We start from the raw sequence: 55,992 nt of genomic DNA, 5'->3' as shown, positions 1-55,992 counted from the left end.
ACGGTCATGGACGCGGCCAAAGGGGTTGACCGTATTGTCCATCTCGCGGCCCAGGCGGGTGTGCGCTACAGCATGGAGAATCCCGGCGCCTATATTCAGGCCAACATCGTCGGCCACATGAACATGCTCGAGGCGGCGCGCGCGCTGGGCGACGGCCTGCAGCACATGGTCTATGCCAGTTCCTCTTCGGTCTATGGCGGCAACACCAAGCTGCCCTTTTCGGTCGAGGACCAGGTCGACAACCCGGTGTCGCTCTATGCCGCGACCAAGAAGTCGGACGAGTTGATGAGCAACGCCTATGCGGTGACCTATGGGATGCCGCTGACCGGGCTGCGCTTCTTCACCGTCTACGGCCCGTGGGGTCGGCCGGACATGTCCGCCTATATCTTCACGCGCAAGATCGTGGCCGGTGAGCCGATCCCGGTCTTCAACAACGGCGATATGCAGCGCGACTTCACCTATGTCGACGATATCGTCGCGGGGGTGGTGGCGGTGCTCGATCTGCCGCCGGAACCCGACGCAGAGGGCAAGCTGCCCCACCGGGTCTACAATCTGGGCAACAATCAGTCGGAGCCGCTGATGCGCTTCATCGGCGTGATCGAGGACGCGCTCGGCACCAAGGCCGAGATCGACTTCCAGCCCATGCAGCCCGGTGATGTGCAGGCGACCTATGCGGATATCAGCGCCAGCCAGCGCGATTTCGGCTTCGAGCCCAAGACGCCGATCGATGTGGGCATTCCCAACTTTGTGGCCTGGTACCGCGAGTTTCACGACTAGCGCATCTGCTTACGTTCGGGCGCGACCGTACAGCGCTTCCAGCCGCTCGCCGTAGATTTCCCGAATCACATGCCGCCGGATTTTCAATGATGGGGTCATCAGGCCGTTCTCGGTCGTGAACGCCTCGTTCGCGACGATGAAGCGGCGCACCTGTTCGATCGGGCCGAGCCGTGTGTTGGCCCGCTCCAGCGCCTCGCGCAGGCGTTCGTGGAAGGCCTCGGAATCGGCCAGTGCCGAGAGGTCCGCGTCCCGGTCGTTCTCCGATGCCCACGCATGGACAAAGTCGTCATCCGGTACCAGAACGGCGACCAGATGCGGGCGCTTGTCGCCATAGACCATCGCCTGATTGATCTCCGGCTCGAAGACCAGCGCGCCCTCGACCCGCTGGGGCGAGACATTGTCGCCGCCGGAATTGACGATGATGTCCTTCTTGCGATCGGTGATCTTGATGTAGCCGTCTTCGTCGAGGATACCGATGTCGCCGGTATGGACCCAGCCATCGCGCAGGGTCTCTGCGGTCAGCTCGGGCGCGTTCCAGTATCCCTGCATGGTTAGCTCGCCCCGGATCAGGATTTCGCCATCCTCGGCGATGCGCACATCGACGCCGGCTAAAGCCGGCCCGACCGTGTCGATCTTGATGCGCGACGGCGGGTTTGCGCTGACCACCGGCGCGGTCTCGGTCTGGCCGTAGCCCTGGAGAAGACGCACGCCGAGCGCCAGGAAGAAGACGCCGATGTCGTAGTTCAGGGGCGCACCGCCGGAGACGAACGCCTTGAGCCGGCCACCGAAACGCGACGAAACCTTCTTGCGCACCAGCTTGTCGAGGATCGAATCCTGCAGCCGTTCGGTCATCGACAGCCCCGCCGCGCCTTGCTCGTAACGCTTGATACCGAGTGCGACGGCCTTACGGAAAAGCTTTTCCGACAGCCCCCCCTTGCGTTCCACCCCCGCCATGATCCGTTGGTGCATGGATTCATACAGCCGAGGCACCGCGGTCATGATGGTCGGGTGCATCTCGCCCATATTGGCGGCCAGCTTGTCCACGCTCTCGGCATAGTAGACTTGGGCGCCGATCGAGATCGGGAAGTACAGCCCCGCCGTATGCTCGTAGGAATGGCTGAGCGGCAGGAAGGACAGGAATGTCTCGTTGTCGATTTCCAGCATCCCGTCCGCCTCGAACAGGTGATAGGCGCCGATGCAATTGCACAGGATCGCGCCGTGGCTGAGCATCACCCCCTTGGGCGCGCCGCCGGTGCCGGATGTGTAGATCAGGCAGGACGTATCGTCGCGCGCGGTTTGCCCGATCACGGCGGCGACGTCGTCGTCGGTTTCCGCGCCGGATTCAAACAGGTCCCGCCAGTTGATGATGACGATCCCGTCGCTCTCGCCACCGGCACCTTCCATGGTGATGACGGTCTTGACGGTGCCGGTGTGGCGAATGGCGGGCAGCAGGCGTTCGGCCAGCCGTTCGTTCGACACGATAGCGACGCGCGGGTCGCAGTCGGTGATGATGTGGATGTGGTCGGCCACCGTATTGGTGGTGTAGGCGGGTACGGTGACCGCGCCCGCGGCCATGACGGCGAGGTCGGCCAGGCCCCATTCCGGCCGGTTCTCCGAAACCAGCATGACCCGGTCACCGTGCTCAACGCCGATCCGTCGCAGGCCGCGCGAGATGGCGCTCACCGTGTCGCGGGCGTCATGCCATGACACGGGCTGCCAGGCATCGTAGCGCTTGGACCAGAACATCGCGGCATCGCCGCGTGCCTCGGCCTTGTCGAAAAACATCTGTGGCAGGTTTTGCCAGCCTGCGTAGCGTTCGGCGTAGTCCATTGCGTTTACCCAGATTCTCTACTTCGGTTCTCTGCTGCGTTTTCCGGTTCGTTCCGACAGCCGCACAAGCTTGTGAAATTCCCGATGAGCGCTTGTTGAGCGCCTCAATGGACCCTATCTCTTGATGTGATTCAAGGAGCCGTCAAAATGTCCAGAAATGTCCCCGTCCGTTCCCCGCTTCGGACCCCGGTCCGGGCCCCGGAGGGAAGCCCTGCGCGTGCCGGACGCGAGAAACTGCCCGAATGGGATCTGACCGATCTGTATCCATCCCCCGACAGCCCCGAACTGGCCAAGGCGATCAAGACGTCCCGCGCCGATTCGCAGGCGTTCGAGACCCGCTACCAGGGAAAGCTTGCGGATATGGATGGCGGCGCGCTGGCCATGGCCATTTCCGAGTATGAGGCGCTCGACGAGGTGCTGTCGCGGGTCATGAGTTATGCCGGCCTTCTGTATGCCGGCGACATGACAAATCCCGAAAACGGGAAATTCATGCAGTCGATGCAGGAGACGGTGACGGAGATTTCCTCCCACCTCTTGTTCTTCGCACTCGAGATCAACCGGATCGAGGATACGAGGCTCGAAATCCAGCTCGGCGAATCCGAGGCGCTGCGGCGTTACGCGCCCTGGCTACGTGACAGCCGTTCCTACCGGGAATATCAGCTCGACGACCAGCTCGAAAAACTGCTGCTCGAGAAGAGCGTCGCCGGTCGCGCGGCCTGGAACCGACTGTTCGACGAGACGATGGCGGATCTGCGTTTCGACGTCGAACTGCCGACGGGCAACCGCGAGATGACCAGCGCCGAAGTGCTCAACCTGCTGTCCGACGGGGACGGGGCGGTGCGCAAGGCAGCGGCCAAGTCGCTCGGCGCGGAGCTGGGTGCGAATGCACGGATTTTCACCCATATCACCAACACATTGGCGAAGGACAAGGAGATCGAGGACAAGTGGCGCGGGTTCGCCCGCCCGGTCTCGAGCCGCAACCTTGCGAATGTCGTTGAGGACGAAGTCGTCGATGCGCTGGTGGGTGCGGTGCGCGGTGCCTATCCGGATTTGTCGCATCGCTATTATGCGCTGAAGGCAAAATGGTTCGGCGTGGACCAGCTCGACTATTGGGATCGCAACGCGCCGCTGCCCGACGACGATGACACGGCCATCCGCTGGGCGGACGCTGTCACCAAGGTGCTCGATGCCTACGGAAATTTTTCGCCCGAGTTGGCAGGGGTAGCGCAGAATTTCTTCGATAATGACTGGATCGATACTCCGGTCCGGCCGGGCAAGTCACCGGGCGCGTTCGCCCACCCGACGGTGCCCGGTGTCCATCCCTATCTGCTGCTCAACTATCAGGGCAAAACCCGCGACGTGATGACCCTGGCCCACGAACTGGGCCACGGCGTGCATCAGGTGCTGGCGGGCGGGCAGGGGCATCTGATGTCCGACACGCCGCTGACCCTGGCCGAGACGGCGTCGGTGTTCGGCGAGATGCTGACCTTCCGCAAGCTGCTGTCCGAGGCCGACGACCCCCAGCGGCGCAAGACGATGCTCGCCTCGAAGGTCGAGGACATGCTCAACACCGTGGTCCGGCAGATCGCGTTTCACGAATTCGAACGCCGGCTGCATGACAAGCGTCGCGAGGGCGAACTTCTTACCGAGGAGATCTGCGATATCTGGATGGAGATCCAGACCGAGAGTCTCGGCCCGGCGATTCGCTTCGAGGATGAGTACCGGTATTTCTGGACCTACATTCCGCACTTCGTACATTCGCCCTTCTATGTCTACGCCTATGCCTTCGGCGACTGCCTGGTGAACTCGCTCTACGGCGTTTACGAGGGTTCGGCGGACGGCTTCGCCGAGCGCTATCTCGACATGCTGCGGGCAGGCGGCACCCTGCGTCACAAGGAGCTCCTCGCACCCTTCGGGCTGGACGCGTCCGACCCGGCCTTCTGGCAGCGCGGGCTGGACGTCATCTCCGGTCTGATCGACGAACTCGAGGCGCTCGAATCCTGAATGAGGATTGGCGAGCGATGACGCATGGCGGATGATGAGCGGCCGACCGTTCGCGGGCAGGTCGGCCGCTACGGTCGGGTCGGCGCCGCGGTGGGTGGTGCGGCGGTTCGCATGGCCGGGCAGCGCTATCTCGGCCGCCCGGCGGACCCCGAACGCAATGCGGCCGATCTGAAGGCGGCGCTGGGCGGCCTGAAAGGCCCGCTCATGAAGGCCGCGCAGATTCTGGCGACCATCCCCGATGCCCTGCCTGCCGACTATGCGCGCGAGCTTTCCGAACTTCAGGCCAATGCGCCGGCCATGGGCTGGCCGTTCGTGCGCCGGCGTATGGCGGCCGAGCTCGGCGATGACTGGCGCGACAAGTTCGCTGAATTTGACCGCACGGCGTCGCGCGCGGCGTCGCTTGGACAGGTACACAAAGCGGTCAGCCATGACGGCGCCGCACTCGCCTGCAAGCTTCAATATCCCGATATGGCCTCGACCGTCGCGGCGGATCTGAATCAGCTCAAGCTCGTCTTCTCGCTGTACCGCCGCTACGATTCTGCGATCGACCCCAGCCAGATTCACGCCGAACTCGCCGAGCGTCTGACCGAGGAACTCGATTACCGGCGCGAGGCGCGGCACACGAAGCTATACGGCGCGATGCTGGCGGACGAGCCGGGAGTTCATTTGCCGCGGGTCGACGACACGCTTTCCAGCGGCCGCCTGCTCACGACGGGCTGGCTTGAGGGGCAGCCCATGGCGGCTTTTGCCGAAACGGTGGATCCCGAGATACGCGAGGCCGCCGCGCTCAACATGTTCCGCGCCTGGTATGTGCCCTTCTACGGCTATGGCGTGATCCACGGCGATCCCCATCTGGGCAACTACACCGTGAACGATGATGCGACGATCAACCTCTATGATTTCGGCTGCATCCGGGTCTTCCCGCCGGCCTTCGTCCGCGGTGTGATCGAGCTCTATCACGCCCTGCGCGAGGACGACCGGGACCGGGCGGCACATGCCTATGAAAGCTGGGGGTTCGAGAATATTTCCAACGAACTTCTTGACGCGCTCAACATCTGGGCCGGGTTTCTCTACCGCCCGCTGATGGAAGACAAGGTGCAGCGCATCCAGGAATCGGAATCCGGGCTCTACGGCGCCAACATTGCCCATGAGGTTCAGGCGAAATTACGCGAGCTGGGCGGGGTGACGCCGCCGCGCGAGTTCGTCCTGATGGACCGGGCCGCCGTCGGGCTGGGGGCGGTGTTCCTGCGGCTGCGGGCGGAGCTGAACTGGCACCGGGTATTCCATGAGCTGATCGACAGCTTCGACATTGACGGCCTCGCCGACCGCCAGGCCGCGATGCTGACGGCGCACGAACTTGACCCGCCCGAGTAGTGCCGGACTCACGACAATGTTGCTTGTCCGTGTCCCCGGCGATGGTGTCTTACAGATAGGATTATCTGGAGGATCACCATGCTTGATCGACGCGCATTCATCGCCGCCGCCGCCGGGTTACCGGTCGCGCTGCTCGCGGGAACGCCGGCTTACGCCACCACGCTCGACGCCGGGCTGAAGTCCAATCTGAAAAGCCTGCAGGTCATACGCGGCCCGGTCACAGACGGAAATTTCGATGGCCGACCGGTGCTCGTCACCTTCTGGGCGAGCTGGTGCCCGCCCTGTCGTGCGGAGATGGGCGAGCTTGCCAACTATATTTCCGACAATGGCAACAAGGTCAGCATGATCGCGGTGAACTGGATGGAGAATTTTGCCGGGCCGGTCAGCCAGTCGCGCCTGCGCCGTTTCGTGGATGTCATTCATCCGGACATATCGGTCGTCGTCGGCAACCGGGCCCTGAGCGAGGCACTCGGTGGCATCTTCGCCGTCCCCGCCGTGGTCGTGTTCGACGGGCAGGGCCGTGAGGCGTTCAAGCTCGGTGGCGGGCGTGGCGAGATCGGTCGCTTCTTCATCACCGAGCGTCGGCTGATCGGGATCGTGAACGGCATGTCCTAGGGGGCCGCCTGTGACACATCCCTCAGGCGACGGTCTTCCGCGTCACGGCCAGCGCGCCGTCAAGGGTGCGATCGACCGTGTCGGAGATATATGCCGCGAGATCGGACTCGACCGGTGAGCGATAGATGAACTTGCGCACGAAATAGTAGAAAATCGCGGCGTGAATATTCCACGCGGCTTCGATCTCGAGATCGGAGATCGGCACCTCGTCCGGATCCGGCGCGCCTGCCGTCGCGCGGATTTCGGTACAGATCGGAATCAGCAGCCGGCTTTCCAGAAGGTCGATATAGCGCCGGTTGATGTCCTCACCCGCGAGCCCGGCGAACATGTAAATTCGAATCCATTCATAGGTCAGCGCTTCGCTGGCATAGGCGTCGTAGAAATCGATTAATCGTTCGCGCAAGGGCATCGCGCGGTCGTCGATCAGCGCTTCCCAGGAGGTCTTCCAGCGGCCGATGAAGACCTCGTCATAGACCCGCTCAATCAGATCCTGCTTGGTCGGGAAGTACCGGTAGAGCAGGGGCTGGGTGATGCCGAGCCTCTGGGCGAGTTCCCGCGTCTGGCCGGAGAAACCCACTTCGGCGAAGAACTGGATGGCGCCGTCGATGATGAGCTGCTCGCGTTCTGCGGGTGCGAAACGCTGGCGTTTCGGATTGCCGGATGTCTTCGCCGATACGGCCATGCTCGGTCTCTTTTTGTGCGGTCGGGCGTGGAATGGTTCAGGCGGCGTCGGGGTCGATGCCCTCGGCCTTGCCGCCGGCCTTCGACGAATAGTTCCGGTCGATATACCAGCTGACATAGTCGATCTGGCTGATCGGTTCGTATTTCAGTTCCTCGCCCGGTTCGGCGAAATCCGCCGGGTCGGCGATCGTCTCGGGCGCGGCATCGAAGAATGTCGCCATGGAGATGCGATCTTCCGCGGGCGGGATCACCCGATGGGGCGAGGCGATAAAGCGGCCGTTCGACCAGAGGTTCAGGAACTCGCCCGTGTTGATGACGAGCGCGTCTTCGATATAGGCGGCCGGGAGCCAGTTGCCCTGGCGCGTGAGTACCTGCAGGCCGCCGACCTTCGTCAGCGGCAGGATCGTCAGGAACGAGTGGTCGCTGTGGGGCGAGATGCCGAACTGGTTCTCTTCGGGTTCGACGGCCGGATAGTGGGCGTTGCGTGTCCACATGATCGGCTCCTCGAAATACTTGTCGAAGAAGTCGGCGGGCTTGTCGAGCGCGAGCGCATAGAGCGGGACCATCTTGCGACCCAGGTCGGCGCAGGCGTTCTGGTAGCGCACCATCGGCGCCCGGAAGCCATCGATGTCCGGCCATTTATTCGGGCCGGTGAAGCGGACGCCGTCGCGGACATAGGGGTGGTCATCGGGGCGTTCGAGTGCCAGCACGAGGGTCTCGTTCAGATCCTGCTTGGTGTTCTTGTTGATCTTCGAGGTGACATAGACCGTGGATTTCGGCGCGATGTAGCCGACCGAAGTCTCGTCGAACTTGTAAGCGGCCTTTTCTTCCGACGACAACAGGAAGAAGTCCTGCAGCGCGGCATAGGCGTCGTCGACAAGTTTGCTGTCGAGCCCGTGATTGATGACGACGTAGAAGCCGATCGTTTCCTGGATGAACCGGATATTGGCCGCGAGTTCTTCCGCCGCGCCGGGCTCGCCGGCGAGATACGGCCCCATATCGAGGACCGGGATGTCCTCGAACTCGTCGGCTTTGTCTACATCGCGGTAGTCGAAAATCTTCGGTGCGCTCTTTGTGTTCATGGCTGGGTCTCGCGTTTCCGTCGGGCGTTATTATTTATCGTTTGATAAATTAAAACATAGGCGGCGGCGAGTCAATTAATTTATCAAACGATAAATAACGGATTGGAGTTAACATGGCCGCGATGGCGGTTGAACTATTCCGCCGGGCGGCCCCGCCAGCCCACCCACGCGGCGACCATGGCGAGTGACTGGGTGCCGAAGATCACCCAGGCCAACGGCAAATGGGTGGCGCTTGAGAGCGCGCCGACCAGCAATGTGGCGAGCGCGGCGGTTCCGTATTGCACCAGCCCGTTGATCGAGGCGGCCGTGCCCGCATAGTCGGGCCGCACGCTGACAGCCGCCGCCATGACATTGGGGAAGGCGATGGCCAGGCCGATGCCGAACAGAGACATGGGTGCGATTGCGGCCAGCGGCGTGAGCACACCGGCAAGTGGCAACGCCAGATACAGTGTGGCGCCGAGCAAGGCGATGAAGGTGCCCAGCACGATCATCCGATTCACGCCGAGCTTGCCGGTGAGCCAGATGGCGCTGGCATAGCCGAAGAAGGCCCCCAGGGTGCCAGTGAGCATGAGATAGCCGAACCGGTCCGGGGCGACGCCGTAATTGTCGATCAGGACGACAGGGACGCCGGCAAACCAGGCGAACATGCCGCTGGCGAGAAAGCCGATGTTGAGGCTGTAGGCAACGAAAGTCCGCTCGCCGATCAGCACCCGATAACCGCGTGCGAGCGCGCGGATGTTGCCGAGCAGGTCTGCACCCTGGACAACATTGGTTTCCGCCATGCGCAGCGCGCAATAGATGAACAGGGCGGCGCCCATCAGGCCGAGGAAAATGAACGACGCCTGCCAGCCGAACTGGGTGTGCAGATAACCGCCGATGGCCGGTGCGGTCGCGGGCGCGAAGACCATGACCGTCGAGATGATGGCCAGCGCGCGGGCGGATTGTTTGCGGTCGTACAGGTCGCGGACGATCGAACGGACCATCACCATCGATCCGGCGGCCCCGATACCCTGCGCGATGCGCGCGATAATCAGCATCGTCATCGAGGTCGAACTCGCGCAAACGAGGCTGGCGACCGTATAGATGGCGAGACCCCAGAGCAGGGTGGGGCGTCGCCCGAAGCGGTCCGACACGCCGCCGTAGAAGAGTTGCGCGATCGCGTAGGGAACCAGGAACGCGATCAGCGAGCCCTGCACCGTGGTCGAGGGAACATCGAAGGCCCGCCCGATATCGGGGATCGACGGCAGGAAGAGATTATAGGCAATCGCGCTGCTGGAAATCAGGACGGTGAGCAGCGGGATCGTGGGCGATTTACGAGGAATGGCACGCTACCCGTTGGCGATCGGATTCATTTCCGAAGTTGTATCACGGGTTGTCTGGCTGGCTCGCAAGCCCATCAGCGCGCCAGCAAGTCCGCCGCGGACAGATGTTCGACTTCCTTATCGGTTCCGGCAAATGTGCGCGTGACCTTGTTGGAACCGTAAATCCACAGGATCACCATCGGTTCGTCGCCGATATTGCGGAAGCAATGTTCGACCCCTGCATTCACATAGGTCGTGTCATACGCCTTCAGTTCGGTCGTCTCGCCGTCGATTTCGACCTCGGCGCGGCCCGACAGGATCGTGACCTGTTCGTCGCAATTATGTTTGTGGAGTGGTGCGGCCTGGCCGACCGGGAAAGAACTGACGCCGGTGGTAAAGGCCGCATCCGGACGCACAAGCGGGATGACCAGCGGCGTACTGGCGACACCGCCACCGCGTTCAAGGGGCTGGATCTCGTCAAATTTCAGGATGACGTTGTCGGGCATGGCTGTTCCCCTGATCGTGCAGATAGTGACGGCGTCCACGACGGATCGCGACTGCTCCCCACCTTGAGTAGCAGGCCGGTTTACGGATTCACAAGCCCGGCGTGCAACACCGCACAGCCGGAATTCCGGAAACGGCGCTAGGCCGCGACCTGTTCATCCGCGAGATAGTTGAGTTCCACCGTGATCCCGTTCGGGTCTTCGATGAAGATCTGGAACAGGTCGTGGTCGGGAACCGTGCGCTCGCGGAACCGGACGCGTTTCGCCTCAAGCCTGGACATCAGCATTTCGGGGTTCTTCGCCCGGAACGCCACATGATCGAAGGCGCCGGAGCCGCCGGAACCGTCGAGTTTGACGGTCCGGATCGAACAATGGTCCAGCGTGCTGAGGACATTTTCCTTGTCTCCGAGTTCTTGATGGGCGGCTGTGCCGACCCTTGCGCAAACTTTATGGGAACGCCGGCGGTGGCGAATTGACCCAGGTCAGGCGCCGACGCCGCGGGGAACGGGCGGCCGCCGGTGTTCGAGGCCGGTTTTCCCCCGTGGCACAAGACAAGGCAGGGGATGTGGCTTGCCCTGAGTGCTGCAGCGCGGCATATTCTTACCGCACTGTCAGGTGCACGGTGCAGGCGTCGATCGGCCCTGCACATGTTGGTTCGAAACGAGGTTCTTCACACCATGAAGATCGCGATTGCAAAGGAACGCCGCCCGCACGAACGCCGCGTGGCCGCAACCCCAGATACGATCAAACGCTACCTGCAATGGGGATTCGATGTGAGCGTCGAGTCCGGCGCCGGCGAGGCGGCAGCGATTCCCGACGCCGCCTATACCGAGGCCGGCGCGACTGTCGAGTCCACCCGCGCCGAAACGCTGGCGGGCGCCGATATCGTGCTCAAGGTACAGCGCCCGCGCACCCAGGCGGATGGCGGCGAGGACGGTCTCTCTGACATCCCGAACGGGGCGATGCTGATCGCGTTGCACAACCCGTATGGTGACCCGATCGGCGTCGAGGAATATGCGAAGCACAACATCGTGGCGTTTGCCATGGAGATGCTGCCGCGCATCAGCCGCGCCCAGTCGATGGACGTGCTGAGTTCCCAGTCGAACCTGTCAGGCTACAAGGCCGTGATTGACGGCGCGGCGAATTATGGTCGCGGCATGCCGATGCTGATGACGGCCGCGGGTCGAATCAACCCGGCCAAGGTGTTTGTGATGGGTGCCGGCGTGGCCGGCCTCCAGGCCATCGCCACGGCGCGCCGCATGGGCGCCATCGTGTCGGCCACCGACGTGCGCATGGCCGCCAAGGAAGAAGTGGCGAGCCTCGGCGCGTCCTTCGTGATGGTCGAGCCCGACGAGGGCGATACCGGACAGACCACCGGCGGCTACGCCAAGGAAATGTCCGACGATTACAAGCGCCGCCAGGCCGAACTGATCGCCGATCACATCAAGAATCAGGACATCGTCATCACGACGGCGCTGATCCCGGGGCGCAAGGCACCGGTGCTGGTCAATGACGACATGGTCGCCTCGATGAGAGCCGGTTCGGTGATTGTCGATCTCGCGGCGGAACAGGGCGGCAACTGCACCCAGACCAAGCCGGGCGAGAAGCATGTCACCGACAACGGCGTGATCATCCTGGCCGAACTCAACCTGCCGTCGCAGCTCGCGGCAGACACGTCTGCGCTGTATGCACGCAACCTGCAGAACTTTATCGAATTGCTGGTCGACAAGGACGAGAAGAAGATCGCCATCGACTGGGAAGACGAGATCATCGTCGGCACCTGCCTGACGCGCGACGGCAAGATCGTGCACCCGGCCCTGCAGCCGAAAGACGAAACGCCGCCCGCCCCGGAGCCCGCGCCAGCGGACGACACGGACGCGGACGACGCGGCGGATAACGAAGAAACCTCATCCGAGCCGGGAGCCTGACCATGGATCCTTCGACCCTAGCTGAAAACGCCGCCCAACTGGCCAACGACGCGCAGGGCATTGCCGAGCGCGCCGGTGCGCTGGCGCAGGACGCGACGCAACTCGCCCTGTCCCAGACGGCCGCCGGCGGCGATCCGTTCGTGTTCCTGTTTACCGTGTTCGTGCTGGCCTGTTTCGTCGGCTACTACGTGGTGTGGAGCGTCACCCCGGCGCTGCATTCGCCGCTGATGGCCGTCACCAACGCCATCTCGTCGGTGATCATCGTCGGCGCGCTGATCGCGGCCGGGCCGGGTGAGTGGAACATTTCCAAGACTTTCGGGTTCATCGCCGTGATTCTCGCGTCGGTGAACATATTTGGCGGGTTTATCGTGACGCAGCGTATGCTCTCGATGTTCCGCGCGAAAAAGTAGCAGAGCGCAAGACATGCCAGCTTCACTCACAGCATTTGCATATCTGGTCGCCAGCGTCTGTTTCATCATGGCGCTGCGCGGGCTCAGCTCGCCGAAGACCGCCCGGATGGGCAATATCTATGGCGTCACGGGGATGGTCATCGCCATCCTCACCACCCTGACCCTGCCCAGTGTGACCTCCTTCGGGACCATCGCCCTCGGGATCGCGATTGGCGGCGGCCTCGGTGCGATTATCGCGCTGAAGATCGCCATGACGGCGCTGCCGCAGCTTGTCGCCGCATTCCATTCGCTGGTCGGCCTCGCCGCGGTGTTTGTCGCCGGGGCGGCTTTCTTCTCGCCCGAGGCTTACGGGATCGGCACCGTCGGCGATATCCACACGGGAAGCCTGATCGAGATGTCGATCGGCACGGCCATCGGCGCGATCACCTTCACGGGCTCGATTATCGCCTTCGGCAAGCTGCAGGGGATCCTGCCGGGCAAGCCGCTGGTCTTCCCGGGCCAGCACATGCTCAATCTGGGGCTCGGCATCGCGCTGGTGGTCTGCGTGATCTGGTTGACCGTCGCCCAGTCCGACTCGGCCTTCTGGGTCATCGTCGCGATCTCGCTGGTGCTCGGTGTCCTGATCATCGTGCCGATCGGCGGCGCCGACATGCCGGTCGTCGTGTCGATGCTGAACTCCTATTCCGGCTGGGCGGCCGCGGGCATCGGTTTCACCCTGGCCAATCCGGCGCTGATTATCGTCGGCGCGCTGGTGGGTTCCTCCGGCGCGATCCTGAGTTACGTCATGTGCAAGGGCATGAATCGGTCCTTCTTCAACGTGATCCTGGGCGGGTTCGGCGGCGAGACCGCGACGCCGGGCATGGAAGACCTCGGCGACCGCACGGTCCGCCAGGGCGCCGCGGACGATGCGGCCTTCATCATGGAGCAGGCAACGAAGGTCATCATCGTGCCGGGTTACGGCATGGCCGTGGCCCAGGCCCAGCACGCGTTGGCCGAGATGGCGCAGGTCCTCGAGGAAAAGGGCGTGGATGTGCGTTACGCCATTCACCCCGTAGCCGGGCGTATGCCGGGCCACATGAATGTGCTGCTGGCCGAGGCGAGTGTGCCTTATGACGTCGTGTTCGAACTCGACGAGATCAACTCGGACTTCTCCTCGACCGACGTGGCCTTCGTGATCGGCGCGAACGACATCACCAACCCGGCGGCGAAGACCGACAAGTCCAGCCCGATCTACGGGATGCCGGTCCTCAACGTGGAGGAGGCGGGCACGGTGCTGTTCATCAAGCGCTCGCTGGCCTCGGGTTATGCCGGTGTCGACAATCCGCTCTTCTACGAAGACAACACGATGATGCTGTTCGCCGATGCGAAGAAAATGTGTGAGGACATCGTCAAGGCGCTGAAGGGCGGCGGCCACTAGGCGCCGCCATTCCCGGGCGCGAACCAAACCACGCGCCCATCCAGAAACGCAAAACGCACGACCCGATAAGGTCGTGCGTTTTCTTTTTCCTGAAAACAGGAGGTGTTGTCGCGGGGCTAGAAGCCTTCGCGTTCCTTGCGCTTGCGCGCGAGCTTCCGAGCCCGGCGAACCGCTTCCGCCTTCTCACGAGCACGCTTTTCCGACGGCTTCTCATATGAGCGACGGAGCTTCATCTCGCGAAATACGCCTTCGCGCTGCATCTTCTTCTTCAGCGCTTTCAGCGCCTGGTCGACATTATTGTCTCTAACTACGACCTGGACGATAGGAATCACCCCCTTCCGCACATTCCGACCTGCAACCCGCATAAATACGCGGTTTTCAGTGCCGTCCCCAACGGGGAGGCGCCTTCTAACACGGGATTGGCGGAAAAGCCAAGTTTGCGTGGGGTGTATTCGCCGGAAAATCGCCTTATTTCGGCGTTTCCATGATATCCGGCAGCCCGCGTTGGGCATGTCGACGCGATGGCGGTACCATCGCAACGTGCGCATTCGGACGCGCGCATCTGGATGGGAGCATGTTGTGGCAATCGGGCCGAGAACGGGAAATCTGGTGATGCTGACGGCGTTTGCGGGTCTGGTTGCACTGCTTGCAGCCCCAGCCTGGGCCCAATCGGGCACACCGACCAACGGGCCATCAAACGGACAGGGCACGCGCGACGCGGGCACACTTTCGCATGATTGCACCGAGGTGACCGTCGACTATGCCGACGAGCCCGGCCTGACCCGCGAGGAACGGATCGCGCGCATGGACCGGGCCTTTCAGCGTTCGCTGGCCCGTTTCGAGGAATGCCAAAGCCAACGCGCCGGGACGGGCGGCGGCGGTGGCGCTGGCGGCGCGAGTGCCAACGGGTCGACGGGGTCCGGGGCGGCCGGTTCCGAATCGGATGGCAGCGAGATGTCCACGGCGGCGAGCGATATCTCCGGCCCGGATGCGCAGGAGGCGGCGCCATCCGCGCCGGGCGCTTCGACGGCCGCTAGTGATGTGGCCGGTGATGAACCGACCGTGACCGCGTCCACGTCGACGTCTTCGGGGACGACGCGGTCGAACCCGGATGGCAAATGGACCCGGCCCGACGATGTCGAGGGCGCGCAACCGCCCGAAGACAGCCCGCCGGGTGATGAGCCGGTGCTCGAGGCCGCGCGGACACCGGGCAGCGGTAAGGTTCCCGAGGACATCCCGCCGGCGGATAATGACAGCGCCCTGGAGGCGCAGATACGCCAGGCGGCGATCGAAGAAACCGATCCGCAGCTGAAAAAGCGGCTGTGGGACGAGTATCGCAGGTATAAGGGCCTGCCCGTGCAGGACTAGGCGGGCAGACGGAGAGCGACATGCAGAAACTTTTCCGCAAGACGGGTGTCTACGCCCTTTGCGCGTGCTTCATTCTCACGGGCTGCGTGACCAACGGAAATGTCGGCTCTGGCGGCGGCGCGAGTGGTGCCAGCGGCCCGAATGTGGGGCCGCAATTGTCGTCGCTGTTCGACCCCAAGGGGCCGGCGGAGGTCGACCCCGCGAAGCCGCGCCTGGATGTGGTCGTGCCCGTGTTCGATCCGGGCCTTTCCGATGCCGCACGCAACTATGAGGAAGAGGGCGTTTGGCCGGAACTGCGCCGGGCCGAGGCGAACCGCTTTGCATTGAAACTGAAAGAGGCGCTCGAGGCGACGGGTGCGTTCGGCGCGGTCCGCGTGACGCCGGACAGCAGCGCGACAGGCGATCTGTATGTGCTGGGAACGATCATCGAATCCACCGGCGAGGATGTCGAAATCCAGGTCGAGGTTGTGGATGTGTCGGGCAAGTCGTGGTTCGTTCGGTCCTTTGACCATGAGGTTTCTCCGGGTTTCCACAAGAACGCGCGCAATGACGGGCTCGACCCCTATGACCCGGTGTTTGCGGAAGCCGCCAACCGGGTTGCTCTTGAACTCGACGATTACTCGATCGCGGAGCTGGACAATCTGGGCCGGCTGACCGAGTTGCGCTTCGGTTCCAATTTCGCCGAGGCGGCGTTTGCCGAGCATCTGGAAACCAAACGAAACACTGTTGCCTTGCGCAGTTTCCCAAGCGATGCGGACCCGATGCTGGAACGTACCCGGGCCGTGCGGGTGCGCGATCAACTGTTCGTCGACGGTTTGCAGGACCATTACCGCGCCTTCAGCGCCGAGATGCAGGACAGCTACCTGATCTGGCAGGAGCAGAGCCTGCTGGAAATCCAGGCCCGGCGTGATGCCAACGAGGAGGCGATCGGCGAGGCCGCACTGGGTGTGTTGGCGATCGGACTGGGCGTGCTGGCGGTGATCGCCGGGGCAAATTCGGACTCGACGGCGGGCCAGACGGCAGGTGTCACTGGCGGTGTCGTCGCCGGAACGGTGGGCGCGACCTTGCTGTCGAGCAGTTTCCAGACCAGCAAGGAAGCAAAGGTGCATCGTGAAGCGCTGGCCGAGCTGGGCGAATCCATCGATATCGATCTCGGCCCGCGGGTTGTGGCGTTCAACGAGAAGACTGTGGAGTTGACGGGTACGGCGAAGGAACAATTCGCTCAGTGGCGGGCCTTTCTGCAGAAGGTCTTCGAGGAAGAGCGAACCCCGAACGTCCAGCTCTAGGCGACACGGGCGCCCATGCTCCAGGAGAAACTCGAACAGGAAAGCCGGGCGGCTCAGCGCCGCCGGATGCAGCTGGTGGTCGGCATCGCTGCGGGCATCGCGGTGATCGGTCTCGTCTATGGCGGAATCGTCCTGCTGCGGCCCTCGGACGTATCACCTGTGTCGCGCGCGGCGGAACCAAACGCCGAAACGGTCGCGAAGGCACCCCGGAATGAACCGGCGGCACCGGAAGTTGTAACACCGGAAATCGCCCCGGACGAAGCGGCGAACGAGGCCGCCCGCACCCAATTCACGGCCAATCTGGCCGCATTCCAGGCCGAACTGGAGCCGGCGGTGATTCACGAGGATTTCGCCCGCTGGGATGCCGGCGCACAGCGCCGGATACTGGACGGCAAGGCGAAGGCCATCGCCTTGTTCGGCGAGGGCAGCTATGCCGGGGGCGTCGCCGAACTCGCGGCGGCGCGCAAGATCGCCGAGGCGGCATTGGCGGCGCGTGAGACGGCGTTCAATGATGCGTTTGGCACCGCCGAGACCGCATTTGGGGACGATAGCTACGACGCGGCCGCCCTGGCGATCGGCCGGGCGCTGGATATCCGACCGGGCGCGGCGCCCGCTCTGGCTCTGAAGGAACGGATCGACGCGCTGCCGTCGCTGCTTGCAAAGATCGAGGCCGCAGCGGTCGCGCGGGTCGAGAATAATCTGGATGCCGAGCGTGAGCATCTCGACGCTGCGCTGACGATCGATCCGGCGCGCGGTGCACTGGCTTCGAGGCTGACCGAAATTCGCCGTCTGCAGCGCGAAGCGCGGTTCGCCGGACATATCGTGAGGGGTCTCAACGATGTGGCCGCCCGCAAACTCACATCGGCGCAAGGCAACCTGGATGCCGCACGCGCGATCTATCCCGATCGTGCCGAGGTCGATGTGCTGGACGAGAAGATCGCCGGCCTGGAGCTGGAACTTCTGATAGCGCGCCTGACCGCGACAGCGCAGGCGGCCGCGCAGGCCGACGACTGGACCAAGGCGGAGCAGACCTATATCCAGCTTCGCCGGCTCGCACCGGCCGACCGCGACATCGGCGACGGGCTGGCGCTTGCGCAGACAATCACCGGTCTGCACGCGCGTGCGGCACGGCACTTGGCGGCACCCGAACGGTTGGCCTCGGAGGCGGTGGCTGCCGACGCCGGATCGATCGTCGACGCCGTGGCGCCGTTGCGCAATGACAGCCCCCGGCTTGCCGCGCAGGCCGACTCGCTCGCCGGGGTGGTCGCGGCATATGCCGTAAAGATGCCGGTACGGATCGTGTCGGACGGGAAGACCAACATCACCGTGCGCGGGGTCGGAATCGTGGGAAAGATCACCGAGCGGACCATCGAGCTGCGGCCTGGGCGCTATACGTTTGAGGGAGTCCGCGAGGGGTTTCAGGCCGTGTTGGTGCGAGTCGATATTGCGCCGGGACAGGCCGACCTGGTCCTGGAGATCGTGCCCGATGAACGAATCTGAGCACACGTTCGAACGGGGACTGCGCAAGGCGCGCGCACGGCAGGCCCGGCTTTATCTGTTCGGACTGGTGGCGCTGGTCCTGGTGGTTGTCGCGGTTGCAGGGGTTTTGATTTCCACCAACGCGACACGGGTGACGATCCTGCCCGCCGAGGCCGAACCGGCCGGGACCATCGATCTGGCCGAGGGGTTCGGGCTGACGGTGGGGGATGCGGTCTACACGGTATCGCGCGCACCGGTATTGCTGGTGCGGTCGCCGGGGTTCCGGGAGTCTGTGCGGGAAATTCAGTCGGGTGAGAAAGGCCGCCGGATCACGGTGACCCTGGTGCCGTTACCCGGCCGGGTCGTGGCGACGACATCGCTCGCGCGCAACGAGAGCCGCTGGTCGTTCGACGGGCGGCCGGTGACCGTTGGGCCCGTGCTCGATATCGAGGGCGAAGCGGGCCCCCATGTGCTGGCGGTGGATCACCCGTATTTCGCGAAGGCGACGCGGGACATCGAACTGGTGCGGGGCGAGATCACCGAGATTGAGATAGCGTTGGAACCAGTCTCGGGGCGGTTAACCATTCGCTCGGATCCTGCCGGCGCGACAGTGACGATTGATGGTGCCGGGGCGGGCGCGGCGCCGATCGACCGTTCGCTGACGGGCGGAGAGTACCGGGTCACGGTCACGGCACCGAACCGGCAACCGGTCGAGGACGTGATTCGAATCACCAACACCCGGCCGCAAGTGATTCGGAATTATCGGCTGCCGCCCCTTGCGGCGACGCTCCGGTTTGGCGTGACGCCCGCCGGAGGCGAGCTTCTGGTCGATGGCCGACGGGTCAATCCTTCGGAGAGTATCGATGTCAGCGCTGGGGAGGACCACACCGTCGTCTATATTCTTGACGGTTACAGCGGCGTGACCCGGACGGTGCGGCTCAAACCCCGCGAGACGCGGACCCTCGAGATTGCACTCAAACCCGAGTTGGGACTGGTGGAGATCGAGACCAAGCCGCCGGCGCAGATACTGGTGAACGGAAAGGCGCGCGGTGCGGGCCGTATGTCCCTGCGCCTGCCGGCGGTGCCGACGACCATCGAACTGCGTCGGCCGGGTTACCGTGGGATCACCCGCACCGTGCTGCCATCGGCGGCACGCCCGCTTGCGATCCGCGAGACGCTGATCCCCGAGGCAACGGCGAAACTGGCCGAGGCACCGCGCGTCTACACCAACAGCGCGGGGATCGAACTCGTGCTGTTCGAGCCCAAAGATGAATTCACGATGGGCGCGCCGCGCCACGAGGTCGGCCAGCGGGCCAACGAATTCGAGCGGAAAGTACGCCTGACCCGGCCGTTCTATGCGGCCAGGCATGAGACAACCAATGGCCAGATGGCGATGTTCAGGGGCAGCCAGGGACTGGCGCCGAACGAACCCGTGAGCGACGTGCGCTGGCAGGACGCGGCGGCCTTCGCCAACTGGCTGAGCGCAAAGGAGGGGTTCAAGCCGTTCTATGACATGTCCGGGGGGCGGTTGCGCGGGATCGATCCGAAGGCAGACGGATACCGGCTATTGAGCGAGGCGGAATGGGAATGGCTCGCGCGTAAGGCCGGTCGGCCGGCCCGGAGCATATTCACCTGGGGCGATGCGGCGACCATCCCGCGGGGCGCGGGTAACATTGCTGACGAATCCGCCAATGGTGTGGCCCGGAATTTCGTTCCCAATTACAATGACGGACATGCGCGGATCGCGCCCGTGGCAAGCTTCGCGGCCGAGAAATCCGGGCTTTTCGACCTGACGGGGAATGTCAGCGAATGGGTCCATGACTGGTACTCGCTGGAGCCGCCCGTGAAAGGCTCCATCGCGACCGATCCGCTCGGGCCATCCTTCGGCGACTCCCATGTGGTCAAGGGATCGAGTTGGCGATCGGGTACGCGCACTACCTTACGCGCGGCCTACCGGGACGGCCTGTCCACCGGGCGGGACGACGTCGGATTCAGAATAGGGAGATACCTCCATGGTGAAACAGCGCCACAGTAATACATCTGCAGGCAACGCCCGCCGCCGCCTCACGGTTGTGGCGATCGCCGTCGCGGCCGGGATCGGGCTGTTCGGCTTTGCCTACGCCCAGTCATCCACGTCATTGAGCCTGAATTCGCCGGTGTCATTTCCGGTCGACATCTAGAAGTACACGTCAGACGCAAGCAGGGACGCAAAGCATGCCCGAAGTCGCCAAGAATATCCTCGCGCTGGTCGTCTCGATCATCGTCGTCCATCTGTTCTACGCTGGGTATGTCTGGCCGGAATCGACCGCGCTGATCGAGGCGTCGCGCGCGGCCGGCCAGAGCGCCCCGCGCAACATCGTGGTGATCCTCAAGGACTGGGAACAGGAGATCGCGATTATCCTGATGTTCTGGGGTCTCTACCTGATCTTCGAGAAATCCATTGCGATCCTGCGCGAGCGCTACCTGTTCAATGTGGATTTGCTTGAAGGCAGCGAGGACGCCGACATGGCCGCGACCCTCAAGACACTTGAAGACCTGCCGGAGAAGATTCGCCGCGCGCCGCTCGTGCGCACGCTGATGGCGAGCCTGCGTCGGTTCCTGATCACGCGAGACGTACACAATACGTCGGAGACCATAGAGGCGAGCGTCGATGCCATGGCGCAGAAACAGGAGGCCGAGAACTCCCTGATCCGTTATCTGATCTGGGCCATCCCGGCGATCGGGTTCATCGGTACCGTGCGCGGGATCGGTGAGGCGCTGTCCCAGGCCGACCAGGCGCTGGCGGGTGATATCGCCGGGATGACCGAGAGCCTCGGCGTGGCGTTCAACTCCACCTTCGTGGCGCTGCTGATCAGTATCGTCCTGATGTTCCTGCTGCACCAGCTCCAGCGGCTGCAGGACGGGATGCTCGTGGACACCCAGGAATATTGCGAATCCTTCCTGCTCAACCGGATCAGCGCGGCGGGCCTGAGCCAAGCCGACCTGAACATGTCGGTTCAAGATACGGGTGGCCCGAGCTGAGACGGCGCCGTTCACCCCCGGGGTTCAACCTCGCCTTCCTGGACATCATGTCCTGCGGGCTGGGGGCGATCATCCTTGTTCTGATGCTGGTGAAACTCGACACCGACAAAGTGTCGGCCGAGAGCGACCGGTTGCGCGAGGATCTGGCGCGCCTTGAGGCGACGGAGACCGACCTGGCCGCGCGGATCACGGCACTTCTGCGCGACAAGGCGGTCGGCGCCGAAGCAGTTGCCGCACGGGCCGCGGAACTCGCCCGGCTGCAGGCGGAACTGGCGCGCGAACAGGACCGGATCGCGGCCAGCCAGAGTGCTGCGCGGGCGCTCGAAGAGACGATCACTGCCATCGAAATCCCGGAGAAACCGGATGTGATCGAGACCCGGCCGACCGGCAGCGAAAACTACATCGTAGGACTGCGGGTCGAGGGTGCGCGGATCGGCGTGTTGGTGGATGCCAGCGCCTCGATGACCGACGAGGTGCTGATTGACGTGATCCGCCGCAAGAACATGGCCGATGCCGCCAAGCAGGCCGGGCCGAAATGGCAGCGTACACGCCGCGTGGTGAACTGGTTCCTAGCCCGGGTCCCGGAACGCTCGGACGTGCAGGTAATTGCCTTCAACGACCAGGCGCGGCCGCTCGGGGCCGTGGTCAATGGCGGCGATGCCGCCGGTCTGGGCCGGGTGCTCCGCGATCTCGATGCTGTCGTGCCGGCCGGGCCGACCAACCTGGCGGCGGGGCTGACGTCACTGGCGGCATTCCGGCCGACCGATGTCTACCTGATTACCGACGGCCTGCCGACGGCCGGCACGGGCGGGTATCGCAGCCTCAACCCTTTCTCGAACTGCTCCGCGCTTTGGGGTGGCGCTACGTCGATCTCGGGGGCCTGCCGGGTCCGGCTGGTGCGCCACACGATCAGCAATGCGGGCCTCGGCAACGCGCGGGTCAATGTCGTGCTGCTGCCGATCGAGGGCGACCCCCAGGCGTCCCACGAATTCTGGAACTGGACGGCGGCGACGGACGGTATCCTGATCAGCCCCGCCACGAGTTGGCCGTGAGGAATTGGCCATGAGAAAAAAGCGCGCGGAATTCGAAATCTTCAGCCTGTCGTTTCTCGATGTGATCTCGTGCGGCTTCGGCGCGGTGGTGCTGCTGGTGCTGATTTCGCCGTTTGGCGTCTCGGACGAGGTCGGCGGCACGGACGAGACGAGCACGCTTTTGCAACGCCTGATCAGTACCGAGTCACGCATTGAGCAGCTTCAGGTGGCATTGGGACGTGAAAGCGAGACCCTGGCCGAGACCCGCGCGCGGCTGGAGTCCGAGGGCGCGGCGGTCAGCACGGCCGAACGCGACCTGCAAAGCGCAAATGCGGCGGCGGCGGAAGCGGCGCGCAACGTGGAAGGGCTCAAGACGGTCGAGAGCGCGTTGCGCAACCAGGCCCGCGCCGGGGTTTCGGCCCCCGAGAGCGCACCGCGCGATGCCGAGGTCGGCGGGATTCCCGTGGACAGCGAGTTCGTAGTCTTCGTCGTCGATACCTCGGGGAGCATGCAGTCGATCTGGGAACGGGTGACGCGCGAGGTCGAGAACATCATCAACATCCACCCGCAAATCAAGGGCTTCCAGGTCCTGAACGACAACGGCACCCATCTGATTGGCGGCTATAGCGGGCGCTGGATTCCCGACACAAAGGGCGCGCGGGACCGGGCGATCCGCCTGTTCCGCAGCTGGAAGAGCGCGTCGAATTCGAGCCCGGTCGAGGGGCTGGAGGTGGCGCTCAAACGGTACGTCAAACCCAACGAGAAGGTCTCGATCTACATCTTCGGGGATGATTACACCGGTTCATCCTATGATCCGGTGATCGCCACCCTGTCGCGGCTCAACACCAACCGGATCAACGGCGAGCCCAAGGCGCGGGTGCACGCCATCGGCTTCATCTCGCTGCAGACCGAAGGCCGGTTCGAGACCCTGATGCGCGAAGTCACGCGCCAGAACAACGGGACGTTCATCGCCCTGCCGCGGTGACGGATACGCTAGCTGAGATCGATGCGCGCCTTCATGTGTGGATGAAACGCGCAATGATAGGAGAGCGAGAGGTTCTCGATGACCATGAGGCTCTGGCTTTCGCCTTTTTTTAGTGGCCCGGTGTCGAACTCGCCATCGTCTGCGGTGGCGGTATGCGGCGCGAGGTCAAAGTTGGTCCATCGGATGATGTCACCTGGCCGCACTTCGAGGCTGGCGGGAACGAACTTGAAGCGGCGTATTGCGATATCATGTGTGACGCCTTTGTCCGTGCGCGCCGCCACCGGTCGGATGACCGCTGCGACGGCGCTTGCCATCGCAGCGGTGACGAATTTTCGTCGGTTCAGCATCGGCTCTACTTGAGCGCCTGGACCATGTGAGCGGCATGGCCTTCATGCACCCTGAAAATTTCCAGCCCCTGTTCGAAGAGCGCCTTCACTTCCGCGTTTTCGATGTTCGGGATGAAGGTGTTCTCGACCAGTTCGTTAACGGCCTTGTGGTAGGCCAGCTCATTGGCTGCGTAGGCGCGATCGAACGCGATGCCGCGAAGACCGGAGAGATCGTCGATGATCTTCTCGGCGTTGGCGTTGAGCGTCTGGCTCAGGAAATTGTCCTGGGCCTGGGCGTCCAGTTTCGCCAGCAAAGCCAACGCTTCATTGTTTACCGCCGTGTGGTCTCGGATCATGGTTTCGGCGAAGTTCCGGACGTCGGGTGAGTTTGTGAGCGCGAGTGCGAGATGGGCGTAGCGGATATCGATATTGTCTGCCGTGTAGGCGACATGAGCGATCTGAAGATCATTCAATTCGGCGGCATCCTGAGCCACGGCCTGTGTGCCGGTCAGCATGGATAGTGCGAGGATCGCGGCGGCAAAATGTTTCATTTCGGTTCTCCTGGTTTGAATGGAAACCGCAATATGGTTGCCGAACGAAGAACAATGAATATCAGATAGTTCGTAAAATATGATCAATCGTTCAGAATACTGGACGTATGCGTGTATCTTTTGGATAATGCGCGGATGCTCGATGTTCTCAGTGATGTGCTCTCGCGCCTCGCGATCAAGGGCACACTGTATTTCCGCACCTCTTTCACCTCGCCCTGGGGCGTGGAGGTGCCCCCGTTCGAGAATGTTGCCCGGTTCCACTATGCGGCCCGCGGTGAATGTCTCGTGCGGGTTGCCGGTGCACCTGACATCGTGTCGCTGGCGCAGGGGGACCTCGTGATCATTCCCCATGGGGCGGGTCATAGTCTGTTCTGCGCCGCGACCGAGGAAGACGCGATCCTCGATCTCGATCGCGTCATTGAAGAGTCCGGCTACGATGGTGACGGCGTTCTCGTTTATGGCGGCGATTCGTCCGATGATCGACCGACCCAGCTCATCTGCGGTCATATTTCTTTCGCATCCGATGCCCGACACGCGATCTTTGAGCGGCTTCCGCCCTTTATCCACATTCGAAACTATGGCGCATCCTCGGCGTCGTGGATGGAGGCGACGCTGCGGGCCATTGGCGAAGAGGCAGGGCAGGACCGGATGGGTGCCGATCTGATCGCGCTGAAGATGTCGGAAGTGATTTTTGCGCAGGCGCTCCGGACGTTCATCGAAAGCGAGGCGGCGGTGTCTGCCGGTCTGTCGGGTTTCGCTGATCCGCATATCGCCCGCGCGTTGACCGCGTTCCACAAAAAGCCGGCTGCGTCCTGGACTGTCGAAAGTTTGGCGCGGGAGGCGGGTTTGTCCCGCACCGGGTTCGCGCAGCGATTTGCGCAGAAGATGGGAATCACGCCGCTGCAATATCTGACGCGATGGCGGGTGCAGCTCGCGCAGGAGGCATTGACCGATGGCGGTGTCAGCACGCTCGAGGCCGCCGAGCTCGTGGGTTATGGCTCCGAGGCCGCATTCGCGCGGGTTTTCAAGAAAGATGTGGGAATGACACCGGCGGCATACCGCAGCTCGCGGACCTGACGATGCCTACCGCCGCGTCGCACGGGGATCGAGCGCGTCCTGCAACCCGTCGCCGAGGAAGTTGAACGCCATCACCGTCACGAAGATGACCGCGCCCGGCCAGACGGCGAGCGCGGGCGCGCGGGTCGCCAGCTCCTGGGCGTTGGTCAGCATATTTCCCCAGCTGGGGATTGGCGGCTGGATGCCCAAACCGAGGAAGCTCAGCACCGATTCCAGCAGAATCACGGTGCCGATGGACAGAGTGGTCGCGACGATGATGGGCGACACTATGTTTGGCAGGATGTGGCGCAGCATGATCACGGAGGGCTGCGCGCCCGTGGCCTCGGCGGCGCGCACGAACTCGCGGGTTCGTACGGACAAAGTCCCTGCGCGGACCAACCTTGCGACCGTCGTCCAGCCGACAACTGCGATGATGAATATAATCCTGTAGAGGCTCGCCATCTCGGAATTGGCGATGTCGGCGGGCACACCCACCTTGCCCAGATCCACCGCCGCCAGGATGATCAGCAGCGGCAAGAGCGGCAGGGCAATCACCCCGTCGGTGGTGCGCATCAGCAGCGTGTCGAGTCGTCCGCCGTAGTAGCCGGCGAGCAGCCCGACGAAGGTGCCGATGGTCGCCGCACCCAACGCGGCGACCAGACCCACCAGCAGGGAGATGCGCCCGCCATACAGCAGGCGTACGAGCACGTCGCGCCCGGCCTCGTCGGTCCCGAGCCAGTGGGTCGCGTCGGGCTGCGCGTACTGGTTGAACAGATCGACCCGGGTGGCATCGACCCCGAGAATGGCCTCGAACGCGGGCGCCAGGAGCGACGCCAGTGCGATCACGACGAGTGCGGTGGCGCTGAACATGGCCGGACGGTTGCGCCGGAAGCGCTGCCAGAAGCGCGACGCGTCAGCGCCCGAGGATGTGTCGGCGGCCATATTCACGCCGCCTCCAGTGCCCGGAAGCTGATGCGAGGATCGAGCACGGCGTAGGCAATGTCGGCGAGGAAGTTACCGATCAACACCACGAGGGTCGCCAGCAGCAGGCCGACCAGCGCGAGATTGAAGTCGTTGCCGAGGATGGAATCGTAGATCAGCTTGCCCATGCCCAGATAGCCGAACATGGTTTCGGTTATTAGCGCGCCGGAAAACAGCGTCCCGAAATCCAGCGCAATGATGGTCGTCAGTGGCAGCATGGCGTTGCGCAACCCGTGGCCGAACAGAGTCCGCCGCGGGCCGACGCCCTTGGCCCGCGCGGTGCGGATATAGTCCTGGCGCAGCACCTCGATCATCGCGGCGCGGGCGAACCGCGTGTAGCCGGCGAGGCTGGCGATGGTCAGCGTGGCAACGGGCAGCACGAGAAATTTCAGCCCCGCGAGGAACCCGGCGTCGGCCGCGCCCATGCCGCCCGCCGGGAGCCAGCCAAGCCCGACGGCGAAGACCATGATGAACAGCAGCGCCAGCCAGAAGGGCGGCACCGAGATGCCCGCGAAGCAGAACAGGTTGATCGCCCCGTCGAGCCGGGACTGGGGCCGGGTCGCGGCGATCACGCCAAGGGGAATGGCGACGGCGATGGCGACGAGGGAACTCAGGCCCAGCAGGATCACGGTGTTGCCGAGGCGCGGCAGCAGGATCTCCATGACCGGGCGGTTGTAGGTGCGCGAGAAGCCCAGATCGCCGGTGAACACGCCGCCCAGCCAGTTGGCGTAGCGCTCCCACAGGGGCAGATCGAGCCCGTGCAGGCGCTTGAGCCGTTCGCCGTCGGCGGGGGTGAGGTCCGGGTTCGACGCGATCATGATGTCGATCGGGTCACCGGGCATCAGCCCGATCAGCATGAAGACGATGAACGACATGACCGTCAGCACGACGGCCATGCCGAACAGGCGACGGGTCAGGAAGGCTAACAAAATCCCGTCATGGCCGGACTTGATCCGGCCATCCATGTATCTGGGTCGTGTTCCGCCGTGCCTGAGATGCCCGGATCAAGTCCGGGCATGACGATTCCTGGAAAACAGGTCCTCACTTCGCCTTCCAGTTCTCGATCCACAGGGTGCTGGGATACTGGTGGCCGGTCGGGGTGACGCCGGACAGCCATTGGGGCATGACGAACGCGTTGGCGCGGAAATACAGCGGCAGCACGGGCAGCTGTTCGGCGTAATTCTGCTGGATCGTTGTCCAGTGGCGGGTCTGCGCCTCTGCACCGCACTCGACCTCGACCCGATCGATGGCCTCGTCCATGACCGGGTTGGAATACCCAGTGTAGTTCTGGCCCGACCAGCCGTTTTCGGCGGTGGGGATCATCGAGGAATGCATCGTCGTGCGCGGGATGTTTTCCGGCGTCGAGAACCAGGCGAACATGGCCATACCCGGAAATTCACGCTGGCGGATGGTCTGGCCGAACAGCACCCGGGCGGGCTGGTTGCGGATACGCAGATCGACGCCGACCTCGCGCAGGTTCGACTGGATCACCTGTTCGACCAGCTCGCGGACCCGGTTGCCGGCGGTGGTCATGATCTCCAGGCGGAGCGGCTCGCCGACGGCGTTGTGGCGGATACCCTTGCGGATGTCGGTCCAGCCGGCTTCATCCAGGAGTGTCCGCGCGGTATCGGGATCGAACGGATATTTGCGCACGTTGTCAGTGTGTACGGCGTCCAGCGGGTGCACGAAAGTGTCGGCGACGGGCTGCTTGCCCTCGAACAGGTGCGCGCTGATGGCAGCACGGTTGATGGCGTGGAGCAGCGCCCGGCGGACCCGCAGATTTTCGAGGATCGGGTTGTCGAGACGCAGATCCACATGCTCGTAGAACAGCCCCGGCTTGAAGACCACGTTGAAGCGATCGCCATGGCGCTTTTCGAACGCGAGCGCCTGATCCAGCGAGATGCCGTCCTCGCCGGCGATATAGTCGATCTCGCCCGACAGCAAGTTGGCTTCCAGCGCTGCGGTGTTCTCGATGGTGCGCACGGTGATGCGCTTGAAGGCCGGTTTCTTGCCCCACCAAGTGGGGTTGGGCTCCAGTGTGATCGTGGCGCCGGGCTCGACCCGGGCGATGCGGTAGGGCCCGAAATACAGCCCGGCTCGGGTCGGGTTCGTGTCGTAGGCGTTGCGGGTCCGGTAGGCCGCCGGGTCGGTCGCGGCCTCGGCCTCGAGATGAGCCGGGACGAGCTCGAAATCGTTGATCGCCTCGGCGTTGCAGGTGCGTTTGTTCCAGAAAATGGTGAAGCGTGAATCGTCGTGGGCGACGATCTTCTCCATCCGCCGATAGAGTTCCTGATTGTTGATGCCGGCGGTTTCATCACGCCCGATCGCCCAGGTGAATGCCACGTCTTTCGTCGTCACCGGTACGCCGTCGCCCCAGGTGGCACCCGGGCGGATCACGTAATCGACCTCCAGCCCGTCTTCACCGTCCGGCGTCGTCCAGTCGCGGATGGTGCCGGCCGCGCGTGACGGCAGCGTCTCGCACAGCATGCAGATGAGCTTCCAGTCCGCGTCGTAGACGGTGAAGGGCCGCCGGGTCATGCCGTTGATCAGCGACAGGACCACATGGCTGGCGAGGTTCGGGTGGAAACCCTGGGGGAACTGGCTGACGCCGATGACCAGCTCGTCGCGGGCTTGCTCCTGCGCGAGGGCCGGGGTGGTACCGAGGGCGGTGGCCGTGACGGTTGCAAGTGCGGCGGCGGCGATGACGGTCTTGAGTTTCAACATGGGCCCGATTGTAGGCCATGCGGCCCGTCGCGGAAATTGCGGCGAGGCGCCCTGGCTTTCACGACTTCATGACCGTTCGGGAGGCGTTAACCCTGCATGGGTTTCCAGCCGTCGGGGTCGTGCAGATAGGCCTCGACGCTGTCGAGCTGCTCGGTCGAGAAGCTTTTCTGTTCGCGCGCGGCCTCGAGCACGTCCCACCAGGTCGCCAAAGCGTGAAGGCCGACGCCGAGCTCGTCCATCGTCGTCTGGCTTTCGGGGAAAATCCCGTAATGGAAGACCACATAGGTGTGCTCGACCGTTGCGTCGGCCGCGCGCAGCGCCTCGACGAAGCGCACCTTGCTGCCGCCGTCGGTCGTCAGATCCTCGACCAGGAGCACGCGCGCGCCGTCATCCAGCGCGCCCTCGATCTGTGCCATCCGGCCAAACCCCTTGGGTTCCTTGCGGACATAGACCATGGGCTTGCCCAGCGCCACGGCGACGAAGGCGGCGTAGGGAATGCCCGCCGTCTCGCCGCCGGCGATGACATCGATATTGTCCCGGCCGATATCGCGGTCGATCAGGGCGACCGCATGGGCGGTCATTGCTTCGCGCGCCTCGGGAAAGGCGATGACGCGGCGACAGTCGATGTAGCTTGGGCTGACCCGCCCGGAGGTGAAGGTGTAGGGGTCTTCGGGCCGGAAATTCACCGCGCCGATATTGAGCAGATAATGCGCCGTGTCGCGCGCCGCCGCCGCCGCTGCGTCGCTGTCATGCACCATGTTGTCCGGCCGTGCCATGGATCTTTCCCGTTCGGTTCAATGTCTGGGCGTGGAACCCACAGATAGGAAATTAGCGGGTCCGGGTGAGTCGCGCGCCGGTGTCAGGCGTGATTTCCTGTGGGAAACCCGGCAAAGCCGGCCTGCGATGCCGGGGGATGGCAATCACTAGTGACGGTATCGCGAAGGGCTGTCGGCGGTGATGTCGATGGCGCCGGTGTCGCCGGCGGCCTCGGGGGCGGTGGAACCCGATTGCGGCTCGGCCATTTCCGCGTCCCATTCGAGCGCCCATTCGGAACGTTCCAGCACCGTCAGGATACCCTGGGTGAACTGGACGATCTGATCGCCGTTCAGCGGTACGTTTAGTGTCGTGGCGGTGTCCGAGATCTGCAGCACATGGGTGCCCTTCGATTTCTCGACGATGCGCAGGCGGGTTACGAGATGGGTGTCGGGCTGGGGCGCCGCCGGATTTGACGCCGGGCCAGATGTCGAATCGCTTGTGCCGTCACCGGTCGCCTGGCTTGCCGTTGCGGTCGCCGCGGCGGTCGTTTCGCCTGGCTGCGCACCACTTCCGGTGGTTGGGCCCTGGGCTGGCGACGGGGGATCGAACGGCAGCGTCGGGGTCAGGCGGGTGAAGGTATCGTTTCCCATGATGCCCCTCAGACCCGGCACCAGCCGCTTGACGATCCGGCGGGTGAGCCCGAATACCCGCTCCTGCGCATCCTCGCCCGTGACGATGATCAGCACCCGGTCCTGGACCGGCGAGTAGCGGATTTGAAACTTTTGTGCGTGCATTATGTGCCGACCGTTGGGCGTGCCATAATCGCAGCACCGGATGCGCAAGTCGAGATGACGGATTCCGGAAGATGTTCGGCGCGCGTGTGCCGAACATGCTGACGGTCTGCAGGAAACGGGCCCGGATATGTGCCGAAAAGGGGTTTCTATGTTGCTGGGTATCCTCTTGCTGCTGGCGGGCAGCGGGGGGATCGCGGATGAATCCCGGCGCAGCTGGGACGCGACAATCTCGGCGCGCAACCTGAACGTGCGCGCGGGCCCGGGCGAGGGCCATCCGATCGTCGGCAAGCTGAAGCGCGGCGACAGCGCGCGCGCCTTCGATGAAGACGGTCGCTGGATTCATATTCGTGACTTCGACGAAACGGGTGCGACGGGCTGGGTGCATCGGTCGTTCGTGCGGCTGCCCAAGGAATTCATGGCGCCCGCTTTCGGAGAGGCGGAGAACGCCTTCCTCGAATGGGCATCCGAGCGCGGTGATCTGTCCGAGGTCTCGGTCGAGGCCGACGACCGGATTTCGATCGTTCTCGGCGATGGCGTGGCCGTGGAACAGGCCGGCGCGATCGCGCGCGATGTGGCCTGTGCGTGGCGTGAGTTGCTCGACCCGAAAGTCGCGGTCACGGCCACCGTCTGGCCGGACACGGGGCCCAGTGCCGGCTGGCTGACCCAGACGCGCTGTCCCTAGGAAGCCGAGATCCGGCCGTTTCGGATCATGATCGTCGCGTCGGCGATCCGTTCCGCGAACCCCGCATTCTGCTCGGCGACCAGGATCGCCGCACCCGACGCCGCTAGCCGCAGCAGGCTGTTGGCGACGACGTCGATGATCTGCGGTGCGAGCCCGAGCGTGGGCTCATCCATGAGATAGACCGCGGGTCGGGCCATCAGGGCGCGTCCGATCGCCAGCATCTGCTGCTGGCCGCCCGAGAGCTGCCAGGCGCGGTCGTTTATTCGGGGTGCGAGAAGCGGGAAAAGGTCGAGCGCCTCGTCGTGCCGTTGTCGGCGCGTCCGCGCGCTCGACGGACCGGAGACCAGCAGGTTCTCGCCGACGGTCAGGCCGGGGAAGACACGCCGCCCCTCGGGCACGTAGGCCAGTCCGGCATGTATACGCAACTCGGTCGACATCCGGGAGATATCCCGGGTGCCCAGGCGGATGGCGCCCTCGGCCGCCGCGAGGCCGACGATGGCGCGGAGCAGGCTGGATTTGCCCGCGCCGTTTACCCCGACCAGACAGGTGATCGCGCCGGCTGCGGCAGTCAGCGACGCGTCCGTGACCGCCACCACAGCGCCATGGCGCACCGTCAGACTGTCGATCTGCAGGGCGGCGCTCATCGCTGCACCAGCCCGAAATAGGCATTCCGGACGGCCGTGTCGGCGAGAACGTCTTCGAAGGCCCCGTCGGCGATCAGGTGCCCGGCGTCGAGGCAGGCCAGGCGGGTGGCGAGTGGCCGCAGAAATTCGATGTTGTGATCGATGACCAGGACGGCGATGCCACCGGCGGCGAGGGTGCGCAGGATGTCGGCGATTTCGGTTTGTTCTGTGGGAGCAAGTCCGGCGGCGGGCTCGTCGAGCACCAGGACGGTTGGCGCGCCGGCCAACGCGCGGGCGATCTCGACCCGCCGCCGCAGACCATGGGCAAGCGTGCCGCAGCGCGCGTCCGCGACATCTGTGAGGCCGCATGTGGCGATGGCGGCGGTGGCGCGCGCGCTGTTGTTGTTCGGGTCGCCGATATTCGCGGCGGCGGTTGCCACGGTCTCACGGACGGTCAACCCATCGGGCAGTTGGGGCGTCTGGAAGGTGCGCGCGACGCCTTGGCGGGCGATGGAAGTTGGTGTTGCGGTCGTGAGACAGAATGCCGCGGAGGTGATGCTTCCCGCGTCAGCCCGGGCGATGCCGGTGATGATATTCGCCAGGGTGGTCTTGCCCGCGCCGTTGGGCCCGATCAGCCCGACGATTTCTCCCGCGCTGATCGTCAGGCCGACGTCGTCGAGCGCCTGGATGCCGCCATAACGTTTGGACAGGTTCGCGACCTCGAGGACCGGCAAGCCATCTGCGTTCGGTGACGCGGGGACGGTAGTTGTGGATTCCAGGGGGGCGGGCACCGGCACAGGTCTGGATTTGATGAAGGACGCCAGCCCGTCGGGTGCGAAGACCACCATCGCCAGCAGAAGGACGCCGACCGCGACGAGATAATATTCGTCGAGGCCGCGGAACCATTCCGGCAGGTGGGTCAGCAGGAGCGCGCCGATAACCGCGCCGAGAATGCCGAACCGCCCGCCGACGACCGTCATGGTCAGGCATGTCACCATGATTCCGAAGCCCAGCGTCTCTGGGGACACCACCCGGTTGGTATGGACGAACAGCGCCCCTGCCGCGCCGCCGAAGGCCGCGCTCAGCAGGAAGGCGCGCAGGCGCAGCAGGCCGGGGTCGATCCCGAAGGCGGGGACGGCTAGGGGTGATTCGCGCATCACCGTGAACACCGTGACCCGCAGCGGGTTGAGTTGCCACCGGGTGATTAGCATGGCGGCCACCGCCAGGCCCCAGACGAAGAGCAGGAGCGGGAGGCCGCGGGTGAAATGCCAGTCGCCGATGGTGATGGGTGGGACACCGGGCAGGCCGTTGGCGCCGCCCGTGACCGATTCCCAGTTTACCGCGATCAGGAGCAGGAGCTGGCTGAGGGCCAGGGTGGCCAGCGCGAAGTAATGCGACGCCAGGCGCAGTACCGGTACCGCGACGATCAGCGCCAGCACGCTCGCGACCAATATGGAGAGCGGGAAGGTTACGAGGAACCCGCTGCCGAACTGGCTGGCGAGAATACCCGTCACATAGGCGCCGACGCCGAAGAAGGCGCCCTGGGCGAGGCTCAGCGCGCCGGCATGGCCGAAGATGAACTGATAGCCGAGCACCATGATCACATAGACGCCCGCCAGGGTGAGAATGCGCTGGTCGTAGGAAGTGGCGAAGAACAGCGCGTAGACTGCCAGTGCGCCGCCCGCGACGATGACCAGCCGGTTTTGTCTGGTGAAGGATGAAATCGTCGGGCTCATACGCGCAATCGCTGGGGCTCGCCGAAGATACCGTCGGGCCGGACCAGCAGCACCAGCAGCACGGCGAGATAGAGCAGACCCTCGGCCAGCGGCTGGGAGGAGATCGACGCCACGCCGACCTCGAAGACGGCAATGAGCATGGCGCCGATGGCCGCGCCGCGCAGGCTGCCCCAGCCACCGATGACGACCGCGATGTAGGCCTTGAGGATCAGGCCCGCGCCGTCCGACGGGGTGACAAAGAACTGGTGGGCGAGCAGCAACCCTGCCGCGCCCGCAAATGCGGTGCCCAGCGCGAAGGCCAGCAGGGTGATCAGGGTCAGGCGGATGCCGAGCGCGCGCGCCATCTCCGGGTCCTGAGCGCAGGCGCGGAACTGGCGGCCGAGCTGGGTGCGCTGCAGGACGAATGCGAGCGCACCGACCAGCAATACCGCCGTGGCGATGATCGCGAGTGACTGTCGGCTGGCGGTGACGCCGAGGAATTCAATCGCACCCGTGCCCAGGAGTGCGGGGGCGGCGCGCGGGGCGGCGCCGAAGGCCGCGTTGAGGCCGTTGGTCACGATGATGCCGAACGCGATGGTGGTGACGAAGACCGAGACGGGCGGGCGGTTGCGGATTGGGAGATAGGCGAGCGCCGCAATGGCCAGGCCCAGCAGCGCGGTCAGCACCAGCACGCCGGGCAGCAGGACAATCCCCGGGATGGCGCCGCCCGCGGGCAGGAGCATGGCCAGTGCGACCGCGGCGAACCCGCCGGCGACGACGCTCTCGCCATGGGCGAAGTTCACGGCCGTGGTCGCGTTGAGCACGAGGACGAACCCGATGGCCACCAGTGCGTAGGCGGCGCCGAGGGCTACCGCGTTCAAGGCAAGCTGGGCGCCGAGCATCGTTACGCCCCGATTTTCGTCTGTTCGGGAATCCTTCGAGACAGCGCGCCCGCTTCGCGCTCGCGCCTCCTCCGGATGAGGACAACATTACAATCCACTTCACCCACCGGACGCCGAGACGGGAGCGGCGCCAACACCTCATCCTGTGGAGCCCGCGTTGCGGGCGTCTCGAAGGATGGGGAAGGGGAAAACATGAAACCGTCGTCGTGCCGCTAGAGGACGCCCGTGAGGTTCTCGTAGCGCTTGACGATGGCCGGCACCCGACTGTTGCCCGCGTAGCAGAGGATCACCGCCGAATGGGCCATGTTGCCCTTGCCGTCCGACGCGTAGGTCATGGCGAGGCCCCGATAGCGCCGGGTGGCCAGATACTGGCGAATATCGGCGGCGGATTTTGCCCCTGCACCGATTGCGGCGAGGATCATGTTCACCCCGTCATACTGTCCCAGTGCGAAGGCGTCCGGTTCGCGATCGAAGGCGGTGCGGTAGGCGTCGGCGAACGCAAGCATGTCGGTGTTGGTTTCCGATATCGGCGACGATCCGGATTCCGCGCAAACACCATCCAACTCCGAAGGCTCGAGCAGCGCGGCTGTTTCCGGCTGGTGCATGGCCGAGCCGGCGATGATCGGGATGTCGAGCCCCATCGCGCGGGCCTGGCGGACGACCAGCGCGGTTGGGCCTGAATGCAGATGAAGCAGCAGCGCGTCGGCACCCGAATCCCGCACCTTGCTGAGCACCGGCAGCATGTCCTTGACCGACACGTCGAGCCCCTCCGCGATCACCGGCGGGTGGCCGAGTGCGATGAGGTTGCGGTCGAGCTCGGTGCGGCCGCTCTGACCATAGGCGGTGGTCTGGAAAATCACCGCCGGGCGTTTTGCGCCCAGTTCCTCGATGGCGTAGCGGGCATGGGCGGCCTTGACGACCACGTCGCCGGGAAAGAAGCGAAACACGTTGGGGCTGCCGAGTTCAGTGATGCGGGCGGTGCCCGACACGGTCACCATGGGCACCTCGAATTCATCCGCCAGCGGGATCAGCGCCAGCATCTGGGTGCCGAGCATCGGCGCCACGACGGCGATCACGTCGTCGCGGTTGCGGCCAGACGTCAACGCGCGCTCGAACGCATTGACCGCGATTTCCGGCGAGGTGGCGGTGTCGTCGACATCGAAGTCGACGCCGGAGCCGCGCAGGGCGAGCTCGGCACCGTTACGCTGGCTGGTGCCCTCAAGTGAAAGAAAGCCGGTGATCGGGACCAGGACGGGGATGCGCAGCGGCTCGGCGCGGGCATCCGTCAGCGACGCCAGGCCCGCGGCGACCACGATGGCCGCGAGTGCGGTCGCGACAACCCAAAAGCGCGATATTGCATACATGTTTCGCCTCCGAAGCGATGATCCGGGTTCGGCGGCGGGCGGAGTGTCTGAGACAGACGGCCCGTGACAACTCCCTCCGCCGGCATAATCCGGATCAGGTTAGTGGGTTTCTTCTCAGCCCCGGTTTTGGTGGGGCACCCCAGCGTCACGAACTGACCGAACGATGCTCGGCGTGTCCGGCCGAGTCAAGCGCGTCAGTTGGTGCGGGCGCCGGTCAGGTAGCGGGTGCCGTCATACAGGTTGAAGTAATCGCCGAGCATCGGATGGTCGATCTGCGCCGGGTCGGGGTCGGCGATCAGGTTGCGCTCGGCGACATAGGTCGTGTGGGCGGAATCATGAACGAGCACATGATACCAGGGCGCATCCTTGGGTGGCCGGGACCTGGCGACCTCGTCATACCATTCATCGCTGCCTTCGAAGGTCGGGTCGACATCGAACACCGCACCGCGATAGCCGAAGAGCCGATGCTGGATGACCTGGCCGACATGAAAACGCGCGGAGGATTCACTCATGATCTGTCCGCGGGCCGGCGCTGGGCGTCCCGGTCCACATAGGCGTAGACCGCCTCGGCGCTGGCGACCAGATTGTCATGCTCGTCACGCACCTCGCCCGATGCGAAATAGATCCGCCGGCCGGCGCGGATCGTCTTCGCGGTGCAGATCAGCGTGTCGCCCTTGGCCCGGCCCACGAAGTTGACGTTGAGAGACACGGTGACGTTGCCCCGGCGTTTCTCGGGATCGGGTTCGTAGACCCCGCAGAAGCCGGTCGCCGCATCGATCAGCGAGGCGGTCACGCCGCCGTGCAGCCCGCCTTGTCGGTTCTTGTGCTGGTCCTTGAGGTCGACGGCGATTTGGGCGAATCCCTCGCGCCAGTCGATCAGCCGGAAACCGAGATATCCGTTCAATCCCTCGGTCAGTTCACGTGCTTGAAATTCGGTCATGCTCTAAGTCTCTATGGAATTTCCAAGGGTCGTCGCTGTGTGAGTGCTGATATGCCCGATCGGGGCAGGCGGGGCAATTCCCGTGCGCGTCGCGGGCGGGTACACTGGCGCAGAAGTTCGGGAGGAACATGTGAACGAGAGTGCAGATAGTGCGACCGTTAAAATCGCCAACGACCGCCGCCGGCTGCGGCCTGCGGTCGACGAGCTCGAAGGCTCGCTGATCCGGAAGGTCGCCGAGACGAATATCGGACGCGATGATGTGATTCCGCTCTGGTTCGGCGAACCGGACCTGCCGACGCCGGATTATATCAAGCAGGCGCTGGTCCAGGCCGTGGCGGATGATCATGTTTTCTACGCCCAGAATCGCGGAATTCCGCCGCTGCGCGAGACGCTCGCCGCCTATTCGAGCAAACTGATCGGGCGCGAGATCGGCGTCGAGCGGATCACCGCGACCGTCTCGGGGATGGCGGGGATCATGCTGACCTCGGAGGTGCTGGTCGATAATGGCGACAATGTCGTGGTGGTCGGGCCGGTCTGGCCGAACTGCAAGGGCACCGTGTTCATCATGGGCGGTGAGGCGCGAACCGCACCCCTGCGGGCCGACGAGAACGGCCAGTGGCATCTCGACCTGGACGACATCCGCAGCCGGTGCGACGAACGCACGCGGGCGGTATTCGTCAACTCACCGGGCAATCCGACCGGCTGGATCATGGAGCAGGACCAGCAGCGCGAGTTGCTGGAGTTCACCCGCGAGCGCGGCATTTATCTGATTTCGGACGAGGTCTATATCCGGCTCATCTATGACCGGCCGCGCGCACCGTCGTTCCTGGATATCGCGGAACCCGAAGACCGGGTGATCGTCATCAACAGTTTCTCGAAGACCTGGTCTATGACGGGCTGGCGGCTCGGCTGGCTGACCCATCCCGCCGACCTCGGGCCGGACCTGTCCAAGCTGAACGAGTTCAATATCGCCTCGCCGGCGACCTTCGTGCAGCATGCCGGTGTCGTGGCCGTGCGTGATGGCGAGCCGTTCGTGACGGAAATGGTCGAGCGGTATCGCCGGAACCGGGATCTCGTATTCCAGCGGCTCGGCGCCATGCCGCGGGTGACCTTGTCACGCCCGGAGGGCGCCTTCTATGCGTTCTTCTCTGTCGACGGCATGACCGACAGCCTGGAATATGCGCGCGAGCTGATTGCGGAGACAGGTGTCGGGATGGCGCCGGGGCGGGCCTTCGGTGAAGAGGGCGAAGGCTGGCTGCGGCTGTGCTTCGCGGCCGAAGCCGACATATTGTCGGCGGCGATGGATCGGCTCGAGCGGGCCTTTTCCTGAGTAATTCGGACCGTGGACCGGGAGACGATTGCATGAAGGTTGTGATAACGGGTGGCACAGGCATGCTGGGCCGACGCCTGGCGCTGCGAATCCTGGCGAAACCCGAACTGGTCGGCCCGAGCGGTGCGCCGGAGGCGGTGGAAAAACTGGTGCTGTTCGACGCGTTCGAGCCGGTCGAGCCGCCGCCCGAGGACCCGCGGGTGGAAATCGTCACCGGGGATATCTGTGATCCAGCCACGGTCGATGCCCTGATCGATGGTGAGACGGATTCTGTGTTCCACTTCGCAGCCGTGGTCAGCGGCGGTGCCGAGGCGGATTTCGATCTCGGCTATGCGGTCAATCTCGACGGCGGGCGCAACGTGCTCGAGGCCAGCCGGCACACCGGCCGATGCCCGAAGATCGTGTTCACAAGCTCGCTGGCGGTCTATGGCGGTGAGCGCTCGATCGACGATTCCACGGCCCTGACTCCCCAGACCTCCTACGGTACACAGAAGGCGATCGGCGAGCTGATGGTCAACGACTACACCCGCAAGGGCTTCGTCGACGGTCGCACCCTGCGCCTGCCGACGATCGTGGTGCGGCCTGGCAAGCCCAACAAGGCGGCGTCGGGCTTCGCCAGCTCGATCATTCGCGAACCCCTGCAGGGCGATGCGATCGACAACCCGGCGAGCCGGGACACGCGAATGCTGATCCTTTCGCCGAAGCGCGCGGTGCAGGCCTTTATCGATGTGCACAATGCCGACGGCGATTTCCTTGGCCCCAACCGGTCGGTGATGATGAACGGGATTTCACCCTCGATCGGGGAAATGCTCGATGCGTTGCGCGCCATCGCCGGCGACGCGGTCGCGGAACGGGTGCGCGACGAACCCGATGCGCTGGTTCAGACCATCGTCGACAGCTGGCCATGGTATGGAGATGGCGAACGGGCCCGCGCCCTGGGTATGGCGCCCGACGCGTCGGTTTCGGAGATTATCGAGAACTTCATTGCCGATGAGCTGGACGGACAGATCGCCGACCAGGCAGGCGCGTGATTGTTTGCTCATGCGGCGCTTGTCGAAGCACGCGCTTTGGCTCTTTCCTGCGGCTGGCTCAGGATGAGGGCCGGTACAAGTCCTAGGCGTCGAATTCGAGCAATGCGGTGATCGGTACGTCCAGGTGCTCGCGTCCGCCGAGGCCGGCGAGTTCGATGATGAAGGCCGCGGCGCGGACATCCGCATCCGCCTGGCGCAGCAGATGCAGCGCGCCGCCCGCGGTGCCACCGGTTGCGAGCAGGTCGTCGATGATCACCACTTTTTGGCCCGGGGCGATGGCGTCGACCTGCATTTCCACCGTGTCGGCGCCGTATTCCAGTTCATAGGTATATGACGTCGTCTCGCCGGGCAGCTTGCCCTGCTTGCGCAGCATGGTGAAGCCGCAGCCCAGTTGCAGCGCCAGCGGCGCGCCGACCAGGAATCCCCGGCTCTCGATGCCGGCGATCACATCGGGTTCGTGCTGGCGGATGGCGACCGCCAGCAGGTCGACCGTGTGGCGCCACGCCTGCGGGTGCGCCAGCAGGGTCGAGATGTCGTAGAACAGGATTCCGGGCTTCGGGAAGTCCGGGATCGTTCGAATATGGTCGGCGATGTTCATGGATATCTGTCCTGCGGTACGAATTATACGCGGTGCGTATAGCGGGTGAAATCGGCCCGGATGCTAGCGTCCGCGGGGCGTCGGCACAATCGGACCGGCCGATAATGCACCTGCAGGATGTGCTTTTGCGCTTGTCGAAAAGTTGAATCAGTTGTTTCATAGACCCCGCTTTACGAACCGACTGTTGCAAAACAACGACAGTTCGAGAGAATGGGGACCCGACACCATGGATTCAGAGCGCGACCAGATACCCACCAGCGAGAGGATTCTGGCGGATCTTCAGGACGTGTATCCCAATCTCAGCCCGCAGTTGCGCCGGGCCGCGCATTATCTGATCGACCGACCCGACGAGATCGCCTTCACCTCCATGCGGCAACTCGCCGACCGGGCCGAGGTCCAGCCGGCGACGATGGTGCGCCTGGCCCAGGCGCTCGGATTCGATGGCTACGAGGCCCTGCGCGAGCCTTTTCGCGACGCATTGCGCCGCCAGCCCGCGGGTTTCGGGCAGCGCGCGCGCAAACTCCTGGCGCGCACCAGCCGCCGCCGCAAGGGCCGGGCGCTGGCCCAGCTGGCGAACGAAATGGTGGCGGCGGACCGCGACAATCTTTCCCTGAGCCTGGAGGCCATCGGTTCGGACGAACTGGCGGAGGCGGCCAATGTGCTGGCCGGTGCGCGGCGCATCTACGTCGTTGGCCAGCGCAGTTTGTTCCCTGCGGCCTTCTACGTGCATTACGCCTGCTCCATGTTCCGCGACGACATGATCCTGATGGACGGCAATGGCGGCACCTTTGCCGACCGCCTGCGCGGTATTTCGGCCGAGGATGCGATGCTGGTATTCTCCTTCGAACCCTATTCGCGCGGCGCGGTCGAGGCGGCCGAGTACGCGGCGACCCGCGGGGCCGCGATCATCGCCGTGACCGACAGCCTGGTCTCGCCGCTTTCGTCCCTGACCAAGCACATGCTGTTGGTCGGTACGGACACGCCGGCCCTTTTCAAGTCGGTCGTCCCGGTCCTCAGTATCGCCCAGGTCCTGGTCGCCCAGATCCTGGCCCAGGGCGGCCAGTCGGCGCTCACCAGCGTCGCCGAGAGCGAGCACCAGCTCGAGACCTTTGGCGCTTACTGGACGGAGGCGGACCGGGTCGCCGCACCAGATATCGCACCGGCTGCGTCTGACGGCGATGGTCCGGATATTCGAGAGGCTCCGGCGTCCTTCGATCGTTCGCAGGAGCGGCGCGGGTCCTGAATATGGACAAGCCCGTAACATCGACGCGCACGCCGAAGGCGCGCAGGGGTGACGCGCGTCCGGCGGCCCACACGCGGGTGCTGCATCGTCACTCACACAGTGTTCTCCCGGTCGCGGCGTCTGGCGACGGCCCCTATGTGATCGACACGAACGGCAAGCGCTACCTGGATGCGTCGGGCGGCGCGGCCGTGTCGTGCCTGGGGCACAGCGATGCGGAGGTGATCGCGGCGGTGCAGGCGCAGATCGGCAAGATGCCGTTTGCCCACAGCGCCTTCTTCACGAACGAACCCATGGAGCAACTCGCGGATTTGATGGTTGCCGGTGCACCCGAAGGGCTCGACCGGGTCTACTTCACGTCGGGCGGTTCGGAGGCAATCGAGGCGGCGCTGAAGATGGCGCGGCAGTATTTCATCGAGATCGGCCAGCCGGCGCGCACGACCTTCATCGCGCGCCGCCAGTCCTATCACGGCAACACGCTGGGTGCGCTCTCGGTCGGTGGCAACGAATGGCGTCGCGCGCCGTTTCGCGAAATCATGGCCGAAACCCGCCATGTGGACCCTTGCTACGCCTATCGGGGACAGGGCGAGGGCGAGAGCGAAGATGCCTATGCGTCCCGGCTCGCGGACGAACTCGAAGCGGAAATCCAGGCCGCGGGACCCGAGCGGGTAATCGCGTTCGTGGCCGAGACCGTGGTCGGCGCGACCAGCGGCGGCGTGGAGCCGGTTGCGGGATATTTCAGGAAAATCCGCGAGGTCTGCGACCGCCACGGCGTACTGCTGATCCTCGACGAGATCATGTGCGGCCTTGGTCGTACGGGGTCGCTGTACGCCTTCGAGCAGGACGGGATCGTGCCCGACATGGTGACCGTGGCCAAGGGGCTGGCGGCGGGGTATCAGCCGATTGGCGCGGTGCTTCTTTCGGAGGAAATCTTCGATGCCTTTTACGACGGCTCCGGCTTCTTCCAGCACGGCCACACCTTCATGGGACATGCGACGGCCTGCGCGGCAGGACTCGTCGTGCAGGAAAAATTGCAAGCGCCCGAAATGATGCCTCATGTCCAGACGCTCGGTGAAATGCTGGACACGCGGCTGAACGAGCGGTTCGGCAATCACCCGCATGTCGGAGATATGCGCGGCCGGGTGATGTTCCGGGGGCTTGAACTGGTGGCCGACCGGACCACGAAGGTGCCGTTCGACCCGGCGCTGAAACTGCATGCGCGGGTCAAGGCTGAGGCCATGGGCCGCGGCCTGATGTGTTACCCGGCAGGCGGCACGATCGACGGGACCCGGGGCGATCATATTCTGCTGGCGCCGCCGTTCGTCGTTGGAGAGACGGAAATCGACCTGATTGTCGAACGTTTGGGGGAGGCCATTGATGCCGCAATCGCAAGCGCAGCCTGAAAAAATCCGCGTTTGCATCATCCATAAGTATGAAATTTCACGAATCCGCGAGACGGATTTGTGACAGCCCGGGCATGTGACGATAGAGTTACGGCAAGAGTAACGGGGTCGGCCAAATGCTCGGGAAGCCGGCTTACAAGCAAAACTTCAAGACTATGGGAAGAGGAGAGAGATCATGAGTTACTACCGAAAATCCCTTTTGTCGGTCGCGGCTGCGGCTGCGGTCGCCATCGGCGGGGTGTCCTTGCACGCCCCCGAGGCCAGCGCACAACAGCGCGATATCCTGATCGGCGGCGGTTCGGTCACCGGCGTCTACTATCAGGTGGCCCTCCAGACCTGCCAGATCATGAACAAGCATTCCGGCGGGAAATATAATTGCGTCGGTCGCCCGGCGCTCGGTTCGGTGTTCAACGTGAATGCGGTCAACCGTGGTCTGCTCGACTTCGGCGTGGCGCAGTCCGATCGCAACTGGCAGGCCGCGAACGGCAAGGCCGACTGGGACGGCAAGCCGGTCGACAAGCTTCGCAGCGTGTTCTCGGCACATCCCGAGGCCGTGCTCCTGGTAACCCGCAAGGACGCCGGCATCAAATCGGTCGGCGATCTCAAGGGTAAGACCGTGAACATCGGTAACCCGGGGTCGGGCCAGCGCGGCAACTCCATGGATCTGCTGCCGCTTTATGGAATCGATCCGGACAAGGACATCAAGGCCGAGGGCCTGCAGCAGGGCGAAGCGTCCCGCGCGCTGGTCGATAAGAAGGTCGATGCCTTCATCTACACGGTCGGCATGCCGAGCGCGGCGATCGAGGAGCCGGCGAACTCGACCGAGATCGACATCCTCGATATCAACTCGGACGCGATCAAGAAGTTCATCTCCGACAAGCCCTATTATGTTCTGGCCAAGTATCCGGCCGGTATCGTGAAGGGTGTGGATGAGTTCGAGACCTATGCCGTGAAGGCGACGGTCGTGACGAGCGCCGATGTCGAAGACCAGGTCGTTTACGACTATGTGAAGACGGTGTTCGAGAATCTGGAAGAGCTGAAGGGCACGCATGCCGCGTTCAAGATCCTGAAGCCGGAAGACATGCTCGGCGGCCTTTCGGCCCCGCTCCATCCGGGCGCCGAGAAATATTATAAGGAAAAGGGCCTGATGTAGTTCGGTCCGGTAGCGGGCGGCACCAGATGGTGCCGCCCGTTATTTTCTTTTTTGCCGTACGAGTTTCCGGGGGGAGATGGGATGACCACGCAAGATAACGCCGGCGAAGAGGTCGTCGAGACCGAAGAGCGTGATTTCATCGCGGAGGTCGAGAGCGGCCCGCGCAGTCCGACGAACAAGATCGCCGTCGGCGTCATCACCCTCCTTTGCGTGATCTGGTCGCTGTTCCAGCTCTGGATCGCCGAGAACCCCATCAATTCGCAACTCGCCCGGTCCTGGCATCTGGGGTTCGCGCTGGCACTCGTTTATCTCGCATTTCCCGCCTATGACTACCGCAATCCGCCGCTCTGGGCACGGACGTTGCACCGTGTTCTCCCGTTTCTGCGGGGCAAGCGATCGAACCGGGAATACATACCCGCCTTTGATATCCTGCTGGCGATCATCGCAGCGGGGTCCTCGCTGTTCATCGTCTTCTTCCAGGAGGAAATCCAGGCGATGGGCGGCCTGGGCGGCCCGCGTGAAGTCTGGATGGGTGCCATCCTGATCGTCATGCTGCTCGAGGCCGCGCGGCGCGCCCTTGGCGTGGCGCTGAGCACGATCTGTATCATTTTCATAATTTACGCGTTTGTCGGCAGCGAGCCCTGGGTTCCGGACCTGCTGCGCTATCGCGGGACGACCTTCGAGTTCTTCATTTCCGAGATGTACCTGACCGACACCAGCATCTTCGGTGTACCGCTGGGCGTCTCGACCAGCTTCGTTTTCCTGTTCGTCCTGTTCGGCGCGTTGCTCGACCGGGCGGGAGCCGGCAAATACTTCATCGATGTTGCCTTCTCGGGCCTCGGCCACAAGATCGGCGGACCGGCGAAGGCCGCCGTCGTCGCGTCGGGCCTGTCGGGCCTGGTCTCCGGTTCGTCGATCGCCAACGTGGTAACCACGGGTACCTTCACCATCCCGCTGATGAAGAAGGTCGGGCTTCCGGCCTACAAGGCGGGCGCGGTCGAGGTGGCCGCATCGACCAACGGGCAGCTGATGCCGCCGATCATGGGTGCGGCGGCGTTCATCATGGCCGACATCATCGGCATCCCCTATCTGGATGTGGTGCGCGCGGCGCTGTTCCCCGCGATCATCTCCTATCTGGCGCTGTTCTATGTGGTGCATCTGGAGGCGCTGAAACTCAACCTTCGGCCGTTGTCGAAGAGCGAGTTGCCGCCGATGCTCAAGACCTTCGTCAACGGGAGTCACTATCTGATTCCGCTCGGCGTGCTGATCTGGTTCCTGGTGATCGAAAAACGTTCGCCGATCTTCTCCGCCCTGACGGCGATCGAGGCGCTGGCGGTGCTGATGGTCATCCAGCGCCCGATCATCGCCTATCTGGCGCTCGGCGCGCACAAGAAGGCGGGCAGCCTCGATCCCGACACCAAGATCGGCGGGATCCTCGGCGCGGCGTTCCTCGACGGGCTCAAGGACATCTGGGAAGGCCTCGTCAACGGCGCCCGCTCCATGATGAGCGTGGGTGTGGCGACGGCGGCGGCCGGCATCATCGTCGGCGTGGTCAGCACGACCGGCCTGACGGGGCGCTTCGTCAACCTGATTTCCGCGGTTTCCGGCGGCAGCGTGATGGTCATGCTCGTCCTGACGGCGGTCACCAGCATGATCCTGGGCATGGGGCTGCCGACCACGGCGAACTATATCCTGATGGCGACACTGACCGCGCCGGTCATCGTCGAACTCGGCGGTGATGCCGGGCTGATCTTCCCGCTGATCGCGGCCCATCTGTTCGTGTTCTACTTCGGCATCCTGGCGGATGACACGCCGCCGGTCGGCCTCGCAGCCTACGCCGGCGCGGCGATTGCCCAGTCGGACCCGATCAAGACGGGCATCCAGGGCTTCACCTACGATATGCGGACCGCGATCCTGCCGTTTGTATTCATCTTCAACACCGAGTTGCTGATGATCTCCGGCGTGGCACCCAACGGCGATATCATCTGGATCGACTCCATCCTCAACCTGGCCTGGGTGTTCGGGATATCGCTGGTCGCGATGTTCTCCTTCGCGGCCTTCATGCAGGGCTATTTCGCGGACAATTGTAACTGGATCGAGCGGATCATCCTGCTGGCACTCGCGATCGCAATGTTCCGGCCGGCGCTGATTACGGACGAGATCGGCTTGCAGCGCGAGATCGTCCAGGCGATCGCGGCAGCGTTGTGGGTCCTGATGTATCTCTATCAGAAACGCCGAAAGGCGGGCCGGGACGGCGGTGCCGCACCGGCAGCGGCTTAACGGGGGAGAATGCGATGTACAAGGATATCCTTCTGCCGGTCGATCTCGAGGATTCGGCGTCATCGGCGCAGGCGCTTGATGTCGCGGTGGCCCAGGCAAAGGCGCTGGGCGCGACCCTGCATGTGCTGACGGTCGTGCCCGATTTCGGCATGAGCGTCGTCGGTTCCTTTTTCCCCGACGACTTCGCGGAAAAGGCCCTCGCTGAAACCGCCACGCGGCTCGACGCCTATGTGGACGCGAACGTGCCCGACGGCGTCGCGACCCGGCAGATGGTCGCCCATGGCCGGATCTACAACGAGATCATCAACGCGGCGGACAGCGCGAAGGCGGACCTGATCGTGATGTCGGCGCATCATCCCGACATCAGCGACTACCTGCTGGGCCCCAACGCCGCACGGGTGGCGCGCCATGCGAACCAGTCGGTGCTGATCGTCCGGTAGCATCCGGCTGGGGCATTCGGACATCGCCATGCCGGAAACGGAGCAATTCGACTATGTGATCGTCGGTGCGGGCAGTGCGGGCTGCGTGCTGGCCAATCGCCTGACCGAAAACGGCGCCTACAAGGTGCTGCTGCTGGAGGCCGGGGGTAAGGACACCAATCCCTGGCTCCACATTCCGCTCGGCTATGGCAAGGTCTTCGACGACCCCAAGGTGAACTGGTGCTACGCCACGGAGCCGGACCCGACCTGCAACGGGCGGCGGATTGTCCAGCCGCGCGGCAAGGTGCTGGGCGGTTCCAGCTCGATCAACGGCATGGTCTATATCCGGGGCAACGCCGCCGACTATGACCATTGGCGCCAACTCGGCAACACGGGCTGGAGCCATGAGGATGTGCTGCCCTACTTCAGGAAGCTGGAGGACAATGCGCGCGGCCGGGACGAATTCCACGGCACGGGCGGCCCCCAGGCGGTCTCCGAGCAGCGCGATTTCCATCCCCTCGGGCGCGCGCATCTCGAGGCGGCGGCACAGGCAGGCCATCCGCGCAATCCCGATTTCAACGGCGCGGAACAGGAGGGATTCGGGCAGTACCAGGTCACCCAACGGACCGGTCGGCGTTGGTCGACGGCACGTGGATATCTGCGCCCGGCGCGCAAGCGTGCGAACCTGACCGTCGAGACGGGCGCCTTCGCCAACCGGGTGCTGTTCGAGGGACGCCGCGCAGTCGGCATCGAATATCAGATCGGTGACGAGACGCGGGTCGCGCGTGCGGGCAAGGAAGTCATTCTGTCGCTCGGCGCGTTCAACTCACCGCAACTGCTGCAGCTGTCGGGTGTGGGGCCGGCGGGCCTGTTGCAAGAACACGGCATCGAGGTGGTCGCGGACATGCCCGGCGTCGGCGCGGGCATGCAGGACCATTATCTGGTTCGCATGGTCTACCGGTGCAAGCAGCCGGTCACGCTCAATGACGTGATGCGCAGCCGCTGGCGCTCGGCAGGAACCCTGCTCCGCTATCTGCTGTTTCGCCGGGGCATGATGGCGATGGCCGCCGTGCCGACAGGCGGGTTTTTCCGCAGCGACCCGAGCCTCGCAACGCCCGATCTCCAGCATCATATCGTGCTGTATTCGAACGGCGGCGCATCGGGCAAGCATGGCGCGGGCCTGCATGAATTCTCCGGCCTGTCGGCGACGATCATCATGCTGCGCCCCGAAAGCCGGGGGGCTGTGGAAATCGGGTCGGCCAACCCGCGCGATGCCCCGTTGATCAAGAGCCGGTATCTTTCGAGCGAGAATGACGCCCGGGCCCTGATGCGCGGGGTGCGCGAGGTGCAGCGGATCATGGGCCAACCCGCACTGGAGCCCTTCGTGGGCGCGCAGATCGAACCCGGCGCCGACGTCGTCAGCGACGACGATGTGATCGACTACTTGCGCAACTTCGGAAACACCGGCTTCCACCCGACCAGCACCTGTCGCATGGGCGTCGACGAGACCGCCGTCGTGGACCCGCGCCTGCGGGTGCACGGTTTCGAGGGGCTGCGGGTGGTGGACGCGTCGGTGATGCCGGCGGTCACATCGGGCAACACCAACGCGCCGACGATCATGATCGCGGAGAAGGCATCGGACATGATCCTTGAGGATGCGCGGCAAGGCGGGCCGGGTGTGTGAACTAAACAGGCGTCATGGCCGGACTTGATCCGGCCATCTTCGTTACCGAAGACGACATTGGCGGAAGAGATACCCGGATCAAGTCCGGGTATGACGGTCAGTTAGAGACCGCGATCCTTATGTCTCGTCATACGCGGGCTTGACCCGCGTATCTCCTGCGCGCTCAGGCGTTTGCAAAGCCGCGCCTTGTGTCGTAATAAACCCGCCGTCGGGAAGTAGCTCAGCCTGGTAGAGCACTACGTTCGGGACGTAGGGGCCGGAGGTTCGAATCCTCTCTTCCCGACCAATTTTCTTCATACAATCCTGAAGTCTGGAACCGCGACATGCGGGTCCGTCAGGCGGCCTCGGTCTCGCGCGGGCGCACATCGGTCTTGATGCGGGTCTGCAGCTGCTTGTCCATGCGGGCCGTTGACAGGTCGTAGGCCATCTGCGCGTTCATCCAGAAGTCCGGGGTCATGTCGAAATAGCGACCAAGCCGAAAGGCTGTGTCAACGGAAACGCCTGTAACGCCACTGATGAGGCGGGTTATCCGGTTGGGAGGTACACCGAGCGCTTTCGCAAGCGCATTGCCGCTCATGCCGACTTCTTCGTCCTCAATAATCTCCCGGAGAAACTCCCCCGGGTGGGTCGCTACCCTATTTGTCGGGATGCGTGCCATGACAGTCTCCTAAACTCGGTAGTGGTTATTGACCTCGACATCAAAGGCGTCTCCGTCTTCCCACCTGAAACAAATCCGCCATTTGTCGTTGATGCGGATGCTGTATTGCCCTTCCCTGTCGCCACTCAGGGCCTCCAGTCTGTTCCCCGGCGGCACCTTAAGGTCGCGCAGGTCCGCTGCGAGGTTGATCTGGTCCAACCTTGCCTTCGCGCGCCGGACGATATCGGTTGCGAATTTATGGCCGCTCTCGCCGTTGAACAGATTTTCAGTCTTTCTGTCCGCGAACGTCTCAATCGACATGTCCTAAAATAGTACACGTTGTGTACTATTACAAGTGCGGGCATTTTGAGTTTACGCTGCCATTATTCCCGCCATTCGGGTGCGGCGACCGGTGTCCAGTCGCGGGTCAGGCCGAGGTCGTCGACGATGGCGTTGGCGGCGATGTAGCCGGGCGCGCCGTTCATGCCGCCGCCATTGCCCACGCCCGACCCGCAGATATACAGCCCCTCGACCGGCGTGCGCGTGCCCGACAGCTGCGGGTGGGGCCGGTTCACGCCGAGCTGGCCGGGAATATAAGCCCCCATGCGCACCGCGCCCCGGATCATGTTGGCGTTGTGCCGCTCGATATCCGGCGGGGTGTAGAGGTAGGTCGCGTCGACATTGTCGTCGTCGAGATTGGTGGCGTAGTCGCGCCACCGGTCGAGAATTCGCCGGGTGTAGTCGGCGCGCTTCTCGTCCCAGTTTGCCGCATCGCCGTCGACCGCGTAGGGGGCGAACGGCCACCAGAAGGCGGAATGGCGGCCGGCGGGGGCGTAGGACGGATCGAACGCGCTGTTGCACGCGCCATTGCCCATCAGCACGTCGGGGAAGCGCTTTTCCTCGCAATCGGCGAAGCAGCTGCGGACCTCGTCCAGATCCTCCATGCCGAAAAAGATGTTGTAGGCGTCGTCGATGTCGGGGTCGAAATCGCGGGCCTTGTAGACGGGTGCCTCTTTCAGCGCGAGGTGCAGGGTGACGAGGCTGTGGTTGCCCCAGTGCCAGTTGTCGAGCTTCTCGTTCACCGCATCGTCGAACAGATCACGTCCGGCCATGGCCACCGTCGTCGGCGTGTCGACGGAGCTGGCGACGAAATTATTGGCGGTGAGCGTGGTGCCGTCATCCAGCACTACGCCGGTGGCGCGCCCGCCGGTGACCGTGATCTCGCGCACGTTTGTATTGGTGCGGACCACGCCGCCGGATGCCGCCACGATACGCGCGCAGGCCAGCGGATAGGCGATGGCGCCGCCGACCGGCAGGGTGAAGCCGGTGACATTGGCGAAGATGCCGGGGAAGACCATGCCGCTGCCGGGGACATTCTCCGTCGTGATGACATGCATGTAGGAAGTGAAGAGGGTCTTGATGCGGTCGTCGTCGAAATATTCCGAGACGACGGAGAACAGGTCGTGTTTGGCGTGGCCGAGGAGCTCTTTTGCCTTTGGGCCGGAGAGCCGGTCCTGCAGCTGGTCCAGGGGCAGCGGCGCGTTGTACATCAGCGAGACCAGAAGGGGCCGCATCTCGATCACGTAGCGGTGGTAGAGGTCGCGGAAGGTGTCGGCGTCGCGTTTGGAGAACCGCGCCAGCGAGGCGCAGGTCTTTTCCAGATCCTTGTGGATGACGACGCAGCTGCCGTCGCGGAAGGTGCCGGCCTGCTGGACCTCGGGTTCGACATAGGAGAAGCCGAAACGCGGCAGTTCCAGATCGCGCATCAGGGGCGCGTGGCCCAACCCCATGAAGAAGCTGGCGTGCAGGTTGGCACGGTGGCCGGGCATGGCCGGCTCCTCGGTCGAGGTGCCGCCGCCGATCTCGGGACTGGCCTCGAGCACGGCGATTTTCTGGCCGGTTCGCGAGAGATAAGCCGCGGCGGTCAGCCCGTTGTGGCCCGCGCCGATAATGATACCGTCGAAATCAGCACCGTTAGAGCCTGCCATGACATTTCCCCCCGGAGTTCAGTCCTGACGTGTCGTATTAGTATGGCACGGATTGAAAACCCGACTAGACGTTCGCCGGGGGCGGCGGGGCGTTGCCGAGGATCATGTCCGCGCCCTTCTCGGCGATCATCATGGTGGCGGCGTTGGTGTTGGCCGACGGCATGGTCGGCATGACCGAGGCGTCGACGACGCGCAGGCCCTCGATGCCGTGGACCCTGAGTTCGTCGCTGACCACGTTGCCGCGCTCGGCGGCCCCCATGCTGCAGGTGCCGACCAGGTGGAACACGGTGGTGCCGTAGCGGCGCGCGAAATCGAGCAGCTCGTCGTCGGTCTGCAGGTCGGCGCCCGGGACGATCTCATGATCGAAGTAAGGGGCGAGTTCCGGCGCGTTCATGAGCTGCCGGTCGAGGCGCAGCCCGGCGATGGTGACCTGGCGGTCGGTCTCGTGATCGAGATAATTGGGCTGGATGACCGGCTTGTCGGCGATGTTTGCCGTGCGCGCGCGGACATGGCCCCGGCTGAGGGGGCGCAGCGGGAAGGTGGCGGCCGTCATGCCCGGCTCGTCCTCGAGCCGGGCGATCATGCCGGCCTTGTAGGTGGCCGGTGTAAATATCAGCTGCATGTCGGGCTGATCCATGGCCGGGTGGGACTTCCAGAACACGAAGACTTGGCTCGGGGACATGGCCAGCAGGCCCTTGCGCCGCAACGCATAGTCCGCGACTTCCCTGACCAGGGACAGGCCGCGGGCGCGCTCGTTGATGGTGCGCGCGTTCTTCACCCGCGCGGTCATGCGGGCGAGGTAATGGTCCGACAGGTTCTCGCCGACGCCGGGCAGGTCGTGGACAACATTGACGCCGAGATCCTTCAACAGGGCCGCCGGGCCGACGCCGGAGACCTGCAGCAGCTGGGGTGAGCCGACCGACCCGCCGGCGAGGATGACCTCGCGGCGGGCGCGGATTTCGATTTCGCGCGCGCCCTTCCGGTAGCGGATGCCGACGGCGCGCCTGCCCTCGAACAGAATCCGTTGGGTGTGTGCGTTGGTGCGGATGTCGAGATTGGGGCGGTATTTGATCGGGTGCAGGAAGGCGCGCGCCGCGCTGACCCGGCGGCCGTTCTCGATGACCCGCTGGAAGTAGCCGACCCCGGCCTGGGTGGCGCCGTTATAATCGTCATTGCGCGGAATGCCGAGGCCGACCGCGCCGTTGATGAAGGCGTCGCAGACGGGGTCGGGGCCGTCGATATCGGTGACCGGGAGCTCGCCGTCGCGGCCGTGGAAATCCTTGTCCTCGCCGCCGACGCGTCGCTCGCTGCGCTTGAAGTAGGGCAGGATGTCGGCATAGCCCCAGCCGCGATTCCCCTCCTGGGCCCAGCTGTCGTAATCCATCCGCTGGCCGCGATTGTAGATATGGCCGTTGATGGAGCTGGAGCCGCCCAGGGTCTTGCCGCGCGGCACATAGACCGGGCGCCCGGCCGTGCCCGCGCTGGGCTCGGATTCGAACAGCCAGTTCACCTTCGGGTTGGAAAGGGTCTTCGTGAAGCCGGCCGGGATGTGAATCCACGGGTTGCGGTCGGGCGGGCCGGCCTCGAGCAGGCAGACCGTCGCGTCACCCGCCGACAGGCGGTTGGCGAGAATCGAGCCGGCGGAACCCGCCCCGACGATGATGTAGTCGAACGTATCGGCCATGGACTTCTGTTTTCCCCACCGTTCATGCATGCGTCCCGAAGGACAATTTACGGCACGTGAAGGCGGCATGGTAGCGTCGGGAGAGAAAACCGATATGAGCAGACAAGCCATGACCCAGGACAATTCCAAGCTCACGATTGCGGTATTTGCCGGGGACGGCATCGGCCCGGAGGTCACCGCACCTTGTGTTGAGATTTTGGGGGAACTCACCGGGGCGCTCGGCGGGCCTGCCCTGGAATTCGAGGCGTTGGACGCGGGTGCAGCGCATTATCAGGAGACCGGTGAGGCGCTGCCCCAGACCTCGCTCGACCGGGCGGCTGCGGCCGACGCGATCCTGCTGGGCGCCATGGGCGACCCGGATGTGCGCTACCCGGACGGCACCGAGATCGTGCCGCAGATCGACCTGCGCGATTACTTCGAGCTCTATGCCGGGGTGCGGCCGGTCATGACCCGGCCGGGAATGCCGGTGCCGCTGGCCGACCCGCGGGGGCAGGAACTGGATTTCGTGATCGTCCGGGAATCCACCGAGGGCCTGTTCGCCCATCGCGGCGAGGCCGAGGAAACGGACGACAGCTCCACCGACCGGCTGACCATCACGCGGGCTGCGTGCGAACGGTTGTTCGACTTTTCCTTCGAACTGGCGCGGACGCGCAAGACGCGCGGCGGGCCGGGCATCGTGACCTGCGTGGACAAGGCCAATGTGCTGCAGTCCTTCGGCTTCTTCCGGCGCCTGTTCGATGAACGCGCGGCGCGTCATCCGGACATCGAAACGCGGCATATCTATGCGGATGCAGCCGCGCTGGCCCTGGTCAAGCAGCCCTGGGCCTTCGACGTGATGGTGATGGAGAACTTGCTGGGAGACATCCTGTCGGATCTGGGGGCCGGGCTGATGGGCGGGCTGGGCATGGCCCCTTCGGCGGATATCGGCCCGGGACATGCGGTGTTCCAGCCTTGCCACGGCACGGCACCGGACATCGCCGGCAGCGGCAAGGCCAACCCCACGGCGATGTTCCTGTCGGGCGCGATGATGCTGGACTGGCTGGGCGAACGGCACGATGCCCCCGAACTGCGCGAGGGTGCGGAGATATTCCGAAGCGCCGTGGACACGGCCTTCCGCGACGGCGCGCTGCAGCCGACCGAACTGGGCGGGCGCGACGGGCTGGCGGCGATCACGGAGCGGGTGCGCGCGGAGATGCGCGCGGCGCTCGCGGCGCGTTGATCGGGCTAATTTTCTCTTGTGCGAGCGCTCTATCGCTCTCGCTGCAGCGATCGCCTGCACAGTTTGCCCAACATTTGGTCAGTCCCTCAGCATCGCCTGTTTTTCAGGCGTAGCAACGGCACCTGTGGAACTGCGCGTATCGGCGGTCATCTTTTGCCACCGCACAATTCCGTTCGTGAACATGTGCCGAGGCCGGGTGGCACGGCGATTGCTAGCCAGTATTAAGGAGCACAGTAAGTATTGGTCCCCAAGGGCCCGAACGGCAGTCTCCCTGCCAGAAAGCGACCGATGATCAAACCGACGACCATATTCTTCGATATCAATGAGACCCTGCTCGACCTCGAGCCCGTGAAGGCGTCGGTGAGCCAAGCGCTTGGGGGTCGGAGCGACCTTCTGCCCCTATGGTTCTCGACTCTCCTGCACTATTCCCTAGTCGATACCATGACCGACCACTACCGCGACTTCTTTCAGATCGGTGTCGCGGCACTTATCATGCTGGGTGAGAAACAGGGGCTCGATATCGATCGGGCAACCGCCGAGGCGGCTGTCATTGAGCCATTTCGAAAGTTGCCACCGCACGCCGACGTGCGACCGTCTCTGAAGACGTTGTCCGGTGCCGGTATCGAGCTTGTTTGCCTCGGCAACAATTCGGCGGACGGAATCACCGAGCTATTTACCCATGCGGGCATCATCGACTATTTCCGTCACCGTATCAGCACGGAAGAGGTAAGGGCGTTCAAGCCTGATCCGAGACCCTATGCACATGCGCTAAGGGTCGCCGGGGCCAGGCCTGCCGATGTCCTGATGGTTGCCGCCCATGCCTGGGACCTGATCGGGGCGAAGAAGGCCGGTCTCCAGACGGCGTTCATTCGCCGGCCGGGTTCGACGCTCTATCCGAATGTGAGCCGGCCCGACTATGTGGTCGACAACCTTGAAGAACTGACGAGCCTGCTCGTCAACTGACACCAACCGCAATTAATTCTGGTGAATCATGACGTTCAGTGACCACGGCAGGCGCAGCCTGCAATTCGGGCGTCTTCGGACCGGGAACCGTGCCAGGGACAGCCTAGGGCAGCTTCCGTTCACGATCCACGACATTCATGCGGCCTATGCCGCAGGGCGCGCGCCAGAAGAGGTTGTCACGGAAGTGTATCGGCGGATCGGGGCCGTCGACGATCCCGGAATATTCCTGCATCTGCGAGAGCAGGATGATGTTCACGCCGACGCCGGGGATCTTGGAGATTTTGATCCCGCGCGCAAGCCGCTTTGGGGAATTCCGTTTGCAATCAAGGACAATGTAAACGCGGCAGGCATGCCGACGACGGTGGCCTGCCCGGCTTTCGCCTATACCGCCGAGGATGATGCCTTTGTCCTGAAACTGCTGCGTACGGCTGGCGCGTTGCTTATCGGCAAGACCAACATGGACCAGTTTGCAACCGGTCTCGTGGGCGTCAGGACGCCGTATCCTGTACCGCGCAACGCGCTCGATCCCGAAATAGTCCCCGGTGGTTCCAGTTCCGGCTCGGCCGTTGCTGTTGCACAGGGGCTTGTCTGCTTTTCATTGGGCAGTGATGCGGCGGGATCAGGCCGCGTGCCGGCCGCGCTGAACAACATTGTCGGGTTGAAGCCGAGCAGCGGCATTCTTTCGTCTTCGGGAACAGTGCCGGCCGTGCGCTCACTCGACACATTGTCCGTGTTTGCATTGAGTGTTGAAGATGCCACCGCAGCGTTCCGAACCATGGCCGTTTATGACCCGCTGGATGCATTTTCTAGGAACTTGAAAGTGCAGGATCGGGAGACGCCCGCGCCGACTATTCGTATGGGTATACCAAGCCGTGAGAGCCGGGAGTTCTTTGATGATCAATATCAGGAGGTTGCGTTCGACGTTGCGCTGCGCGACTTGCGGGATCTGGGCGTCGAGTTGGTAGAGCTCGATTTTGCGCCCTTCTACGCGATCGCAAGGATGCTTTATGAGGGGGCGTGGCTGGCAGAACGCTATGCGCTTATCGAGTCGTTGCTCGCCAGCAACCCTGACGCCATCTATCCTGTTACGCGCCAGATAATATCCGCGGCCGCCTCCTATTCGGCGGTGGATGTCTTCCGGGACTTCTACAAGCTGTCTGAACTCAAGATGACTGTTCGCCCGCAGATGCAGGACGTCGATATGCTGTGTGTTCCAAGCATTCCGACATTCTATTCGTGCGCCGACCTCGCGGCGGACCCGATCGGACCCAACTCACGGCTTGGCACGTATACGAACTTCGTCAACCTGATGGATATGTGTGGTATTGCGGTGCCTGTGCGTCCGCGTGTCGACGGTCGGCCTAGTAGCGTCACGATTCTGGCGGGCTCCGGTGAAGACCACTGGGTTGCTTCCGTCGCGTCGGTCCTGCATCGGCATGTCTGCCCGACGCTCGGCGCGATGGAATGGGAATTGCCCCGGTCGGTCTAGTTGATGTTGGGCCTTCACCTGTCTGTGCTGCTCTCGTTTGATCACTTAACTGGCAAGCATGTCCAAACATTCGGCACGTGATCATCACGCTGCGACGGCACAGATACCAATATCAAATGTGTAAATTTTTGTCGGGAACGGACCGAATGAAATTGCATGTGGTTGCGCAATTAGAAAGCAATCTGCTGCCCTTTGCTGGCGAAATTGCTCTCCAATTATGCATCCACGAGTTCTCCGCTAATCACCAGCCTTGTGGCATGGCGCTTGCACTCTTTTAGTCCGAGGGACCCACATTGCAGAACTTCATCTGCAAGAGCGCGGATCCAAACATTAGGAGCTTTTCATGCATAGTGCTTTTGAATTCTCAT

The 55,992-nt window shown here is 64.0% G+C and carries 55 protein-coding genes, 1 tRNA gene and 1 riboswitch (2 of these 57 cut by a window edge); of the genes, 31 read left to right on the top strand and 25 right to left on the bottom strand.

The features are described from left to right. Positions 1-777: the 3' portion of an NAD-dependent epimerase/dehydratase family protein gene (locus tag ABJ363_12635; protein ID MEP4379841.1), read on the top strand. The gene continues 198 nt to the left of window position 1, outside the view; the window shows 777 of its 975 coding nt (coding positions 199-975); its start codon lies off the left edge, out of view; the stop codon is at positions 775-777. 9 nt (positions 778-786) lie between these two features. On the opposite strand, the gene ABJ363_12630 is transcribed toward ABJ363_12635, so the two are convergent. Next, complete coding sequence (locus ABJ363_12630) at positions 787-2,607, bottom strand: long-chain fatty acid--CoA ligase (GenBank protein ID MEP4379840.1); 1,821 nt, start codon at positions 2,605-2,607, stop codon at positions 787-789. Positions 2,608-2,754: 147 nt separating this feature from the next. Between ABJ363_12630 and ABJ363_12625 the strand changes: the two genes are divergently transcribed. From ABJ363_12625 to ABJ363_12615, 3 genes are all read left to right on the top strand, one after another. Then, positions 2,755-4,611: a M3 family oligoendopeptidase gene (locus ABJ363_12625; protein MEP4379839.1), complete on the top strand. Its 1,857-nt coding sequence runs from the start codon at positions 2,755-2,757 to the stop codon at positions 4,609-4,611. Between the two features lie 24 nt (positions 4,612-4,635). Beyond that, the gene (locus tag ABJ363_12620; protein MEP4379838.1) at positions 4,636-5,985 is read left to right on the top strand and encodes an AarF/ABC1/UbiB kinase family protein; all 1,350 of its coding nucleotides are present in this window, start codon (positions 4,636-4,638) and stop codon (positions 5,983-5,985) included. Between the two features lie 78 nt (positions 5,986-6,063). After that, positions 6,064-6,600, top strand: a complete 537-nt coding sequence (locus ABJ363_12615; protein ID MEP4379837.1) for a TlpA disulfide reductase family protein — start codon at positions 6,064-6,066, stop codon at positions 6,598-6,600. A gap of 22 nt (positions 6,601-6,622) precedes the next feature. Here the strand turns inward: ABJ363_12615 and ABJ363_12610 are convergent, their stop codons facing one another. The 5 genes from ABJ363_12610 to ABJ363_12590 form a co-directional block, all read right to left on the bottom strand. Next, a complete protein-coding gene (locus ABJ363_12610; GenBank protein MEP4379836.1) occupies positions 6,623-7,282 on the bottom strand; it encodes a TetR/AcrR family transcriptional regulator in 660 nt (219 codons plus the stop codon). 37 nt (positions 7,283-7,319) lie between these two features. Continuing rightward, positions 7,320-8,363 (bottom strand): 2-oxoglutarate and iron-dependent oxygenase domain-containing protein, encoded by a 1,044-nt coding sequence (locus ABJ363_12605; GenBank protein ID MEP4379835.1) that lies wholly within the window; start codon positions 8,361-8,363, stop codon positions 7,320-7,322. Between the two features lie 134 nt (positions 8,364-8,497). Beyond that, positions 8,498-9,646 carry a multidrug effflux MFS transporter gene (locus tag ABJ363_12600; GenBank protein MEP4379834.1) on the bottom strand — a complete coding sequence of 383 codons (1,149 nt, stop codon included), beginning with the start codon at positions 9,644-9,646 and terminating at the stop codon, positions 8,498-8,500. Positions 9,647-9,759: 113 nt separating this feature from the next. Further along, positions 9,760-10,170: a cupin domain-containing protein gene (locus tag ABJ363_12595; protein ID MEP4379833.1), complete on the bottom strand. Its 411-nt coding sequence runs from the start codon at positions 10,168-10,170 to the stop codon at positions 9,760-9,762. Between the two features lie 137 nt (positions 10,171-10,307). Beyond that, a complete protein-coding gene (locus tag ABJ363_12590) occupies positions 10,308-10,454 on the bottom strand; it encodes a hypothetical protein (protein MEP4379832.1) in 147 nt (48 codons plus the stop codon). A 27-nt stretch (positions 10,455-10,481) separates the two neighbouring features. Here ABJ363_12590 and ABJ363_12585 point away from each other — a divergent pair, with 27 nt between their 5' ends. The 4 genes from ABJ363_12585 to ABJ363_12570 all read left to right on the top strand — a co-directional run bounded on the left by ABJ363_12585 (position 10,482) and on the right by ABJ363_12570 (position 13,922). Then, positions 10,482-10,643, top strand: a complete 162-nt coding sequence (locus tag ABJ363_12585; GenBank protein MEP4379831.1) for a hypothetical protein — start codon at positions 10,482-10,484, stop codon at positions 10,641-10,643. Positions 10,644-10,844: 201 nt separating this feature from the next. Beyond that, the gene (locus tag ABJ363_12580; GenBank protein ID MEP4379830.1) at positions 10,845-12,095 is read left to right on the top strand and encodes a Re/Si-specific NAD(P)(+) transhydrogenase subunit alpha; all 1,251 of its coding nucleotides are present in this window, start codon (positions 10,845-10,847) and stop codon (positions 12,093-12,095) included. 2 nt (positions 12,096-12,097) lie between these two features. Further along, a complete protein-coding gene (locus ABJ363_12575) occupies positions 12,098-12,505 on the top strand; it encodes an NAD(P) transhydrogenase subunit alpha (GenBank protein ID MEP4379829.1) in 408 nt (135 codons plus the stop codon). A gap of 13 nt (positions 12,506-12,518) precedes the next feature. After that, a complete protein-coding gene (locus ABJ363_12570) occupies positions 12,519-13,922 on the top strand; it encodes an NAD(P)(+) transhydrogenase (Re/Si-specific) subunit beta (GenBank protein ID MEP4379828.1) in 1,404 nt (467 codons plus the stop codon). 116 nt (positions 13,923-14,038) lie between these two features. Here the strand turns inward: ABJ363_12570 and rpsU are convergent, their stop codons facing one another. Further along, on the bottom strand, positions 14,039-14,245 hold the full coding sequence (gene rpsU, locus ABJ363_12565; protein ID MEP4379827.1) for a 30S ribosomal protein S21: 207 nt from the start codon (positions 14,243-14,245) through the stop codon (positions 14,039-14,041). 289 nt (positions 14,246-14,534) lie between these two features. Between rpsU and ABJ363_12560 the strand changes: the two genes are divergently transcribed. Genes ABJ363_12560 through ABJ363_12525 form a run of 8 tightly spaced genes read left to right on the top strand, consistent with a single transcriptional unit; the run spans position 14,535 to position 23,092 of the window. Next, the gene (locus tag ABJ363_12560) at positions 14,535-15,290 is read left to right on the top strand and encodes a hypothetical protein (protein MEP4379826.1); all 756 of its coding nucleotides are present in this window, start codon (positions 14,535-14,537) and stop codon (positions 15,288-15,290) included. Between the two features lie 20 nt (positions 15,291-15,310). Further along, a complete protein-coding gene (locus ABJ363_12555; protein ID MEP4379825.1) occupies positions 15,311-16,576 on the top strand; it encodes a hypothetical protein in 1,266 nt (421 codons plus the stop codon). Between the two features lie 15 nt (positions 16,577-16,591). Next, positions 16,592-18,076: a hypothetical protein gene (locus tag ABJ363_12550; protein MEP4379824.1), complete on the top strand. Its 1,485-nt coding sequence runs from the start codon at positions 16,592-16,594 to the stop codon at positions 18,074-18,076. After that, a complete protein-coding gene (locus ABJ363_12545) occupies positions 18,063-20,090 on the top strand; it encodes an SUMF1/EgtB/PvdO family nonheme iron enzyme (protein ID MEP4379823.1) in 2,028 nt (675 codons plus the stop codon). The genes ABJ363_12550 and ABJ363_12545 overlap by 14 nt, the downstream gene beginning before the upstream one ends. Further along, positions 20,068-20,235 (top strand): hypothetical protein, encoded by a 168-nt coding sequence (locus ABJ363_12540; protein MEP4379822.1) that lies wholly within the window; start codon positions 20,068-20,070, stop codon positions 20,233-20,235. The genes ABJ363_12545 and ABJ363_12540 overlap by 23 nt, the downstream gene beginning before the upstream one ends. A 34-nt stretch (positions 20,236-20,269) precedes the next feature. Continuing rightward, a complete protein-coding gene (locus tag ABJ363_12535; protein MEP4379821.1) occupies positions 20,270-21,076 on the top strand; it encodes a MotA/TolQ/ExbB proton channel family protein in 807 nt (268 codons plus the stop codon). Between the two features lie 47 nt (positions 21,077-21,123). After that, entirely contained in the window at positions 21,124-22,128 is a 1,005-nt protein-coding gene (locus tag ABJ363_12530; protein MEP4379820.1) for a vWA domain-containing protein, read from the top strand. A gap of 10 nt (positions 22,129-22,138) precedes the next feature. Next, complete coding sequence (locus tag ABJ363_12525) at positions 22,139-23,092, top strand: vWA domain-containing protein (GenBank protein ID MEP4379819.1); 954 nt, start codon at positions 22,139-22,141, stop codon at positions 23,090-23,092. A gap of 8 nt (positions 23,093-23,100) precedes the next feature. Here ABJ363_12525 and ABJ363_12520 read toward each other — a convergent pair whose 3' ends face one another. Both ABJ363_12520 and ABJ363_12515 read right to left on the bottom strand, forming a co-directional pair. Next, positions 23,101-23,439 carry a hypothetical protein gene (locus ABJ363_12520; protein ID MEP4379818.1) on the bottom strand — a complete coding sequence of 113 codons (339 nt, stop codon included), beginning with the start codon at positions 23,437-23,439 and terminating at the stop codon, positions 23,101-23,103. 5 nt (positions 23,440-23,444) lie between these two features. Next, a complete protein-coding gene (locus ABJ363_12515) occupies positions 23,445-23,969 on the bottom strand; it encodes a DUF4142 domain-containing protein (protein MEP4379817.1) in 525 nt (174 codons plus the stop codon). 135 nt (positions 23,970-24,104) lie between these two features. Between ABJ363_12515 and ABJ363_12510 the strand changes: the two genes are divergently transcribed. Then, positions 24,105-25,046 (top strand): AraC family transcriptional regulator, encoded by a 942-nt coding sequence (locus tag ABJ363_12510; GenBank protein MEP4379816.1) that lies wholly within the window; start codon positions 24,105-24,107, stop codon positions 25,044-25,046. A 6-nt stretch (positions 25,047-25,052) separates the two neighbouring features. Here the strand turns inward: ABJ363_12510 and ABJ363_12505 are convergent, their stop codons facing one another. The 5 genes from ABJ363_12505 to ABJ363_12485 form a co-directional block, all read right to left on the bottom strand. After that, positions 25,053-25,967 (bottom strand): ABC transporter permease, encoded by a 915-nt coding sequence (locus ABJ363_12505; protein MEP4379815.1) that lies wholly within the window; start codon positions 25,965-25,967, stop codon positions 25,053-25,055. A 2-nt stretch (positions 25,968-25,969) separates the two neighbouring features. Beyond that, positions 25,970-26,971, bottom strand: coding sequence for an ABC transporter permease (locus ABJ363_12500; GenBank protein ID MEP4379814.1), 1,002 nt, complete (start codon positions 26,969-26,971; stop codon positions 25,970-25,972). Positions 26,972-27,047: 76 nt separating this feature from the next. Next, on the bottom strand, positions 27,048-28,730 hold the full coding sequence (locus ABJ363_12495; GenBank protein ID MEP4379813.1) for a peptide ABC transporter substrate-binding protein: 1,683 nt from the start codon (positions 28,728-28,730) through the stop codon (positions 27,048-27,050). Between the two features lie 86 nt (positions 28,731-28,816). Continuing rightward, positions 28,817-29,506 (bottom strand): orotate phosphoribosyltransferase, encoded by a 690-nt coding sequence (locus tag ABJ363_12490; protein ID MEP4379812.1) that lies wholly within the window; start codon positions 29,504-29,506, stop codon positions 28,817-28,819. Between the two features lie 147 nt (positions 29,507-29,653). Then, positions 29,654-30,280, bottom strand: coding sequence for a hypothetical protein (locus ABJ363_12485; protein MEP4379811.1), 627 nt, complete (start codon positions 30,278-30,280; stop codon positions 29,654-29,656). 148 nt (positions 30,281-30,428) lie between these two features. Between ABJ363_12485 and ABJ363_12480 the strand changes: the two genes are divergently transcribed. After that, on the top strand, positions 30,429-30,962 hold the full coding sequence (locus ABJ363_12480) for an SH3 domain-containing protein (protein MEP4379810.1): 534 nt from the start codon (positions 30,429-30,431) through the stop codon (positions 30,960-30,962). On the opposite strand, the gene ABJ363_12475 is transcribed toward ABJ363_12480, so the two are convergent. The 6 genes from ABJ363_12475 to ABJ363_12450 all read right to left on the bottom strand — a co-directional run bounded on the left by ABJ363_12475 (position 30,959) and on the right by ABJ363_12450 (position 36,506). Beyond that, entirely contained in the window at positions 30,959-31,606 is a 648-nt protein-coding gene (locus ABJ363_12475) for an ATP-binding cassette domain-containing protein (protein ID MEP4379809.1), read from the bottom strand. The two genes, ABJ363_12480 and ABJ363_12475, sit on opposite strands and share 4 nt — an antisense overlap. After that, the gene (locus ABJ363_12470; protein MEP4379808.1) at positions 31,603-33,321 is read right to left on the bottom strand and encodes a branched-chain amino acid ABC transporter ATP-binding protein/permease; all 1,719 of its coding nucleotides are present in this window, start codon (positions 33,319-33,321) and stop codon (positions 31,603-31,605) included. Before ABJ363_12470 ends, ABJ363_12475 begins: the two co-directional genes overlap by 4 nt. Next, entirely contained in the window at positions 33,318-34,202 is an 885-nt protein-coding gene (locus tag ABJ363_12465) for a branched-chain amino acid ABC transporter permease (GenBank protein MEP4379807.1), read from the bottom strand. The genes ABJ363_12470 and ABJ363_12465 overlap by 4 nt, the downstream gene beginning before the upstream one ends. A 212-nt stretch (positions 34,203-34,414) precedes the next feature. Then, positions 34,415-35,566 (bottom strand): ABC transporter substrate-binding protein, encoded by a 1,152-nt coding sequence (locus ABJ363_12460; GenBank protein ID MEP4379806.1) that lies wholly within the window; start codon positions 35,564-35,566, stop codon positions 34,415-34,417. A gap of 53 nt (positions 35,567-35,619) precedes the next feature. Beyond that, positions 35,620-35,718: riboswitch (TPP riboswitch) on the bottom strand. A gap of 42 nt (positions 35,719-35,760) precedes the next feature. Further along, the gene (hspQ, locus tag ABJ363_12455; GenBank protein MEP4379805.1) at positions 35,761-36,078 is read right to left on the bottom strand and encodes a heat shock protein HspQ; all 318 of its coding nucleotides are present in this window, start codon (positions 36,076-36,078) and stop codon (positions 35,761-35,763) included. Next, positions 36,075-36,506, bottom strand: coding sequence for a PaaI family thioesterase (locus tag ABJ363_12450; protein MEP4379804.1), 432 nt, complete (start codon positions 36,504-36,506; stop codon positions 36,075-36,077). Before ABJ363_12450 ends, hspQ begins: the two co-directional genes overlap by 4 nt. Before the next feature lie 130 nt (positions 36,507-36,636). Between ABJ363_12450 and ABJ363_12445 the strand changes: the two genes are divergently transcribed. Beyond that, a complete protein-coding gene (locus tag ABJ363_12445) occupies positions 36,637-37,836 on the top strand; it encodes a pyridoxal phosphate-dependent aminotransferase (GenBank protein MEP4379803.1) in 1,200 nt (399 codons plus the stop codon). 32 nt (positions 37,837-37,868) lie between these two features. Then, entirely contained in the window at positions 37,869-38,867 is a 999-nt protein-coding gene (denD, locus tag ABJ363_12440; protein ID MEP4379802.1) for a D-erythronate dehydrogenase, read from the top strand. Between the two features lie 82 nt (positions 38,868-38,949). Here the strand turns inward: denD and ABJ363_12435 are convergent, their stop codons facing one another. Continuing rightward, entirely contained in the window at positions 38,950-39,465 is a 516-nt protein-coding gene (locus ABJ363_12435; GenBank protein ID MEP4379801.1) for an adenine phosphoribosyltransferase, read from the bottom strand. A gap of 226 nt (positions 39,466-39,691) precedes the next feature. Between ABJ363_12435 and ABJ363_12430 the strand changes: the two genes are divergently transcribed. The 7 genes from ABJ363_12430 to ABJ363_12400 all read left to right on the top strand — a co-directional run bounded on the left by ABJ363_12430 (position 39,692) and on the right by ABJ363_12400 (position 47,930). Beyond that, on the top strand, positions 39,692-40,708 hold the full coding sequence (locus ABJ363_12430; protein MEP4379800.1) for a MurR/RpiR family transcriptional regulator: 1,017 nt from the start codon (positions 39,692-39,694) through the stop codon (positions 40,706-40,708). A 2-nt stretch (positions 40,709-40,710) separates the two neighbouring features. Continuing rightward, positions 40,711-42,108 carry an aspartate aminotransferase family protein gene (locus ABJ363_12425; GenBank protein ID MEP4379799.1) on the top strand — a complete coding sequence of 466 codons (1,398 nt, stop codon included), beginning with the start codon at positions 40,711-40,713 and terminating at the stop codon, positions 42,106-42,108. Between the two features lie 175 nt (positions 42,109-42,283). Further along, positions 42,284-43,261 carry a TAXI family TRAP transporter solute-binding subunit gene (locus ABJ363_12420; protein ID MEP4379798.1) on the top strand — a complete coding sequence of 326 codons (978 nt, stop codon included), beginning with the start codon at positions 42,284-42,286 and terminating at the stop codon, positions 43,259-43,261. An 81-nt stretch (positions 43,262-43,342) separates the two neighbouring features. Further along, on the top strand, positions 43,343-45,541 hold the full coding sequence (locus ABJ363_12415) for a TRAP transporter permease (protein MEP4379797.1): 2,199 nt from the start codon (positions 43,343-43,345) through the stop codon (positions 45,539-45,541). 14 nt (positions 45,542-45,555) lie between these two features. Beyond that, complete coding sequence (locus ABJ363_12410) at positions 45,556-45,981, top strand: universal stress protein (GenBank protein ID MEP4379796.1); 426 nt, start codon at positions 45,556-45,558, stop codon at positions 45,979-45,981. Between the two features lie 28 nt (positions 45,982-46,009). Then, complete coding sequence (locus ABJ363_12405) at positions 46,010-47,644, top strand: choline dehydrogenase (protein MEP4379795.1); 1,635 nt, start codon at positions 46,010-46,012, stop codon at positions 47,642-47,644. 209 nt (positions 47,645-47,853) lie between these two features. Then, a tRNA-Pro gene (locus ABJ363_12400) sits at positions 47,854-47,930 on the top strand. A gap of 48 nt (positions 47,931-47,978) precedes the next feature. On the opposite strand, the gene ABJ363_12395 is transcribed toward ABJ363_12400, so the two are convergent. The 4 genes from ABJ363_12395 to ABJ363_12380 form a co-directional block, all read right to left on the bottom strand. After that, positions 47,979-48,302, bottom strand: coding sequence for a HigA family addiction module antitoxin (locus ABJ363_12395; protein ID MEP4379794.1), 324 nt, complete (start codon positions 48,300-48,302; stop codon positions 47,979-47,981). Positions 48,303-48,311: 9 nt separating this feature from the next. Beyond that, positions 48,312-48,602, bottom strand: a complete 291-nt coding sequence (locus tag ABJ363_12390; GenBank protein MEP4379793.1) for a type II toxin-antitoxin system RelE/ParE family toxin — start codon at positions 48,600-48,602, stop codon at positions 48,312-48,314. 62 nt (positions 48,603-48,664) lie between these two features. Continuing rightward, on the bottom strand, positions 48,665-50,269 hold the full coding sequence (locus ABJ363_12385; protein ID MEP4379792.1) for an NAD(P)/FAD-dependent oxidoreductase: 1,605 nt from the start codon (positions 50,267-50,269) through the stop codon (positions 48,665-48,667). A 64-nt stretch (positions 50,270-50,333) separates the two neighbouring features. Then, positions 50,334-51,953, bottom strand: coding sequence for a GMC family oxidoreductase N-terminal domain-containing protein (locus ABJ363_12380; GenBank protein MEP4379791.1), 1,620 nt, complete (start codon positions 51,951-51,953; stop codon positions 50,334-50,336). Positions 51,954-52,047: 94 nt separating this feature from the next. Here ABJ363_12380 and ABJ363_12375 point away from each other — a divergent pair, with 94 nt between their 5' ends. The 4 genes from ABJ363_12375 to ABJ363_12360 form a co-directional block, all read left to right on the top strand. After that, positions 52,048-53,172, top strand: coding sequence for an isocitrate/isopropylmalate family dehydrogenase (locus ABJ363_12375; GenBank protein MEP4379790.1), 1,125 nt, complete (start codon positions 52,048-52,050; stop codon positions 53,170-53,172). A gap of 288 nt (positions 53,173-53,460) precedes the next feature. After that, on the top strand, positions 53,461-54,135 hold the full coding sequence (locus ABJ363_12370) for a haloacid dehalogenase type II (protein ID MEP4379789.1): 675 nt from the start codon (positions 53,461-53,463) through the stop codon (positions 54,133-54,135). 28 nt (positions 54,136-54,163) lie between these two features. Continuing rightward, positions 54,164-55,624: an allophanate hydrolase gene (atzF, locus tag ABJ363_12365; GenBank protein MEP4379788.1), complete on the top strand. Its 1,461-nt coding sequence runs from the start codon at positions 54,164-54,166 to the stop codon at positions 55,622-55,624. A 343-nt stretch (positions 55,625-55,967) separates the two neighbouring features. Next, a protein-coding gene (locus tag ABJ363_12360) for an ABC transporter substrate-binding protein (protein ID MEP4379787.1) crosses the window boundary here: on the top strand, positions 55,968-55,992 show its start. The gene runs 1,022 nt beyond the window's last position; the window shows 25 of its 1,047 coding nt (coding positions 1-25); its start codon is at positions 55,968-55,970; its stop codon lies beyond the right edge, outside the window.

The organism is Alphaproteobacteria bacterium (assembly GCA_039980135.1).
Lineage (GTDB): Bacteria > Pseudomonadota > Alphaproteobacteria > UBA6615 > UBA6615 > UBA8079.
This window is presented reverse-complemented; position numbering and strand designations above follow the sequence as displayed.

What these genes read in the sequence shown, in the direction of transcription:
- ABJ363_12410 (MEP4379796.1), top strand. Translation starts at nt 45,556, where the DNA reads ATGTACAAGGATATCCTTCTGCCGGTCGATCTCGAGGATTCGGCGTCA.
- ABJ363_12535 (MEP4379821.1), top strand. Translation starts at nt 20,270, where the DNA reads ATGCCCGAAGTCGCCAAGAATATCCTCGCGCTGGTCGTCTCGATCATC.
- ABJ363_12570 (MEP4379828.1), top strand. Translation starts at nt 12,519, where the DNA reads ATGCCAGCTTCACTCACAGCATTTGCATATCTGGTCGCCAGCGTCTGT.
- ABJ363_12380 (MEP4379791.1), bottom strand. Translation starts at nt 51,953, where the DNA reads ATGGCCGATACGTTCGACTACATCATCGTCGGGGCGGGTTCCGCCGGC.
- ABJ363_12580 (MEP4379830.1), top strand. Translation starts at nt 10,845, where the DNA reads ATGAAGATCGCGATTGCAAAGGAACGCCGCCCGCACGAACGCCGCGTG.
- ABJ363_12530 (MEP4379820.1), top strand. Translation starts at nt 21,124, where the DNA reads ATGTCCTGCGGGCTGGGGGCGATCATCCTTGTTCTGATGCTGGTGAAA.
- hspQ (MEP4379805.1), bottom strand. Translation starts at nt 36,078, where the DNA reads ATGAGTGAATCCTCCGCGCGTTTTCATGTCGGCCAGGTCATCCAGCAT.
- ABJ363_12545 (MEP4379823.1), top strand. Translation starts at nt 18,063, where the DNA reads ATGAACGAATCTGAGCACACGTTCGAACGGGGACTGCGCAAGGCGCGC.
- ABJ363_12510 (MEP4379816.1), top strand. Translation starts at nt 24,105, where the DNA reads ATGCTCGATGTTCTCAGTGATGTGCTCTCGCGCCTCGCGATCAAGGGC.
- ABJ363_12615 (MEP4379837.1), top strand. Translation starts at nt 6,064, where the DNA reads ATGCTTGATCGACGCGCATTCATCGCCGCCGCCGCCGGGTTACCGGTC.
- ABJ363_12575 (MEP4379829.1), top strand. Translation starts at nt 12,098, where the DNA reads ATGGATCCTTCGACCCTAGCTGAAAACGCCGCCCAACTGGCCAACGAC.
- ABJ363_12475 (MEP4379809.1), bottom strand. Translation starts at nt 31,606, where the DNA reads ATGAGCGCCGCCCTGCAGATCGACAGTCTGACGGTGCGCCATGGCGCT.
- ABJ363_12620 (MEP4379838.1), top strand. Translation starts at nt 4,636, where the DNA reads ATGGCGGATGATGAGCGGCCGACCGTTCGCGGGCAGGTCGGCCGCTAC.
- ABJ363_12385 (MEP4379792.1), bottom strand. Translation starts at nt 50,269, where the DNA reads ATGGCAGGCTCTAACGGTGCTGATTTCGACGGTATCATTATCGGCGCG.
- ABJ363_12390 (MEP4379793.1), bottom strand. Translation starts at nt 48,602, where the DNA reads ATGTCGATTGAGACGTTCGCGGACAGAAAGACTGAAAATCTGTTCAAC.
- ABJ363_12525 (MEP4379819.1), top strand. Translation starts at nt 22,139, where the DNA reads ATGAGAAAAAAGCGCGCGGAATTCGAAATCTTCAGCCTGTCGTTTCTC.
- ABJ363_12470 (MEP4379808.1), bottom strand. Translation starts at nt 33,321, where the DNA reads ATGAGCCCGACGATTTCATCCTTCACCAGACAAAACCGGCTGGTCATC.
- ABJ363_12595 (MEP4379833.1), bottom strand. Translation starts at nt 10,170, where the DNA reads ATGCCCGACAACGTCATCCTGAAATTTGACGAGATCCAGCCCCTTGAA.
- ABJ363_12420 (MEP4379798.1), top strand. Translation starts at nt 42,284, where the DNA reads ATGAGTTACTACCGAAAATCCCTTTTGTCGGTCGCGGCTGCGGCTGCG.
- ABJ363_12605 (MEP4379835.1), bottom strand. Translation starts at nt 8,363, where the DNA reads ATGAACACAAAGAGCGCACCGAAGATTTTCGACTACCGCGATGTAGAC.
- ABJ363_12555 (MEP4379825.1), top strand. Translation starts at nt 15,311, where the DNA reads ATGCAGAAACTTTTCCGCAAGACGGGTGTCTACGCCCTTTGCGCGTGC.
- ABJ363_12450 (MEP4379804.1), bottom strand. Translation starts at nt 36,506, where the DNA reads ATGACCGAATTTCAAGCACGTGAACTGACCGAGGGATTGAACGGATAT.
- ABJ363_12560 (MEP4379826.1), top strand. Translation starts at nt 14,535, where the DNA reads ATGCTGACGGCGTTTGCGGGTCTGGTTGCACTGCTTGCAGCCCCAGCC.
- ABJ363_12465 (MEP4379807.1), bottom strand. Translation starts at nt 34,202, where the DNA reads ATGCTCGGCGCCCAGCTTGCCTTGAACGCGGTAGCCCTCGGCGCCGCC.
- ABJ363_12625 (MEP4379839.1), top strand. Translation starts at nt 2,755, where the DNA reads ATGTCCAGAAATGTCCCCGTCCGTTCCCCGCTTCGGACCCCGGTCCGG.
- ABJ363_12405 (MEP4379795.1), top strand. Translation starts at nt 46,010, where the DNA reads ATGCCGGAAACGGAGCAATTCGACTATGTGATCGTCGGTGCGGGCAGT.
- ABJ363_12460 (MEP4379806.1), bottom strand. Translation starts at nt 35,566, where the DNA reads ATGTATGCAATATCGCGCTTTTGGGTTGTCGCGACCGCACTCGCGGCC.
- ABJ363_12480 (MEP4379810.1), top strand. Translation starts at nt 30,429, where the DNA reads ATGTTGCTGGGTATCCTCTTGCTGCTGGCGGGCAGCGGGGGGATCGCG.
- ABJ363_12485 (MEP4379811.1), bottom strand. Translation starts at nt 30,280, where the DNA reads ATGCACGCACAAAAGTTTCAAATCCGCTACTCGCCGGTCCAGGACCGG.
- ABJ363_12425 (MEP4379799.1), top strand. Translation starts at nt 40,711, where the DNA reads ATGGACAAGCCCGTAACATCGACGCGCACGCCGAAGGCGCGCAGGGGT.
- ABJ363_12495 (MEP4379813.1), bottom strand. Translation starts at nt 28,730, where the DNA reads ATGTTGAAACTCAAGACCGTCATCGCCGCCGCCGCACTTGCAACCGTC.
- atzF (MEP4379788.1), top strand. Translation starts at nt 54,164, where the DNA reads ATGACGTTCAGTGACCACGGCAGGCGCAGCCTGCAATTCGGGCGTCTT.
- ABJ363_12505 (MEP4379815.1), bottom strand. Translation starts at nt 25,967, where the DNA reads ATGGCCGCCGACACATCCTCGGGCGCTGACGCGTCGCGCTTCTGGCAG.
- ABJ363_12630 (MEP4379840.1), bottom strand. Translation starts at nt 2,607, where the DNA reads ATGGACTACGCCGAACGCTACGCAGGCTGGCAAAACCTGCCACAGATG.
- denD (MEP4379802.1), top strand. Translation starts at nt 37,869, where the DNA reads ATGAAGGTTGTGATAACGGGTGGCACAGGCATGCTGGGCCGACGCCTG.
- ABJ363_12585 (MEP4379831.1), top strand. Translation starts at nt 10,482, where the DNA reads ATGATCGAAGGCGCCGGAGCCGCCGGAACCGTCGAGTTTGACGGTCCG.
- ABJ363_12415 (MEP4379797.1), top strand. Translation starts at nt 43,343, where the DNA reads ATGACCACGCAAGATAACGCCGGCGAAGAGGTCGTCGAGACCGAAGAG.
- ABJ363_12550 (MEP4379824.1), top strand. Translation starts at nt 16,592, where the DNA reads ATGCTCCAGGAGAAACTCGAACAGGAAAGCCGGGCGGCTCAGCGCCGC.
- ABJ363_12520 (MEP4379818.1), bottom strand. Translation starts at nt 23,439, where the DNA reads ATGCTGAACCGACGAAAATTCGTCACCGCTGCGATGGCAAGCGCCGTC.
- ABJ363_12490 (MEP4379812.1), bottom strand. Translation starts at nt 29,506, where the DNA reads ATGGCACGGCCGGACAACATGGTGCATGACAGCGACGCAGCGGCGGCG.
- ABJ363_12540 (MEP4379822.1), top strand. Translation starts at nt 20,068, where the DNA reads ATGGTGAAACAGCGCCACAGTAATACATCTGCAGGCAACGCCCGCCGC.
- ABJ363_12375 (MEP4379790.1), top strand. Translation starts at nt 52,048, where the DNA reads ATGAGCAGACAAGCCATGACCCAGGACAATTCCAAGCTCACGATTGCG.
- ABJ363_12430 (MEP4379800.1), top strand. Translation starts at nt 39,692, where the DNA reads ATGGATTCAGAGCGCGACCAGATACCCACCAGCGAGAGGATTCTGGCG.
- ABJ363_12500 (MEP4379814.1), bottom strand. Translation starts at nt 26,971, where the DNA reads ATGGATGGCCGGATCAAGTCCGGCCATGACGGGATTTTGTTAGCCTTC.
- ABJ363_12590 (MEP4379832.1), bottom strand. Translation starts at nt 10,454, where the DNA reads ATGCTGATGTCCAGGCTTGAGGCGAAACGCGTCCGGTTCCGCGAGCGC.
- ABJ363_12395 (MEP4379794.1), bottom strand. Translation starts at nt 48,302, where the DNA reads ATGGCACGCATCCCGACAAATAGGGTAGCGACCCACCCGGGGGAGTTT.
- ABJ363_12610 (MEP4379836.1), bottom strand. Translation starts at nt 7,282, where the DNA reads ATGGCCGTATCGGCGAAGACATCCGGCAATCCGAAACGCCAGCGTTTC.
- ABJ363_12370 (MEP4379789.1), top strand. Translation starts at nt 53,461, where the DNA reads ATGATCAAACCGACGACCATATTCTTCGATATCAATGAGACCCTGCTC.
- ABJ363_12515 (MEP4379817.1), bottom strand. Translation starts at nt 23,969, where the DNA reads ATGAAACATTTTGCCGCCGCGATCCTCGCACTATCCATGCTGACCGGC.
- ABJ363_12435 (MEP4379801.1), bottom strand. Translation starts at nt 39,465, where the DNA reads ATGAACATCGCCGACCATATTCGAACGATCCCGGACTTCCCGAAGCCC.